This window comes from Nostoc sp. JL31, from assembly GCF_017114965.1.
In the GTDB taxonomy this organism is placed as follows: Bacteria; Cyanobacteriota; Cyanobacteriia; order Cyanobacteriales; family Nostocaceae; genus Nostoc; species Nostoc punctiforme_A.
In genome coordinates this window covers 1-57,671 of record NZ_JABXKO010000072.1, presented here as the reverse complement: position 1 = coordinate 57,671, position 57,671 = coordinate 1, and the positions used below count along the sequence as shown (strand labels likewise).

Annotated in this window: 22 protein-coding genes and 6 pseudogenes (1 of these 28 running past the window's edge); 12 read left to right on the top strand and 16 right to left on the bottom strand. The window is 41.1% G+C overall.

Features of this window, described 5'->3' with window-relative positions:
• From HWQ43_RS17150 to HWQ43_RS17110, 9 genes and pseudogenes are all read right to left on the bottom strand, one after another.
• Positions 1 to 122: the 5' portion of a microviridin/marinostatin family tricyclic proteinase inhibitor gene (locus HWQ43_RS17150; RefSeq protein WP_292736178.1), read on the bottom strand. It extends 13 nt beyond the left edge of the window; only the first 122 of its 135 coding nucleotides appear in the window; the start codon lies at positions 120 to 122; the stop codon falls past the left edge of the window.
• 485 nt (positions 123 to 607) lie between these two features.
• Positions 608 to 2,599 carry an ATP-binding cassette domain-containing protein gene (locus HWQ43_RS17145; protein ID WP_292736175.1) on the bottom strand — a complete coding sequence of 664 codons (1,992 nt, stop codon included), beginning with the start codon at positions 2,597 to 2,599 and terminating at the stop codon, positions 608 to 610.
• Positions 2,600 to 2,701: 102 nt separating this feature from the next.
• The gene (proC, locus tag HWQ43_RS17140; RefSeq protein WP_292736172.1) at positions 2,702 to 3,523 is read right to left on the bottom strand and encodes a pyrroline-5-carboxylate reductase; all 822 of its coding nucleotides are present in this window, start codon (positions 3,521 to 3,523) and stop codon (positions 2,702 to 2,704) included.
• 42 nt (positions 3,524 to 3,565) lie between these two features.
• Entirely contained in the window at positions 3,566 to 4,672 is a 1,107-nt protein-coding gene (locus HWQ43_RS17135; protein ID WP_292736169.1) for a zinc-binding dehydrogenase, read from the bottom strand.
• A 59-nt stretch (positions 4,673 to 4,731) separates the two neighbouring features.
• On the bottom strand, positions 4,732 to 5,529 hold the full coding sequence (locus tag HWQ43_RS17130; protein WP_292736165.1) for a hypothetical protein: 798 nt from the start codon (positions 5,527 to 5,529) through the stop codon (positions 4,732 to 4,734).
• A gap of 39 nt (positions 5,530 to 5,568) precedes the next feature.
• Positions 5,569 to 24,107 (bottom strand): annotated as a pseudogene (locus tag HWQ43_RS33810) (amino acid adenylation domain-containing protein); the annotation flags it as partial.
• 36 nt (positions 24,108 to 24,143) lie between these two features.
• A pseudogene (locus HWQ43_RS33805) lies at positions 24,144 to 24,293 on the bottom strand (hypothetical protein); the annotation flags it as partial.
• Between the two features lie 51 nt (positions 24,294 to 24,344).
• Positions 24,345 to 28,091 (bottom strand): type I polyketide synthase, encoded by a 3,747-nt coding sequence (locus HWQ43_RS17115; protein WP_292736157.1) that lies wholly within the window; start codon positions 28,089 to 28,091, stop codon positions 24,345 to 24,347.
• Positions 28,088 to 41,020 (bottom strand): non-ribosomal peptide synthase/polyketide synthase, encoded by a 12,933-nt coding sequence (locus HWQ43_RS17110; RefSeq protein WP_292736155.1) that lies wholly within the window; start codon positions 41,018 to 41,020, stop codon positions 28,088 to 28,090. The genes HWQ43_RS17115 and HWQ43_RS17110 overlap by 4 nt, the downstream gene beginning before the upstream one ends.
• 670 nt (positions 41,021 to 41,690) lie before the next feature.
• Here HWQ43_RS17110 and HWQ43_RS17105 point away from each other — a divergent pair.
• Entirely contained in the window at positions 41,691 to 41,855 is a 165-nt protein-coding gene (locus HWQ43_RS17105; protein ID WP_366932845.1) for a transposase family protein, read from the top strand.
• A gap of 190 nt (positions 41,856 to 42,045) precedes the next feature.
• Here the strand turns inward: HWQ43_RS17105 and HWQ43_RS17100 are convergent, their stop codons facing one another.
• Positions 42,046 to 42,207 (bottom strand): hypothetical protein, encoded by a 162-nt coding sequence (locus tag HWQ43_RS17100; protein ID WP_292736152.1) that lies wholly within the window; start codon positions 42,205 to 42,207, stop codon positions 42,046 to 42,048.
• Positions 42,208 to 43,167: 960 nt separating this feature from the next.
• Between HWQ43_RS17100 and HWQ43_RS17095 the strand changes: the two genes are divergently transcribed.
• From HWQ43_RS17095 to HWQ43_RS17075, 5 genes and pseudogenes are all read left to right on the top strand, one after another.
• Complete coding sequence (locus tag HWQ43_RS17095; RefSeq protein WP_292736149.1) at positions 43,168 to 44,328, top strand: AAA-like domain-containing protein; 1,161 nt, start codon at positions 43,168 to 43,170, stop codon at positions 44,326 to 44,328.
• Between the two features lie 575 nt (positions 44,329 to 44,903).
• The gene (locus tag HWQ43_RS17090) at positions 44,904 to 46,319 is read left to right on the top strand and encodes an AAA-like domain-containing protein (protein ID WP_292736146.1); all 1,416 of its coding nucleotides are present in this window, start codon (positions 44,904 to 44,906) and stop codon (positions 46,317 to 46,319) included.
• Positions 46,320 to 46,459: 140 nt separating this feature from the next.
• Complete coding sequence (locus tag HWQ43_RS17085; RefSeq protein WP_292736143.1) at positions 46,460 to 46,660, top strand: hypothetical protein; 201 nt, start codon at positions 46,460 to 46,462, stop codon at positions 46,658 to 46,660.
• A gap of 93 nt (positions 46,661 to 46,753) precedes the next feature.
• Positions 46,754 to 47,116 (top strand): annotated as a pseudogene (locus HWQ43_RS17080) (D-alanine--D-alanine ligase); the annotation flags it as partial.
• Positions 47,117 to 47,427: 311 nt separating this feature from the next.
• Complete coding sequence (locus HWQ43_RS17075; protein WP_292736140.1) at positions 47,428 to 48,339, top strand: beta-1,6-N-acetylglucosaminyltransferase; 912 nt, start codon at positions 47,428 to 47,430, stop codon at positions 48,337 to 48,339.
• A gap of 121 nt (positions 48,340 to 48,460) precedes the next feature.
• Here HWQ43_RS17075 and HWQ43_RS17070 read toward each other — a convergent pair whose 3' ends face one another.
• The 5 genes and pseudogenes from HWQ43_RS17070 to HWQ43_RS17050 all read right to left on the bottom strand — a co-directional run bounded on the left by HWQ43_RS17070 (position 48,461) and on the right by HWQ43_RS17050 (position 53,140).
• The gene (locus HWQ43_RS17070) at positions 48,461 to 49,264 is read right to left on the bottom strand and encodes a phytanoyl-CoA dioxygenase family protein (RefSeq protein ID WP_292736138.1); all 804 of its coding nucleotides are present in this window, start codon (positions 49,262 to 49,264) and stop codon (positions 48,461 to 48,463) included.
• Positions 49,265 to 49,555: 291 nt separating this feature from the next.
• On the bottom strand, positions 49,556 to 51,001 hold the full coding sequence (locus HWQ43_RS17065; RefSeq protein ID WP_292736135.1) for an MFS transporter: 1,446 nt from the start codon (positions 50,999 to 51,001) through the stop codon (positions 49,556 to 49,558).
• A gap of 251 nt (positions 51,002 to 51,252) precedes the next feature.
• A pseudogene (locus HWQ43_RS17060) lies at positions 51,253 to 52,583 on the bottom strand (IS701 family transposase).
• A gap of 89 nt (positions 52,584 to 52,672) precedes the next feature.
• Positions 52,673 to 52,894, bottom strand: a complete 222-nt coding sequence (locus tag HWQ43_RS17055) for a response regulator (protein WP_292736132.1) — start codon at positions 52,892 to 52,894, stop codon at positions 52,673 to 52,675.
• A gap of 81 nt (positions 52,895 to 52,975) precedes the next feature.
• Positions 52,976 to 53,140 (bottom strand): hypothetical protein, encoded by a 165-nt coding sequence (locus tag HWQ43_RS17050; RefSeq protein WP_292736129.1) that lies wholly within the window; start codon positions 53,138 to 53,140, stop codon positions 52,976 to 52,978.
• A gap of 60 nt (positions 53,141 to 53,200) precedes the next feature.
• On the opposite strand from HWQ43_RS17050, the pseudogene HWQ43_RS17045 reads away from it, so the two are divergent.
• The 4 genes and pseudogenes from HWQ43_RS17045 to HWQ43_RS17035 all read left to right on the top strand — a co-directional run.
• A pseudogene (locus HWQ43_RS17045) lies at positions 53,201 to 53,344 on the top strand (ISKra4 family transposase); the annotation flags it as partial.
• 27 nt (positions 53,345 to 53,371) lie between these two features.
• Positions 53,372 to 53,628 (top strand): annotated as a pseudogene (locus tag HWQ43_RS17040) (IS4 family transposase); the annotation flags it as partial.
• Between the two features lie 66 nt (positions 53,629 to 53,694).
• A complete protein-coding gene (locus tag HWQ43_RS33800; RefSeq protein WP_366932844.1) occupies positions 53,695 to 53,877 on the top strand; it encodes a hypothetical protein in 183 nt (60 codons plus the stop codon).
• A 110-nt stretch (positions 53,878 to 53,987) separates the two neighbouring features.
• A complete protein-coding gene (locus tag HWQ43_RS17035; protein WP_292736126.1) occupies positions 53,988 to 54,269 on the top strand; it encodes a hypothetical protein in 282 nt (93 codons plus the stop codon).
• A gap of 33 nt (positions 54,270 to 54,302) precedes the next feature.
• Here HWQ43_RS17035 and HWQ43_RS17030 read toward each other — a convergent pair whose 3' ends face one another.
• Positions 54,303 to 56,132, bottom strand: a complete 1,830-nt coding sequence (locus HWQ43_RS17030; RefSeq protein WP_292736123.1) for a DUF4157 domain-containing protein — start codon at positions 56,130 to 56,132, stop codon at positions 54,303 to 54,305.
• Positions 56,133 to 56,652: 520 nt separating this feature from the next.
• On the opposite strand from HWQ43_RS17030, the gene HWQ43_RS17025 reads away from it, so the two are divergent.
• On the top strand, positions 56,653 to 57,402 hold the full coding sequence (locus tag HWQ43_RS17025) for a hypothetical protein (RefSeq protein ID WP_366932843.1): 750 nt from the start codon (positions 56,653 to 56,655) through the stop codon (positions 57,400 to 57,402).
• Between the two features lie 60 nt (positions 57,403 to 57,462).
• The gene (locus HWQ43_RS33795; protein WP_366932842.1) at positions 57,463 to 57,597 is read left to right on the top strand and encodes a hypothetical protein; all 135 of its coding nucleotides are present in this window, start codon (positions 57,463 to 57,465) and stop codon (positions 57,595 to 57,597) included.
• Positions 57,598 to 57,671: the final 74 nt, after the last annotated feature.

Below are 57,671 nucleotides of genomic sequence, written 5' to 3'. Positions count from 1 at the left end.
AAATCTGAAGGATACTTGTAAGTCCAAGGAACCTCTGTTCCTTCAGTAGCTTGCTCTGACAAGAAACGCGCAAAAAATGGTATTGCTACGATATCCATTGTTTCTACTGTGTTTGTAGGCATAGAGTTTTCCTTAAAGTAAATTGATTTTTCAAGTAAAAATATATCATTAATTAAATATATTTTCAAGGTCAGTTAAGACAGTTAAGAAGCAATTATTCTAAGGTAGCTAGGAAAGTTAAGAAAGTTAAGAAAGTTAAGAAAAAACTATTTAATAATCATCAAATTAAGTAATCAAGATCATAGTAATTTTATTTGATTATTGAACAAGTAGGGGTGGCTTCTCCGAGATGATTATTAGTAATTAATAACATTTTTAAACCCGCCTCTACTTTTGCCTGTTTTCTTTGCTGTTAATTTCTTTCATACATAATTATGTTTAATAATAAACCAGATTCCTATACACACCAGTCATAAGTTATTAGTTAACAACAAAAACCCCAATTTTTTAAAAAAGTCGGGGTTCTGAGCAAGGACAATTTTTACAAATCAAAATAGAAGACTATTCTTTCACAGGTGATAATTGAACTGAACAGATTGTCTAACCGCTAAACTCTTAGCCATTTCAACACACTTGAGTTCTTGTCATAGCGGTACGTCAAGCCATCCCTAGTAATAACAGAATCTCCTTTGCTTGCCTTACTTCTAATAGTGCTAATGGAATAGTTAGTTAATTCACTTATTTCCTTATGAGTGAGCTTTTCACTTGTGATTGTTTCTGTCAATATTTGAGATTGATTTTGCAACTCATTATTAGGCGCGCTTTGAATATTTATTGCTTTTTGATTTCGATAATCCTGCACAGTCACAAGTTGCCAACTGGAATCTTGTGAAAGTTCCAAAACCCATTGATGATAATCAAACAGGCTTTCCCGATGCCCAACACTGATAAATGTTGTTTTCGTCGATTGTAACTTTTGATATAAACTTCCTTCATTTTGCAAATCTAAAGCACTCGTTGCTTCATCCAATATAGTAAAGCTAGGATGAGTAACTAACAGTCGTGCAAAAGCCAAGCGTTGTTGTTCTCCTATCGATAATATATTCTCCCAAGGAACTTCTGTATCAAAGCCATCGACTCGACTCAATAAGTTTTGTAGGTTGACCTGTTGCAAAACTTCTTTGAGTTCTGCATCAGTCATTTGACGACTGGTATTAGGATAGAGCAATTGTTCGCGCAAAGTTCCCAAAATTATGTAAGGACGTTGGGGTAAAAATAAAACTTCTTCTAATGGAGGTCGCACTAAACGGCCAGTTCCCGCATTCCACAAACCAGCGATCGCTCTCAATAAAGAACTTTTACCTCGACCACTTGGCCCAACAATCAATAAACCTTCTCCCGGTTGAACAGACAAGGACAAGTCTTCAACGATTACCTGTTCATAGTTAGGCGTTTGTAAGGTAACATTCTCAAAAGCAAGATGGTTTTCTTCTATTATTTTAATGGTGCTTACATTCTCCGGTTGTTTGGTCACTTCTTCTAACGCACTCGAAAACTCAGCTAAACGCTCAACGTAACTCGAAAAATTTCCAGAACTGCCAAATGCAGTTATTAGTTCTCCCAAAGCAGTAGCAAACATAAAGCTAGCTACACTAGCTTGTCCAACTTGTCCGAAATCAATTTCACCTTTAATATACAAAGGCGCAAGTATGAATAACATAAAAAGTTCTATGGCAACCTGATATGCTCTGTTAAAAATGTCTCTATTTCTCTCCCAATCAATCTTGCGTTTAATGTTTATTATCAATTTACTAAATCGGCGTTCAATTATATTTGATTCTTGTTTTTCTCCCCGAAAAAAAGCTATTGATTCAGCGTGAGTGCGAACATGAGTTAGGCAGTAATTATAGTCAGCTTTAGATTCAATTTCTGCTTGATTAATACTATTTAATTCCTGATTTAAGTAGACAGCAATCAAATTGCCCATAATCGTGTAAATAACCAGAGCAACAGCAATCTGTTGGGAAATTGACCAGATAATTGCTGTAAAAGTTATCATTTCCAGTACTTTTTCTAGAAAAGTAGCTGAAAAATAGAGGACATTACTGGTAATTGGTTCAATCTCTTGGGATAAACGTTGATCTGGGTTATCAATATCAGCTTTAAAATTAATTTTATAATAAGCACGATTGCTTAAATATTTATCTAAAATCTGATTATTAAGCCATTTGTACCAATCAAGAGCAATTTGTTTTCTAACAAATTTAGAAAATCCTAATAAAAGCGTTACCAAGACAAGTCCAGCAGCATAAAAGGATATAATATTAACAAATTTAGAATAATCTTTTTCCTGAAGTATGATATCAACTATGTAGCGATTAATAAAACTATTAAAAGCAGTTACACCTACAAATGCAATTATTAGCAATATTAGGAGAATAAGCATTCCCCATGCACGAATTACGTCTGAGAATGCTCTTTGTCCTGGCTTTGTTGGATACCAGTAAGGCCCAGCAATCACTTTGGCGTTTTCCCAGAATTGGATAAAATCTGAAAAAACATTCTTTGAGGGTTGAGCTTGAACAACTTGGGTTGGCATATTTGAGAAATAAATTAAAATCTTTTATCAGCTTTAATACTTTTTAGTGTTGAATGATCAGTAATAAGTACCGAATGAGTAACTCCAATCAGCGCTAATTTTTTAACTGATATTACCTAATTGTTGAGTGCGGCTCAAAGCGGCAAGCACTGCATTAGAAATAACAGTTCGCATACCACCTTTTTCTAACTCGTAAAGACCAGCAGCAGTCACTCCCCCAGGACTTGTTACCTTGTTTCGTAAAACTGCTGGATGTTCATGAGTCTGAAACATCAGTTCTACACTACCAGCAATCGTATGCAATGTTAGTTCTTGGGCTTGTGTGCGAGTTAAACCCATCTGAACGCCAGCATCAATCATCGCTTCGATGTAGAGAAACACGAATCCAGTCCCCGCGCTACTCAACGCCGTTGCCATATCAAGGTAATGTTCATTTTGGGTAGTAAATTCCTTACCTAATGCTTGTAAAATGACTTGGGTATGCGATCGCTGTATCTCTGTCACACTTGATGATGCACTCCACACTGTAGTCCCATGACCAACTTGTACTGCAATATTTGGCATTGTACGGACAACAGCAGGATGATTCAACCCTTGGCACAGAGATGAAATACTCGCTCCACTCACAATACTAATTACTAAAGCATTAGGTGGAATTTTATCCTTAAGCATACCCAGAACCTCTACCAAAACCTGCGGCTTCACCGCCAATATCACAATAGATGCGCCAAGAACCGCTTCTATATTGGAGGTTGTAGTACGTACTCCATATTCCCTTTCTAAATGAAGGCATCGCGCAGAAACTGGATCGCTGACTATAATTAGATCGGCTTTGGGAACAATTTTCGTTGATAACAATCTAGTAATTATCATTTCGCCCATCGTGCCACCGCCGATAAAGGCAATTTTTAAATCTGTGAGCATATTTTCTCCCGATTATCTAAGTCATTTAATATATTGTTGTCATTAAGATAAATTGGGCTGAATCACAGCTTTTAATACAGAGCCTTTCTCTACATCTGCCAGTGCTTGATTAATTTCTTGTAGTGTGTATGAACGGCTAATTATGCTTTCCCAAGCAATATTTTTACTGGGATCACTATGACGTTTTAGTAATTCAATCATTCTGTAAAAATGGCTGAAATCAATTCCCCAAGTTCCGCGAATATCAATATGCTTTAGATTAATTTCTAGGTGTGGATTGATGAGAATTTCACCCGTGTTTGTGTAATGCCCGACAATAACATAGCGACCTCCATTTCTGGTCATATTCAAGCCCTCTTTGACAGCAATGGGAATGCCTGTGGCTTCAATAGTGACATCAGCACCGTGTCCGTTTGTCAATTCCAAAACCCGCTCAATATGTTGTCGTGGCTCATCAGCCTTAATTGCAAGGGTTTCATCTACACCGAAGGATTTTGCAACTACTAATCGGCTCTCAAATTTATCAATTACAATTACTTTGCCCGCACCTGAGAGCAAAGCTAGAATTGCCGCACTCAAACCTACAGGTCCGCAACCCTGTACCACGACAACATCACCAATTTGAATCTGCGCTCGATCAATAGCGTGTAGTGCAGTTGGTAAGGCACATCCTCCAGCAATGAATTGTTTTGGTGAGACTTCTTCGGGTAGAGTTAGAACTTTAACTCCTGGTTTGAGGTAAATCAGTTCAGACCAACCACCCAGCAACCCATCTTTGGCTGAGTAGGTGACACCATAAACTTTGCGTTGGGGACAGCGAGTGGATGCTTTGGCTACTAGACAATACCAGCAGTTGTAACAGGTTTCGTGGACATCTAAAAAAGTAGCGATCGCTCCAGGCTGAATTAATTTACCATTGACATCACTAACTGCTCCACCTGTTTCCACCACACGACCAACTGAGAAGTGTCCAGGGATGATGGGATACGGTACTCCCTCTAAACGCCCATGTAGTAAATGTACATCAGTTCCACAAACCTCAGAATATAAGGTTTCAAGAATGATTCCACCCTTTTCTAGAATCGGCTCTGGTAATTGTTGCACTTCAACTGGTTGATTAGGTGCAGTCATCACAGCTGCTAAGGGCATGAATTATTTCCTCACTATGTTTACCAAATTGCTTCCTGCTTCTTAGTTATCTATCACATTCAAGACCACAAAATAATTTCACCGTTAGGTAGTAATCCGATCGCAGAAGTGAAAGTCACACGTTGTCCATCCATCGGTTCAACAGTGTGAAAGTTGCGTGTATTAAAAATGAACACATCTCCCACATAAGGTTGGAAGCTGATCATGTCTGCATCTGCAATTACTGTATCACCATAGCCGTAGGAATCGAGTTTATATTGCTCATCTCCTGGTTGGCACTGGCGATCGTAAATGCGTGTTTGACCATGATTGTTTGGAGAAAATTTCAAGTACAAATTCCAAGAAAGTTGATTAATAACTGTACCAATTTCCCATTTTGATTGTTCTAATGGAGCATAATCAATATGAAGTTGAGTACCCTGCTCTATTTTTCTGATCAGTCCTGCATAATAACTACCATAGAGTGGTTCCGAAGCAATTCGTACAGTCGCGCCTGTACACTCTCGAATTTTCACCATTAAGCGTTCTAATGGATTAAAAGAGGCTGCCATAATGCAGTCTCTTAATTTAGTTGTGCGTTCTACTGCTTGAAAATAAGCTGCTTTACTAATGCGATTATATTCAAAGACTGTGATACCAATTCGCTCAATCTTGGGATTCACATTCTGATAGCAATCGAAGTTGAATAATTCAGCTTGATTGACTAACATCTCACACTCTTGGGCTGTAGCAAATTCCTTTAGCCGAATTAAAGGAATTCGGTTTTCCAACAGCATTCTTAAAGACTCTCGAGTTAAGGGATACTCTTGCTTTTTGTCCCAAACCTTGGATTTAATCTGGTTAGAAGTAGCAGTCATAATACAATTCCTTACATTTAAATTTCAACTCAAATGAACTCACTTAATATCTACGGGATGTGGGTTAGATAAAAACTTGATAGGCCGAATCTGATTATCAAAATCAGGTTTATATTTATCGCCTCTAACTTCTTGTGCTTGCTCAATACAAGCTTTCAACTGTTCCGCTAAGACCTGAACATGGGGCAGATTCATCATCGTCACATGATTACCTGGGACAAAATGGACATTCACTGGTTCGGCAGAAAATTTGCTCCAGCCCCAGTGTAAATCCTGCAAAATATCAGAAAGTACTTCACTATTAGATTCATCAACCTTGACGATATTCTCCTTGGCGCGTAAGAGAGTAATTTTGGTTGGATAAATCTCTTGTGGTACATAATTGACTACAGCGTTAGCTTTGAGCAGTTGCACCATATTATTAAGCTGCGTAATTTCATCGTCAGGAGGTAATATATCAGCATTCTTTAACCTTTCTAGAACGTATTTAAGCTGATCTTCCCAAAGCATAGATTGAAGAGTATCAACAGAACAATCCATCTTTTTCCCGTAAACAACTTCGATTGTGTCTGCTAATTCAGCTAACCATTTAGTGTTATCCAAATCAAAAGCTGATGGATTTTTCTGATGAAATGGTGCTGTAGTATCAAGAATGGCAACTAAAGCAACCTTATGACCTTTACGAAGTAACTGCTGCGCCATTTCAAAGGCTAATTTACCGCCAAAAGAATGCCCTGCTAAAAAATACGGACCCTGCGGTTCAACAACTAAGAGTTCTTGAATATAACGGGCGGCTACATCCTCAACTTGGGTAATTAGTTCTCCTGCTTCACTAGGAGCAATTGCTTGGAAACTGTAAAATGGTTGGTCTGAACCCAGACAACGGGCTAAATCATACAAATAAAAGGGATAGCCCGCAGCCCCTGGAAGACAAAACAAAGGTGGCTTAGAACCGTGCGGCTGAAGTATTACCAAGGGAGATCCAGTCTTAGAATCTGAATCGAATGGTACAATAGTTGCCAATTGTTCAATAGTTGGATTTTGGTAAAGGCTGGCGATCGCAATATTTTTACCAAACTGCTGTTTAATTTGAGCCATTAAGTAAGGAGTTAAAAGAGAGTGACCACCGAGGTCAAAGAAATTATCTTTTACTCCCACCTTGTCAACTTTCAAAATTCTTGACCAGATTTGCGTTAGTTCCAGTTCTACTTGGTTGCGTGGAGCTACATATTTGTCTGAATTACTGCTGTGTAAATCCGGTGCAGGCAATGCACGGCGGTCTACTTTGCCGCTAGGAGTTAGTGGCATCTCTTCCAATATCACAAAAGCGCTTGGCACCATGTAGTCTGGTAGCTTTGCTTTCAGGAATTGCCGTAGTTCGCTGATTGTGGGTGTAGAGTTCTGATGTGCTACCACGTAGGCAATTAGCCTTTTATCACCTGGCGTGTCTTCGCGGGCAATGATACAACATCCCTCCACATCTCCATGCTGGCTCAGTACTGCTTCAACTTCTCCCAATTCAATCCGGAAGCCTCGCACCTTAACCTGATTGTCAATACGTCCCAGGTATTCAATGTTGCCATCTGGTAAATAGCGTGCTAAATCCCCTGTTTTGTAGAGGCGTGAATGCCTGTCAGTGCTAAAGGGGTTGGAGATGAATTTCTCAAGTGTTAACTCTGGTCGGTTGAGGTAGCCTTGCGCCAAAGAGACACCACCAATGTGCAATTCTCCTGCTACACCCACGGGTACAGGCTGTAGATACTTATCCAGGATGTAAATTTGCGTGTTAGCAATGGGACGACCAATAGGAGGCAGTAGCGGCCAAGCCTCTACTGGATCAGCCAAAGTAAAAGTGATGATTACATGGCTCTCCGATGGCCCATAATGATTGTGCAAAGTACAATCATTTAATTTGCTTAACCATTGAGAAATCGCGGGAGTAATCTGCAACTGTTCCCCAGCAGTAATGATTTCCCGCAGATGACTATTAACTAATTCACTACCAACAGCGACTTCAGCTAGTTGCTGTAAGGCAACAAAGGGAACAAACAGTCTCTCAACAGCTTTTTCTTGGAGAAAACCTAACAAAGCTGAGGTATCTCGGCGCAATTCCTCCGTAATTAAGAACAATGTGCCTCCCGAAAACCAGGTAGAAAACATTTCTTGAAAGGAGACATCAAAGCTAATAGGAGCAAATTGCAGTGTTTTTGCTCCAGTGGAAATTGTATTATTTTGCAGTTGCCACAGAATCAAATTGCAAAGAGCAAGCTGATTCATGGCTACACCTTTAGGTTGGCCTGTAGAACCAGAGGTATAAATTACATAAGCCAAATTAGTTGCTTGCACAGCAGAGATGAGATTATCCTGACTCGACTGAGAAATCACTTGCCAGTCAGTATCTAAAAAGACAAGGTGAGCTTGATGCTGAGGTAATCTGTCGAGGAGTGAATGTTGGGTTAGCAACACTGAAACTTGAGCATCTTCTAACATGAAAGCCAAACGCTCTTGAGGGTAGTTTGGATCGAGTGGCACATAAGCCCCACCAGCTTTGAGAATTCCTAACAGTCCCACAAGCATCTCTAGCGATCGCTCTACACAAATGCCTACCAGCACATCTGCGGACACTCCCAAAGACTTCAGGTAGTGCGCCAACTGATTTGCACGACAGTTCAATTGTTGGTAATTCAGTTGTTGATTTTCAAACTCCACCGCCACTGAATTGGGTGTACGCTCTACTTGTTCCTCAAACAACTGATGGATAGATTTATCACGGGGATAATCCGTCAGAGTATTGTTCCATTCAATTAATAACTGCTGTTGCTCTGTCTGTAACAGCAAAGGCAATTGCGAAATCCGCTCCTCTGGGTTAGCAACAATTCCAGAGAGCAATGTCATAAAATGACCAGTCATCCGTTCAATTGTGCTGGCATCAAATAAGTCAGTGTTATATTCCCATACACCCACCAGTCCATTACTTGTGTTCTGTATTGATAAAAACAAATCAAACTTGGCAGTTGCGCTTTCTACTGGCAAAGAACTGATAGTTAAGTCAGCAAGCTCTATCTCAGACATAGGCACATTCTGGAGGGCAAACATGACTTGGAAAAGTGGTGTATGACTGAGATCCCGTTCTGGCTGCAATACTTCTACTAGCATTTCAAAAGGTAAGTCCTGATGAGCATAAGCATCTATTGCCATCAATCGAACGCGACCAAGTAATTCGTTAAAGCTGCGATCGCCTGATAAGTCAGCACGTAACACTAAAGTATTGACAAAAAAGCCAATTAACCCCTCAATTTCATTACGATTACGGTTTGCAATTGGCGAACCCACCAAAATATCTTCCGTACCTATGTAGCGGTAAAGTAGCGTATCAAACGCTGCCAACAACGTCATGAACAAAGTAACCCCTTGCTCCTGGCTCAGTTTTGTCAGCTTATTGCTTAACTCAACTGAGAGTGCAAACTCAAGATGTCCACCAGCGAAAGTCTGCACAGATCCTCTGGGTCGATCTGTTGGTAGGGACAACAAGGCTGGTGCAGCTTTTAGTTGTTGTTGCCAGTAACTTAGTTGAGTTTGCAGTACCGAGCCTTGCAACCAATTTCTTTGCCAGATAGCAAAATCTGCATACTGAATCGATAGTGGTGTTAAAGGTGACGGCTCACCTTGAGAGTAAGCGTTGTACAGTGCTGCTAGTTCTTGAATAAACACACCCATTGACCAGGCATCAGAGACAATATGGTGCATACATACACTCAAAACGTGTTCTGTCTCGGACAGCACAATTAATGTTGCCCTAACTAATGCTTGGTTTGCTAAGTCAAACGGTTGATTAGCTTGTTGTTGCGCTAATTGCTGTGTAGCAATTTCTTGTTCGGTTATTTCTGCTGAGGCAGAGGCTTCGCCAACGTCTTCGCTCAGTAAAAGTGTTGATAAATGGTTCAAGTCAACTACTGTTACTGTCCAATTCGTTTGTGTTTGAATAAGTTGAGTTGGTTGTCCATTAACGGTTACAAAATTGGTGCGTAAGGCTTCGTGGCGATTAATGATTTCATACAAGCTTTGTTCTAAGGCAACTTGATTAAGTGTTCCGACTAGACGCAAAGCCATAGGAATGTTGTATATGGCACTGTTCGGCTCGAACTGGTCTAAAAACCAAAGACGCTGTTGAGCATAAGACAGTGGTAATTCTGCATTCTCTGCCCTTGGTAAGATGGGTGGAGAAACCAATTCTAAGTCTTGTTGCTGCAATTGCTCAATCGAACGCGCCAATTCGGCAACTGTTGTTTTGGCAAAGAACTCACGCAATGGTAGTTCTACTTTGAAAATGTTGCGGATACGTGAAACTAGTTGCGTTGCTAGCAGTGAGTGTCCCCCAAGTTCAAAGAAGTTATCATATATGCCTACTTGGTCTACTTTCAGGGCTTGTGTCCAAATTTGCGTCAGGATTTCTTCAATCGGAGTGCGCGGGGCGACAAAACTTATTTCCAGTCCCTCACGAGAGTCTGGCGCTCTCAATGCGCGACGGTCTACCTTGCCGTTGGGAGTCAGAGGTAAAGACTCTAGCATCACAAAAGCATGAGGTATCATGTATTCTGGCAGTTGACTAGAGAGGAAGGATCGCAACTGGCTGATTGTAGGTGGATGCTGTTTATGTCCTACCACGTAGGCAACTAAGCGTTTATCACCTGGATGAGCTTCACGGGCAATAACACAAGCTGTCTGCACATCGCTATGTTGGTTCAGTAATTCTTCAATTTCTCCCAACTCGATACGGAAGCCACGGATTTTTACCTGATTGTCGATGCGTCCCAGGTATTCAATGTTGCCATTTGGTAAATAGCGTGCTAAGTCTCCGGTTTTATATAATTTACTCTCTCCTGCTCCCTTAAACGGGTTGGGAATAAATTTTTCTTTTGTCAACTCTGGACGATTAAGGTAGCCTCGTGCCAACCCCAAACCACCAATGTGCAATTCACCTGGTACACCAATCGGTACTGGTTGCAGATATTCATCTAAAATATAAACCTGGACATTGGCGATCGCCTTACCAATAGATATTTTATTGTCATCTTCAGTGCATTTTGCGATTGTGGCACAGACACTAGCCTCTGTTGGCCCGTAGGCATTGAAGAAGTTTCTGCCAGCAGACCATTCTCTGATTAATTCAGCTGAACTTGCTTCTCCCGCTACAATTATTGTTTGCAGTGCCAACAGTTCCGACCCAGACATAACTGCTAACGCCGATGGTGGTAGGGTGATATGGGTAATGCTGCGATCGCTTAATTGCTCAATTAATGGCTTCCCAGGCAATAGAGAGTCTTTTGTTCCCAGATACAGCGTTGCACCTGAACCCAAAGCCATCAAGATTTCTGAGATGGAAGCATCAAAACTGAAGGAGGCAAACTGAAGAACGCGACTATCCGAAGTCAAGCCAAAAGTTTGAATCTGAGCTTGAGCTAGGTTGCATAATCCCTTATGCTCAACCATCACACCTTTAGGTTTACCTGTTGAACCAGAAGTGTAAATCAGATTAGCTAGATGAAAAGCTTTGACTTCACTTGTTGGGTTATCTTGATTGTTTTGGGCAATTTTTTCCCAAGCTTCATCTAAACAGATAAGTTTTGCTTGATGCTCAGGAAGTCTGTCAATAAGTCGCTGTTGAGTCAACAGTATGGAAACTTGAGCATCTTCTAACATGAAAGCCAAACGCTCAGTAGGATACTCTGGGTCAAGTGGTAGGTATGCTCCGCCTGCCTTGAGAATCCCCAACAGTCCCACTACCATTTCTATTGAGCGTTCCACACAAATACCCACCAGCGTATCTGGTTTTATACCCAAAGACTTGAGGTAGTGCGCCAACTGGTTAGCACAACTATTTAACTGGTGGTAAGTTAGTTGTTGATTTTCAAACACCACAGCTACAGCATTGGGTGTACGCTCAACCTCCTCCTCAAACAACTGATGAATACACTTATCAACAGGATAGTCTGCTTGAGTATTGTTCCATTCAACTAATAACTGCTGTTGCTCTGTCTGAGACAGCAAAGGCAATTGCGAAATCCGCTCCTCTGGATTAGCAACAATTCCAGAGAGCAATGTCACAAAATGCCCACTCATCCGCTCAATTGTGCTGGCGTCAAATAAGTCAGTGTTATATTCCCATATCCCCACTAGTCCAGTAGCTGAGTTGTGCATTGATAAAGTTAAATCAAACTTAGCAATTGTGCTTTGGGCGCTCAATGAACTGATAGTTAAGCCAGCAAGTTCTACTCCAGACATGGGCGTATTCTGGAGGACAAACATCACTTGGAATAGTGGTGGATGGCTGAGATCCCGTTCTGGTTGTAATGCCTCAACTAGCATTTCAAATGGCAACTCTTGATGAGAGTATGCTCCTAGAGCTATTTGCCGAACGCGAGAGAGTAATTCGCTAAAACTGGGATTGCCTGATAAGTCAGTACGCAACACTAAAGTATTGACAAAAAAGCCAATTAACCCTTCAATTTCACTGTGTTCGCGGTTTGCGATCGCAGACCCTACCAGAATGTCTAATTCTCCTGTGTAGCGGTAAAGTAGGGTATCAAAGGCTGCCAAAAGTGTCATGAACAAAGTCACCCCTTGTTTCTGGCTCAGTTGTGTCAGCTGATTACTTAACTCAACTGAGAGCGCAAACTCTTGAATTGCGCCAGCGAAAGTCTGCACAGCAGGTCTTGGTCGGTCTGTGGGTAGGGACAACAAGGCTGGTGCATCTTTTAGTTGTTGTTGCCAGTACGAGATTTGATTTTGCAGTACCTCCCCTTGCAACCACTCTCTTTGCCAAATGCCAAAATCTGCGTACTGAATCGGCAGTGGTGTTAAAGGTGACGGTTCACCTTGGGAATAAGCATTGTACAGTGCTGCTAGTTCTTGGACAAATACACCCAATGACCAGGCATCAGAGACAATATGGTGCATACACAGTAACAATATGTGTTCTGTCTTGGACAGCACAATTAATGTCGCTCTGATTAATGCTCCCTCTGCCAAGTCAAAATGCTGAATTGCTTGTTGTTGCGCTAATTGCTGTGTAGCGATTTCTTGTTCGCTTGGTGGCAGATGTTCGCACTCAACAACTGAAACTGTCCAATTAATTTGTGCTTGAATGACTTGAGAAGGTTTTCCATCAACCGTAATGAAATTAGTGCGTAATGCTTCATGACGATCAATAATTTCTTGAAAGCTTTGTTCTAAGGCAGCCCGATTGAGATTTCCCACTAGACGCAAAGCTAAAGGGATGTTGTATATGGCACTGTTCGGCTCTAACTGGTCTAAAAACCACAAACGCTGTTGAGCATAAGATAGGGGTAATTCTTCAGTCATCATCTTTTGCTCCTTGGTAGAATGCGTGGAACAGTTAGGTCTGAGTTTTGTTGCTGTAACTTCTCGATTGATGGTGCTAATTCAGCTATGGTCGGGGTATTGAACAATTCGTGTAAAGGGAGTTGGACTTTAAAGCGATCACGGATGCGTGAAAGTACTTGTGTTGCTAGTAGCGAGTGTCCCCCAAGTTCAAAGAAGTTATCGTGTATGCCTACTTGCTCTACTTTCAGCACTTGTGACCAAATTTGTGCCAGTATTTCTTCAATCGGAGTGCGCGGGGCTACATATTTGTCTTTGATTTCGCTGTGTAAATCTGGTGCGGGTAAAGCGCGACGGTCTACTTTGCCGTTGGGAGTGAGTGGCATTGATTCCAACATCACAAAAGCGTTTGGCACCATGTAGTCTGGTAGCTTTGCTTTCAGAAATTGCCGTAGTTCATTGATTGTGGGTGTATGCTGATGCGGCACGACGTAGGCAACTAAGCGTTTATCACCTGGGGTATCTTCGCGGGCAGTGACTACAGATGCCTGCACATCATCATGTTGGTTGAGTAATGCCTCAATTTCTCCCAACTCGATGCGGAAACCGCGAATTTTTGTTTGGTTGTCAATGCGTCCCAGGTATTCAAGATTACCATCAGGCAACCATCTGGCTAAATCGCCAGTTTTGTAGATTCGTTCTTTTTTACCAAATAAGTCGAGTTCGATGAATTTTTCAGCTGTGAGTTCGGGACGGTTGAGATAGCCACGGGCTAAACCAGCCCCGGCAATACAAAGTTCCCCAGGAATGCCGACAGGCAGGAGTTGGTTTTGGTTGTCTAAAATGTAAATACGTACATTGGCAATTGGCTGTCCGATTAATAAATCACCCGCCAGATCCCTTTTTCCAGTTGCTTCGTAGACACAACACCCGACAACCGCTTCTGTCGGCCCATATTCGTTAATCAGGCGGGTATTGGGGGCATGAGTCAACCACGGGATTATTTGGTTAGCGTGTAATGCCTCACCGCCTAAAACAAAGGCATTGACCCGATTCGGCATTGTATCAGGCTCAATTTGCTGATTGAGTATTTCTAGATGCGAAGGTGTGATTTTGACCAGGGATAGATGATTATTTTGTTTAACAATGTCTGCTAGAAGCTGCAATTCTTGTTTTTCTCTTACCAAGATGGTGGTACGCCCACAAATTAGCGGGAGGTACAGTGATGTAATGGTTGCATCAAAGCTAAGAGAAGACTGCACAGGTGTACCTTGTCCTTCTGCTACTGCGTAGTAGTCTTTTGCCCAGTGTAAATAGTTACTTAAACCCCGATGCAGTAGTTGTACCCCTTTGGGTTGCCCTGTAGAGCCTGATGTATAGATCACATAAGCTAAATCATCGGGTTGACTTTGCCGACTGGGGTTCTCTGTAGATTGGTTGGCAAAGTTATCGCGATCTAAACACAGTATCAAAGGAGATTGCGGAAAAGTTTCTGTATTCCCAGTCCCTGATCCCCAATCCCCAGCCCCCAATTTGAGTTGACTATGGGTGAGCAAAACCTTTGCCCCACAGTCTTCGAGCATGAAACGAATCCGCTCTTGTGGGTAGTTAGGGTCAATTGGCACATAAGCCCCACCCACCTTGAGAATGCCCAACAGTCCCACTACCATTTCTATTGAGCGTTCCACACAAATACCCACAAGTACATCTGCGGACACTCCCAAAGACTGCAAGTAATGTGCCAACTGGTTAGCACGGCAGTTCAACTGGTGGTAAGTGAGTTGTTGATCTTCAAACACAACTGCCACAGCATCAGGTGTGCTATCTACCTGCTCCTCAAACAACTGATGGATGCACTTTTCTTGCGGATAATCCGCCTGAGTATCGTTCCATTCAACTAATAATTGCTGTTGCTCTGTCTGTGACAGCATAGGCAATTGTAAAATCCTCTGCTGTGGGTTGGCAACAATTCCCTCAAGCAATATTTGGAAATGTCCTAACAAGCGAGTAATTGTTGCATCATCAAAGCGGCTAATATCATAGCTAATCTTCACCAACAATTGCTTCCCAACAGCAGCAACTAAAGTCAGAGGATAATTAGTTTGTTCAATGCCGTGAATCTTGTCTATAGAGAAACTGTAATTGTGCGATGCCTTCGGCGGCTGGCTACGCACTGCCTCATCAACTGGATAATTCTCAAAGACAACAATGCTCTCGAACAAAGGCGTTCCTCTGTTGATTTCACTCTTACCTTGAATCTCCACCAATGAGCTATATGAATATTGCTCAGATTCAACTTGTTGTGCCTGTAAATCCTTCAACAAAGCCAACACTTGGGTATCGTCTGAAACTTGAACTCGCACTGGCAAGGTGTTGATAAATAGTCCCACCATCGACTCGATACCAACAAGAGATGGCGGACGACCGGATACAGTCGCACCAAAAACTACATCAGTTTCTTGGCTGTAGCGGCACAGCAGTAATGCCCAAGTTGCTTGCACCAGATTATTGATCGTCAGTTGATGCTTCCGTGCAAAAGTTTGGACTGCGGCTGTCGCTTGCACTGTAAGTTGGATTTGTTGTTCGCTATAGCTAGAATCTAACTTTTTGCGGTTTGATGATTGTTTTTTATCAACACTCAAAGGAGTGGGTGCGGTAAAACCTTGGAGTTTTTCTCTCCAAAATTGTTCAGCTTGGGCTAAGTCTTGTTTCTGTAGCCAAGCAATGTAGTCGCGGTAGCTTTGAGTTGGTTTAACTGTCTTAGTTTCACCCTGAGAAATTGCTTGATAAAAGTACAATAAGTCTTTGAAAACCAAAGGCATCGACCAGCCATCAAGCAATAAGTGATGAGAACTCCAAATAAATTGATAACTATCAGCACTCAATTGAATGAGACTCAGATGTATCAGTGGTGGTTGAGATAGTTGGAAACCTTGTTTTCGCTGTGAGTGCAACAAAAGCTCTAATTGCTGTTGTTGATCTTGTGCAGATAGCTGTTGCCAATCATGGCTGTTGAGGTTAACATCCACCTGCCGATACACTACTTGAAGTGGCTCGGCTAATTGCTCCCAAACAAAAGCAGTCCGCAAGATTGAATGCTGTGCTACCACTTGCTGCCAAGCTTGCTCAAAAGCTGCCACGTTCAACTTTCCACTCAAAGTTAAACTTAACTGCTGAAAATATACTCCTGAGTCTGGAGCGTACAAACTCTCAAACAGCATACCCTGTTGGGTTGGCGAGAGCGGGTAAATATCTTCAATATTTCTGGAGTTAGTTTTGCCTGATTGATTTTTGAATACTAAACTTGCCAACAGTTGGTCTATTTCTGGCTGATTGAGCTTGACTAGCGAGAAATCTGAAGGTGTATAACCTCCACTCTCTGGTGATGAACAATGAGCAATTAGTCCAAGCAATGTCTTGATAAATTCTTGTGCCAGACTTTCGATTGTGGCGTGCTGGTGGATATTTGGGCTGTAAGTCCAATTTATTTGTAACCGTTCTTCAGTAATAACGCTGTTGATATCTAGTAGATGAGCGCGGTTGTTCTGCAAACCGTGGCTGTGTCCCGTAGACTCACTAGCTAGCTGCATCCAAGAAGATGTATTAAGCAGTTGGTCAAATTGACCCAAATAATTAAAACTGATTTCTGCTTGCGGTAATGCCTGTAGTTGGGCAGCAATTTCTGCATCCTGACTCAGATAACGCAATAAGCCATTACCAATTCCTTTATTAGGAATAGCCCGCAGTTGTTCTTTGACAGATTTTAAGGCATCGGCTGGATTTTCTGTTGCTCCCAGTTTCAAAAGTACAGGGAAGATGGTTGTAAACCAACCGATAGTGCGTGACAAATCTACATCATCAATAATATCTTCCCGCCCATGACCTTCTAAGTTGAACAGCACACTCTTAGAGTTAGTCCATCTGCTCAAAACCAGCGCCAAGGCAGTCAGTAGCACATCGTTAATCTGAGTGTTGTAAGCTTTTGGCACATCTTGCAGTAAGGCACGAGTTTGCGCTTCATTTAACGACACTGTTACTGTACTAGCTGCTTCAACAGTGTTTGCCCCTTTATAGTCCACTGGGATAGGAGGAACTGCGGCGCGAGATTCATTCAACCAATAAGCCACCTCGGATTTGAGAGTTTCTGACTGTGCATATTTGGTTAATTTGTTAGACCAATCTTTGAAAGAAGTTGTTTTAGCAGGCAGTGCGATCGCTTTACCGTGAGCAAGTTGCTGGTAAGCTGTTTGCAAATCTTCTAACAATATTCGCCAAGAAACACCGTCAACTACCAAGTGGTGGATAACGATGAGTAATCGCGCCCTCCTGTCAATACCCAGATAGAAAAAGGCGACTTGCACTAGATTCTCTGACAGATTCAAACTCGCCTGTAAGCAAGTTGCGCTAGCTTCAATCGCAGTTTTTTGCTCATTCTGTGGGAGTGCCGATAAGTCTACATAAGAGAAAGCAACGCTATCAGTCACAGCAGAGTGAATTTGCTGCCAAGTAGAGTCAGTTTGTGTAAAACGTAGGCGCAGAGCATCATGATTTACTAGTAATTGCTGCAATACTTGTTTTAATAACTCTGGTTTGAGGTCAGATGGTACTGAAAGCAGAAATGATTGATTAAAGTGATGCGGTTGTTGTAAATTTTGCTCAAAAAACCAGTGTTGAATTGGCGTTAGAGGTAATGTCCCTGTTACCAAACCTTGTTCTATTTGAATAACACTCGCTACATTTGCCACTATGGCCAATTCTGCAATTGTTTGATGTGCGAATAATTGCTTGAGAGTCAGTTGCAATTCTGCAAGCTTTGCTCTATTGATGATTTGAAGACTGAGAATAGAATCTCCACCGAGTTCAAAGAAGTTATCGTGAACTCCTACTTGCTCTACTTTGAGAACTTCTGCCCAAATCTGCGCTAATATTTCTTCGATTTGATTGCGTGGGGCTACAAAACTGACTTCTAGTTCTCCACGAGAGTCTGGTGCTTTTAATGCGCGGCGGTCTACCTTGCCGTTGGGAGTAAGAGGCAAGGACTCCAGCATTACAAAAGTATGTGGCACCATGTAAGTAGTCAGTTGGTTAGACAGAAAGGAGCGCAACTGGCTAACTGTAGGTGTCTGTCCTAGATGTGGTACTACGTAGGCGACTAGGCGTTTATCACCTGGGGTATCTTCGCGGGCGATAACACAAGATGCTTGCACATCCTCATGTTGGCTCAGGACTGCTTCTATTTCTCCCAACTCAATGCGGAAACCACGTATTTTTACTTGATTGTCAATTCGTCCCAGGTATTCAATTGTGCCATCGGTTAGATAACGTGCTAAGTCACCAGTTTTATAAAGGCGCGAATGAGAGTCTGTGCTAAAGGGGTTAGAGATAAATTTCTCTTGTGTCAATTGTGGGCGGTTAAGGTAGCCTTTTGCTAAACCTAAACCACCGATATGCAATTCTCCTGCTACACCTACAGGAACTGGTTGTAAGTGTGAATCTAAAATGTAAAATTGAGTGTTAGCTATGGGACGACCAATGGGTGCGATTGCGCAGAGCGCAGCGCCAGAGGCGATCGCACTTTTACCTTCTAGTTGCGTTGACTCATTCCTAAGTTGACAAATACTCGACCAAATTGTAGTTTCTGTCGGCCCATAGAGATTCCATACCTGGGCACCAGTTTCTAGTAATTGATGGGCTAATTGAGGTGGTAAGGCTTCTCCCCCACACAAGATTTTCATTCCCAACAGTTGAGTAGATAAGCCGGAAGCTACCAGCATTTGCCAAGTGGCTGGAGTCGCTTGCATCACTGTTGTGCTTGAGTGCTGTAACTTTAGTAACAGCCTAGCGCCATCCCTGGCGACTTCACGCCCAATTACTACTACCTTTGCTCCTACTATGAGTGGCAGATACAGTTCCAAAGCCGCAATATCAAAGGATATGGTAGTAACGGCACAGAAAGTATCAGAGTCAGTTAATCCTGGACAATGACTCATGGAAGCTAAAAAGTTGACTACACTGCTGTGGTTAACTTGAACTCCTTTTGGCTGGCCTGTGGAACCTGAAGTATAAATTACATAAGCCAAGTTTTCTGGTTTGCTGCCAGTGAGTGGATTTTCTCGACTGTGTTGCTCAATGAGTTGGCGATCGCTATCCAAACATACTACCTGTGCGGTATGCTCTGGCAAAGATTCCAATAATGATTGCTGAGTTAACAACACTGACAGCGCCGCATCATCTAATATGAAACTCAAACGTTGTTGGGGATAGTCTGGATCAAGTGGCACATAAGCCCCACTCGCCTTGAGGATGCCCAGTAATCCCACAACCATTTCTATGGAGCGCTCCACACAAATACCCACCAGCACATCTGCGGACACTCCCAAAGACTTAAGGTAGTGCGCCAACTGGTTAGCGCGACAGTTTAATTGGTAGTAAGTAAGTTGTTGGTTTTCAAATATAACCGCTACAGCATCGGGGGTGCGCTGAACTTGCTCCTCAAATAACTGATAGATGCACAAATCTTGTGGATAATCTACCTGAGTATCGTTCCACTCCACTAATAATTGATGTTGTTCAACTTCTGTGAGCAGGGGCAATTGTGAGATTTGCTGTTCTGGGTTAGCAATAATTCCCTCAAGCAATGTCACAAAATGACCCGTCATGCGCTCAATTGTGCCCGCATCAAACAAGTCTGTATTATATTCCCACACACCCACCAATGCATCAGCAGTGTTCTGCATTAGTAAGGTAATATCAAACTTGGCACTTGTGCTTTCTGGCATCAATGGAGTGACACTTAACCCAGCCAACTCTACTCCAGATAAAGGCACATTCTGAAGTGCAAACATCACTTGGAACAGTGGTGTATGACTGAGGTCTCTTTGTGGTTGTAATGCTTCCACCAGCATTTCAAAAGGCAAATTTTGATAAGTGTATGCCTCCATTGCCATTTCTCGAACACGAGTCAGTAATTCACTAAAGCTCGGATTACCTGCTAAATTGGTACGCATCACTAAGGTGTTGACAAAAAAGCCAATTAACCCTTCTATCTCACTGCGATCGCGGTTAGCAATGGGAGATCCCACCAAAATGTCTTCTGTACCTGTGTAGCGGTAAAGCAGGGTATCATAAGCTGCCAACAGCGTCATAAACAAGGTTACTCCTTGCTTTTGACTTAGTTGTATCAATCCTTGAGTGAGCTTCTGTGAGAGTGCAAACTCTTGATGTGCGCCAGCGAAAGTCTGCACAGCAGGTCTTGGTCGGTCTGTGGGTAGGGACAACAAGGCTGGTGCATCTTTGAGTTGCTGTTGCCAGTAGCTCAGTTGGCTTTGCAGTACGCCTCCTTGCAACCATTGTCTTTGCCACAGTGCAAAATCTGCATACTGAATCGGCAGTGGTGTTAAAGGTGACGGTTGAGCTTGAGAATAAGCCTTGTACAGTGCTGCTAGTTCTTGAAGAAACACACCCATTGACCAGCCATCAGAGACAATATGGTGCATACACACTAATAAGATGTGTTCTGTCTCGGACAGCACTAGTAATGTCGCCCTAACTAATGCTTGATTTGCCAGGTCAAAAGGCTCAATAGATTGTTGTCGCGCTAATTGCTGTGTAGCGATTTCTTGTTCAGTTACTTCTGCTGAGGCAGAGGCTTCGCCAACGACTTCGCTCAGTACAAGTGTTGATAAATGCTTCAAGCTAACAACTGAAACTGTCCAATTCGTTTGCTTTTGAATAATTTGAGTTGGTTGTTCATTAACGGTTACAAAATTGGTGCGTAATGCTTCGTGGCGATTAATGATTTCATGTAAACTTTGTTCTAGGGCAACTTGATTAAGAGTTCCGACTAGACGTAAAGCTAAGGGGATGTTGTATAAGGCACTGTTCGGCTCGAACTGGTCTAAAAACCAAAGACGCTGTTGAGCATAAGACAGTAGTAATTGAGCATTCTCTGCCCTTTGTGTGATGAATGGTGTAAAAAGTTCTAAGTTCTGTTGCTGCAATTGCCCAATCGATTGCGCCAATTCGACAACTGTTGCTGAGGCAAACAATTCACGCAATGGTAGTTCCACTTTAAAAATGTTGCGGATACGTGAAACCAGTTGTGTTGCTAGTAGTGAGTGTCCCCCAAGTTCAAAGAATTTATCATATATACCTACAAGCTCTAGGTTCAGCACTTGTGCCCAAAGGAGCGCCAGCATTTCCTCAATGGGTGTGCGCGGGGCGACATATTTTTCTAGCAGTGTGATGTCTAAATCTGGTTTTGGTAAGGCGCGGCGGTCAACTTTGCCGTTCGGAGTCAGGGGTAAGGATTCCAAGATTACAAAAGCACTTGGCACCATGTATTCTGGCAGCTTTGTTTTGAGGAATTGTCGTAGTTCGCTGATTGCGGGTTTACAGTCCTGATGTGCTACTACGTAGGCGACTAAACGTTTATCACCAGGGCTATCCTCACGGGCGATGACACAAGATAACTGCACATCACTATGTTGGCTCAATACTGCTTCAATTTCGCTCAACTCAATGCGAAAACCACGTATTTTTACTTGGTCGTCAATGCGTCCAACGTATTCTATATTGCCATCATTTAAATAGCGTGCTTTATCCCCAGTTTTGTAGAGGCGGTCAGAAGAGACGGAGGGGCAGAGGTGCGGAGGGGCAGAGGGGAAAGACGGTTGCAATTTATCTTTTGCTCCCCTGCTCCTCTGCTCCCCTGCTCCCCTGCTTCGACTAAAGGGGTTGGAAATGAATTTTTCTTGTGTTAACTCTGGACGGTTAAGGTAGCCTCTTGCTAATCCTGCACCACCAATGTGCAATTCTCCTGGTACACCTACAGGTACTGGCTGTAAATAAGAGTCCAATATATAGATTTCAACATTCGCTATAGGGCGACCGATGGGTGGTGAGATATTATTATCCCGCCCATTAGAAACTACTAGTCCTGAAGTTGTGACAACAGTATTTTCAGTTGGGCCATAATTATTCACTACCTGGAAAGGGAGTAAACCTGATGGATATCGATGAAGCTTATCCCCCCCAGTTAGCATAGTTCGCAAAGTTGTACTTTCTGGCCATTCCAGAGACAATAATTGCTCTGCCATTGGTGTTGGCAGAAAACTGATAGTGATCTTTTTCGATTCCAACCAATCTTGCAAATCTACTGGGGATAGAAGAATTTCAGGTTTGACTAAATATATACTTGCTCCTACGGTCAGGTAAGGCCACAACTCCCATACAGCAGCATCAAATGCTGTTCCTGCTAGCTGATTTGCTTTGTCTAAGGTCGTGATTTTAAAAGTGCGTTGATGCCAGAACACCAAATTTAATAATCCTTGATGGACAATCAGCACTCCCTTGGGTTGACCTGTAGAACCGGAGGTATAAATCACATAAGCCAAGTTAGCTGCTTGTGTCTCAGCGATTAGATTATCCTGACTTAACTGAGAAATAAGCTGCCAGTCAGCATCTAAATAAACACGCTGTGCAGTATGCTCAGGCAATCTGTCGAGGAGTTTCTGCTGAGTCAGCAATACTGAAACTTGAGCATCTTCTAACATCAAGCGCAAACGCTCGGTAGGATAGTCTGAAGCAAGTGGCAAATAAGCGCCACCCGCCTTCAGAATCCCTAGCAGTCCCACCACCATTTCTAAGGAACGCTCTACACAAATACCCACTAGCACATCGGCTTTTACACCCAAAGACTTGAGGTAGTGCGCCAACTGGTTAGCGCGACAGTTTAATCCGTGGTATGTAAGATGTTGATTTTCATACACCACTGCTACAGCATCGGGAGTAAGTTCAACCTGCTCCTCAAATAACTGATGAATACATTTATCTTGAGGATAATCTACCCCTGTATCATTCCACTTTAGTAATAACTGCTGTTGCTCAATTTCTGTTAGCAGAGGTAATTGTGAAATCTGTTTTTGAGGATTAGCAACAATTCCTTCGAGCAATGTTTGGAAATGCCCCCTCATCCGCTCGATTGTGCTGGCATCAAACAAGTCAACATTGTACTCCCACACACTCACCAATCCAGTTCCAGTGTTCTGCATTGATAAAGTTAAATCAAACTTGGCAGTTGCGCTTTGGGCTGGCAATGAACTGATAGTTAAGCCAGCAAGCTCTACTTCAGACACAGGCGCATTCTGGAGGACAAACATCACCTGAAACAGTGGTGTATAGCTGAGGTCGCGTTGTGGCTGTAATGCTTTTACCAACTCCTCAAAGGGCAAGTCTGGATGAGCGTAAGCTTGCAGTGTCAGTTGCCGCACTCGACTGAGCAATTGCTGAAAACTGGGGTTGCCCGACAAATCGGTACGTAATACTAAAGTGTTGACAAAAAAGCCAATTAACCCTTCAAGTTCCAAGCGATCGCGGTTAGCAATGGGCGTACCTACTACAATGTCATCGGAGTCTGTATAGCGATAAAGCAAGGTGACAAATGCCGCAAACAGCGTCATGAATAGGGTGGCTCCCTCTTGCCTAGTGAAATTAGCGATCGCTTCACTCAGTTCAACTGAAAATTCTCCATATTGAATTTCGCCCCGAAAAGTTTGAATCGCTGGTCTTGGTCTGTCTGTGGGTAATTCTAGTAAGGTAGGAGCGTTTTTGAGTAGTTGCTTCCAGTAATCAAGCTGTGTTTGGAGTACTTCTGATTGCAACCATTGCCGTTGCCAAATCGCAAAGTCGGCATACTGAATTGGTAGCTCAGGTAGCTCTGAGGACAAGTTATTGCAGATGGCTGAGTAAATGGTTGCTAACTCGCGCATCAATACGCCTATTGACCAACCATCCACTACAATGTGGTGTATTGTTAGTACCAAAGCGTGTTCTACCTCTGTGAGTTTAACCACAGAAGCTCGGATTAAAGGAGAACTAGTAAGGTCAAAAGGTCGATTAGCTTCAGTTGTGGCTAATTGTTGGCAAGCGATTTCTCTTTCACTTTCAGGTAATTCTGATAGGTCTACTATCGGCACATTTAAGTTTAAGCTGTCAGTAATGACCTGGACTGGCTGCTCGTTGATAGTGCGGAAGTTAGTACGTAAAGCTTCGTGGCGATCAATAATTTTGTTGAGGCTTTGCTCTAGCGCCACGACGTTTAATTTACCGTGAAGTTTTAGAGCTGCTTGTTCATTATAGGAGGGGTTATCTGGTTCCAACTGGTTTAATAACCAGAGTCGTTCTTGAGCAAAAGACAGAGGTAAGTTCTGAGGACGCTCGGCTTTGATCAGGGATAAATCTGTATCGGTGTCCGCATTTTTCTCGTGCAGCAAGAAGATAAGTTCTGCTTTATTTTTAGCTATTAAGTCACGAGTTTCTAGTGTCAATACCCCTTTTGGAGCATTAACACGCAACTGCTCACCTTCAACCCACAACTTTACACCCTGTTTACTAAGATCAACGACCAATTGTTCGATATTCACAGAAACATTACCTCTACATCAGCTAATTCGTAATTTAAAATTATTTGTTACTCAAATTGTTATTTCTTCTCTCTCACTTGCACCAAAGCTTGTATCTGAATCTATTTGTTTTTCTAGCTTTGGTGCTATCTCAGCTATTGTGGGTGACTCAAATAAATTTGCTACAGATAATCGGATAGAAAAAATATTTCGTATTCGGGATAAAACTTGAACAGCTATTAAAGAATCTCCTCCTAATTTGAAAAAATTGTCATTGATTCCCACTTGTTTAATTCCCAACAATTCTTCCCATATATCGGCGATTTTTTGCTCAATCTCATTACGGGGAGCTAGATAAGAATTAGGTAAATCAGGTCTTGAGTGGAGTGCAGATAATTTTTCTGGCTGAAAAATATCCGGCTTTCTTTGTAATGAAATCTCTGATTTCTGATTATTCTGTTCTAGCCTAGATTTTATGCTAAATGCAGATGGTGCAGAGGCTTGAGCCAATGGCAATAATTTGACCACCTGTTCCAAACTTGAGTGCAAAATAGAATTGTAGTAAGTATTTAAGGGAGATTCTGAATATGAACCGTTGTTTTCTTTTTGGTAAACCAGTTCATTAAAAATCTCTAAAGGTTCTTGTTCAACAAGAATAGCAGCTAAATTTTCACCACAGCGTTGCACTAAATCTAAATCTACTAAAGATGAAGTAGCAAACCTCACTCTAACTTCTTCTAAATGTTCATTAATATAATCTTGTGAACATGGCAGTAGCCCAGTAAATAACCCCTCCTGTTCCTGTAGTTGTCCTTGCTCAACTAATATTTGCAACCATCTAGAAAACAATTGCTGATAGCGAGGAGAAATATGGCATTGCGCCAACAAATTCTCCAAAGAATACTTTTCTTCAGCATTGTTAAAAGCCCCTAATTGCTTGAATGCAGAGTTGATGTAGGCTGTACATAAACGATCCAACCACTGTCTGTTTTCCTGATATGTTAACTCGTTGAGTTCTGCATTTCTAGTATTTGCTTGATTTTGACCTCCTTGTACAAGCGATGTCCATAATTGTGATGGTGTGGGTAATGCTTGCAACTGTCCCCAAGCTGTTTTTTGTGGGGGGTCAATCCAATAACGTTGGCGCTCAAAGGGATAAGTCGGTAAGGGAAGGCGGTAATGCTCCTGGTGACTATAGAATCCAAACCAATCTACCTTGACCCCAGCCAGCCAGAGTTGACCTAATGTAGTGAATAAAACATGATGATCAGATTGTTTTTCTTGAGGATGACGTACCGAAGTCAACACCGTTTGTGCAGCTGCTTTGTCTAGATGTCTTTTGACTAATGTAGCCAATGTGTGTCCTGGCCCCACTTCTAGTAAGACTTGCTCAGGTGTTGCCAATAATTTCTCGACACCTTGGGAAAACAGCACTGTGGAACGCAGATGTTGAGCGTAGTAGTCGGGATTTGTGGCTTGGGTAACTGTAATCCAATTACCAGTCAGGTTGGAGATATAAGGAAGTTTTGGGGGATTTAAAGTAACTTTTTTGACTCGTTCTGCAAATGCCTTTAAGATTGGTTCCATCATTTGAGAATGGAAGGCATGGGAAGTATGCAGTTGGCGACATTCAATCCCTTGAACAGCTAGCTGATTTTGTAGTGTATCTACTGCTGCTGTGGAACCGGAAACTACACACTGGGAGGGTTGATTAATCGCTGCAATAGAAAGTTCTTGCCCTAGTAGGGATTTTATCTTGTCTGCGGGTAGTGGAATTGAAAGCATTGCTCCAGTAGGCAGTTGCTGCATCATCTGTCCGCGTGCTGCTACCAGAGATAAGGCATCTTCTAGGGAAAAAACTTCTGCTAGAGTTGCTGCTACATACTCGCCAATACTGTGACCGATCGCAGCTTGTGGCTCCACTCCATAAGACTGCCATAATTTAGCTAGGGCGTATTCAATTACAAAAATAGCAGGTTGAGCAACGGCTGTTTGTTGAAGTTGCTTTGATGCCTCATCAATATTTTCTTCACTGGGATAAAGTATGTGACGTAAATCTAGCCCTAGTAAGGGTTTAAGAATTTCTGAGCAATAATCAACTTGTTCTTTAAATACTGTCTCAGTTTCATAAATTTCCCGCGCCATGTTGACGTACTGTGAACCCTGACCGGGAAACATAAAGACAACAGACCGTTCTGTAATCTCTGTATAATTGGTAGAAACTTGTTGGGCTGCTAAACTACCAAGAGTTTTGACAGCATCTTCTAAGTCTTGACAAATCAACATCCGTCGGTAATTAAAACCCCGCCGACCACTATTGAGGGTATAAGCTACATCGCCTAAGTTCAGTTCTGGATGCTCTTTTAAGTGTGTGATTAAATTAGCTGTTGCCTTCTCAAGCGCACTCGCAGTTTTAGCTGAAAGTACCAACAAGTGTAAAGGACGTTCAATAGCATCTTTAGAATTTTTAATTTTTAATTTTAAATTTTTAATTTCTAAAGGTGCTTCTTCTAAAATTACATGAGCATTAGTACCCCCGATACCAAAAGAACTAACTCCAGCACGGCGAGGAGTGTTATTTGTTTTCCATTCAGTCAGGGTTGTATTGACGTAAAAAGGACTGTTGGCAAAATCAATTTTGGGATTTGGTGTCTCGAAGTGCAAACTAGGAGGTAGCATTTTATGTTGCAGTGCTAATACAGTTTTAATCAAACCTGCCACACCTGCTGCTGTATCTAAATGTCCTAAGTTGGTTTTTAACGAACCAATAGCGCAAAAACCTTTTTTATCAGTACTTTGACTAAAAGCTTGAGTCAAAGCGGCAATTTCAATGGGATCTCCTAAAGGTGTAGCAGTGCCATGAGCTTCGATGTAGGAAATTGTTTCGGCATCTACACCAGCTATAGCTTGAGCCTCGCTAATGACTGCTGCTTGACCGCTAACACTAGGAGCAGTGAAGCCCACTTTCATTGCACCATCATTATTAATTGCCGAACCTTTAATGATTGCATGGATGTGGTCGCGGTCTGGGATCGCATCCTTTAATCTTTTCAATACCACAATACCAGCACCGCTACTGGCAATCGTTCCTTGTGCCTTAGCATCAAAAGCACGGCAGTGTCCATCAGGAGAAAGAATCATTCCCTCTTGATGCAAATAACCTATTTTTTTAGGAATGCTGAGAGTAACTCCACCAGCTAAAGCCATGTCACATTCACAATTTAATAGACTTTGGCAAGCTAAGTGAACAGCAACCAAAGAAGTAGAACAGGCTGTTTGCACATTTACTGCTGTCCCAGTCAAGTTGAGTTTATATGCAACTCGTGTTGGCAAGAAATCTTTATCATTGGAGATTGTTAATTGCAGTGGATCAACTGCCTCTAATAATTGATGATGAGGGTAGAGATTGTTGACAAGATACCTGTTCATTCCCACACCAGCATAAACCCCTATTAACCCATTATAGGTATGCGGATCATAACCAGCCTTTTCTGTTGCCTCCCATGCCAACTCTAAAAATAAGCGTTGTTGGGGATCTATTAACTCAGCTTCTTTCGCGCTATAAGCGAAAAAATTTGCATCAAACAATTCAATGTCTGATAAAACAGCATTAGCTTTTACATAATTAGGATTATTCAGTAAATCTAGAGAAGCGCCAGAATTTATTAATTCTTCATCCGTCAACCTGGAGATAGATTCTACACCATCACGCAAATTTTGCCAAAAAGAGTCAATATCTTTGGCTTCTGGGAACCTACCAGCAAGAGAAATTATTGCTATTTCATTATTAAAATCATTAATATTAATGGAATCTATCATAATTTTTTACCCTTTCTTTGAGAAAGATACTGCTGTCTAAGCTGTAATTGTTGGTTCCTGAAAGCTTTACTTTCACTTGGAGATTGAGGACGAAAATTATTTTGTTTTAATGTATCTTCTTTGTTAAGTTTAGTATTTAAGTATTGGCTTAATCTATGTATAGTTGGGTAATTAAACATATCAACTATTGAAACTTCCAAACCAAATTTTTCTTGCAATTGCTGATTAATTCGTATTAATAATAACGAATGACCTCCAAGTTCAAAGAAATTATTGTAAATTCCCACTTTTTCTACTTCCAGTGTTTTTTGCCAAATGCCAGCAATGATTTTTTCTACTTCAGTATTTGGCATTACATAATTTGATAGTTCCTGTTGTAAATCTGGAGCAGGCAAAGCGCGACGGTCTACTTTGCCGTTGGGTGTCAGGGGTAAGGACTCCAGCATCACAAAAACACTTGGCACCATATACCCAGGCAGTTTATCGTCAAGAAACTGACGCAGTTCGTCCGTTGTGGGTGTCACCTCTTTTTGTGGCACGACATAGGCGACTAAGCGCTTATTACCTGAAGTTTCTTCACGAGCAATGACACAACATATCTGCACATCATCATGTTGTCCCAGTAATGCTTCGATTTCTGCCAACTCGATGCGGAAGCCGCGAATTTTTACTTGATTGTCAATGCGTCCCAGGTATTCAATGTTGCCATCGGGTAGATAACGTGCCAAATCCCCAGTTTTGTATAGGCGCGAACGCAGCTCAGTGCTAAAGGGATTGAGGATGAATTTTTCAGTTGTCAATTCGGGGCGGTTAAGGTAGCCTTTTGCCAATCCAACACCAGCAATATGTAACTCTCCTGGGACACCAACGGGAACTGGTTGCAGATTACTATCTAGAATATAGATTTGAGTGTTAGCGATCCCTCTGCCAATACTCGGTGATATCTGATCTTGCTCCTTGGCAACTACCAGCCCAGAAGTTGTAACAACAGTATTCTCAGTTGGGCCATAATTATTCACTAGTTGGAAGGGGATTAAATCTGATGGATACTGATGAAGCTTATCTCCTCCAGTCAATATGGAACGCAAAGCCAAACTTTCAGTTGGCCATTCCAAAGACAATAATTCCTGTGCCAATGGTGTTGGCAGAAAACTGATAGTAATCTGCTTTGAAATCAACCAATCTTGTAGCTTTACTAACGAGCTAAGGAACTCAGATTTGACTAAGTAGATACTTGCTCCTGCCGTTAGGTAAGGCCATAATTCCCATACCGCAGCGTCAAATGCTGTTCCTGCTAGCTGAGTGGCTTTGTCTAAGGTCGTAATGTTAAAAGTGTTTTGATGCCAGAACACCAAATTTAGCAATCCTTGATGGGCAATCAGCACTCCCTTGGGTTGACCTGTAGAACCGGAGGTATAAATCACATAAGCCAAATTAGTTGCTTGTGTCTCAGTGATGAGATTATCCTGACTTAACTGAGAAATAAGCTGCCAGTCAGTATCCAAACAAATAAGCTTTGCTTGATGTTGGGCCAGTCTGTCAATGAGTTTCTGCTGAGTCAGCAACACTGAAACTTGAGCATCTTTTAGCATAAAGTGCAAGCGCTCAGTCGGATACTCCGGGTCAAGTGGCAAATAAGCGCCACCCGCCTTAAGAATACCTAGCAGTCCCACCACCATTTCTATTGAGCGTTCCACACAAATACCCACCAGCATATCTGCGGACACTCCCAAAGACTTGAGGTAGTGCGCCAACTGGTTAGCACAACTATTCAACTCGTGGTAGGTGAGTTGTTGATCTTCAAACACAACTGCCACTGCATCAGGTGTACGCCCAACCTGCTCCTCAAACAACTGATGGATACATTTATCTAGTGGATAATCCACCTGAGTATCATTCCACTCTATTAACAGTTGATGTTGCTCAACTTCTGTCAACAGTGGCAGTTGAGAAATTCGCTCCTCTGGGTTAGCAATAATACCTTCAAGTAATGTCAGAAAATGACCCGTCATTCGCTCAATGGTGGATGCATCAAACAAATCAGTGTTGTATTCCCACATCCCAACCAGTCCGGTGGCAGTGTTTTCCATTGCCAAGGTAAGATCAAATTTGGTAGTTGTACTTTTTACCACCAGTGGACTGACAGTTAACCCAGTCAATTCCAATTGTTGAGATATAGGAGCATTTTGGAGGACAAACATCACTTGGAACAGTGGTGTGTGACTGAGATCCCGTTCTGGCTGCAATGCTTCTACTAGCATTTCAAAAGGCAAATTCTGATGAGAGTATGCATCCATCGCCATTTCACGAACACGACCTAGTAATTCGCTAAAGCTAGGATTGCCTGCCAAATTGGTACGCATAACTAAAGTGTTGAGAAAAAAGCCAATTAACCCTTCTATCTCACTGCGATCGCGGTTAGCAATTGGCGAACCCACCAAAATGTCTTCTGTACCTGTGTAGCGGTAAAGTAAGGTATCAAACGTCGCCAACAGCGTCATGAACAAAGTAACTCCTTGTTGCTGGCTTAGTTGTGTGAGTTTATCAGTTAATTCCTTTGAGAGCGCAAACTGTTGATATGCTCCTGCAAAAGTCTGCATAGATGGTCTAGGTCGGTCAGTGGGTAGTGACAACAAAGCTGGTGCGTTTGCCAGTTGTTGTTGCCAGTAACTCAATTGACTTTGTAGTACATCTCCTTGTAACCAATTTCGCTGCCAAATTGCGAAATCTGCGTACTGTATAGGCAGCGGTGTTAAAGGTGACGGCTTACCTTGAGAATAAGCATTGTACAAGGCTGCTAGCTCTTGAACAAACACACCCATTGACCAGCCATCACTGACTATGTGATGCATACACACTAATAAGGCGTGTTCTGTCTCAGACAGCACTATTAATGTTGCTCTGACTAATGCTTCAGTTGCTAGGTTAAAGGGTTGTTGCGCTAATTGCTGTGAAGCTATTTCTTGCTCGGTTGTAGATAAATGCTTTAAGTCAACAACTGAGAGTGGGCAATTTATTTGTGTTTGAATGATTTGAGAAGGTTTTCCATCAACGATGACAAAGTTGGTGCGTAACGCTTCGTGGCGATGAACAATTTCTTGTAAGCTTTGTTCTAAGGCAGTTCGATTGAGAGTTCCGACTAAACGCAAAGCTATGGGGAAGTTGTAGAAGGCGCTGTTCGGGTTTAACTTGTCTAAAAACCATAGCCGTGTTTGAGCAAATGACAATGGTAATTCTGCATTTTCTGTCCTTGGTAAGATGGGTGATGATGTTAATTCTAAATCCTGTTGCTGTAACCGTTGAATGTTTTGAGACAATTCAGCAACGGTTGGTGCAGCAAATAAGCTACGCAATGGTAGTTCTACTTTCAAGCTGTTACGCACGCGGGAGATGAGTTGCGTTGCTAGTAATGAGTGTCCTCCAAGTTCAAAGAAGTTATCATGTATACCCACTTGCTCTACTTTCAGAACTTGCGCCCAAATTAGCGACAGGATTTCTTCGATTGGGTTCCGTGGGGCAACATATTTGTCCAATAATTGGCTGTGTAAATCAGGTGCGGGCAAAGCGCGGCGGTCTAGTTTACCGTTGGGGGTAAGGGGTAAAGCTTCTAAGATAACGATCGCACTTGGCACCATATATTCTGGTAACTTTGACTTCAGGAAGCTACGCACAAAGCTGACTGTGAGCGCCTGCTCTTTTTGAGGCACAATGTAAGCCACTAAGCGTTTGTTCCCAGGAATATCTTCGCGGGCGATCGCACAAGATGCTTGTACATCAAGTTGGCTCAGTACTGCTTCAATTTCTCCCAACTCGATGCGGAAACCTCGTATTTTTACCTGATTGTCAATACGCCCCAAGTATTCAATATTGCCATCACTTAAATAGCGTGCTAAGTCCCCTGTTTTGTAAAGGCGATCGGAATTAAAGGTTTCCCCTCTGCTCCCCTGCTCCCCTGCTCCTCTGCTTCTTTTAAAGGGATTAGGGATGAATTTCTCAAGTGTTAACTCTGGTCGGTTGAAGTAGCCTTGCGATAAAAGGACACCAGCAATGTACAATTCTCCTGGTACACCAATGGGTACAGGCTGTAGATACTTATCCAGAATGTAAATTTGCGTGTTGGCAATGGGACGACCAATGGGAGGAAGTAGCGGCAAAGTCTCTACTGAATTAGTCAGAGTAAAACTGGTGGCTAAATGGCTTTCTGATGGCCCATAGTGATTGTGCAATGTACAATCAGTTAGCTTGCTTAACCATTGGGAAATAGCGGGAGTAATCTGCAACTGTTCCCCAGCAGTAATGATTTCCCGCAAATGACTATTAGCTAATTCACTACCAATAGCAACTTCAGCTAGTTGTTGTAAGCCAACAAAGGGAACAAACAGTCTCTCAACAGCTTTTTGTTGGAGAAAACCTAACAAAGCTGAGGTATCTCGGCGTAATTCCTCCGTAATTAAGAACAATGTGCCTCCAGAACACCAGGTAGTGAAGATTTCTTGGAAGGAGACATCAAAGCTAATCGAAGCAAATTGTAGGGTTTTTGCTCCACGAGGAATTTTCAGATTTTCCCGATGCCACAAGATCAGATTGCTAAGGGCAAGCTGATTCATGGCTATACCTTTAGGTTGACCTGTAGAACCAGAAGTATAAATTACATAAGCCAAATTAGTTGCTTGCGCGCCAGAGATAAGATTGTCCTGATTGCACTGGGAAATAAGTTTAGCGTCAGTATCTAAATAGACTTGGTGAGCTTGATGCTGGGGCAATCTATCAAGAATTGACTGCTGGGTTAGCAACACCCTAACTTGAGCATCTTCTAAAATAAACCTCAAGCGCTCAGGCGGATATTCTGGGTCAAGTGGCACATAAGCAGCACCCGCTTTGAGAATCCCCAGTAATCCTATAACCATCTCTAAAGAACGCTCTACACACAGACCAACTAGGGCATCAGATCCTACACCCAAAGACCGCAAGTAGTGCGCCAACTGGTTAGCGCGGTAGTTTAATTCATAGTAAGTCAGTTGTTGATTTTCATATACAACTGCGATCGCATCGGGTGTACTATCCACCTGTTCCTCAAACAACTGATGGATGCATAAATCTTGTGGATAATCTACCTGAGTATCGTTCCACTCGACAAGTAACTTTTGTTGTTCCGGTTGTGTCAGCAGTGGTAATTGGGAAATTCGCTCCTCTGGGTTAGCAATAGTACTTTCAAGCAAGGTCACAAAATGACCAGTCATTCGCTCAATGGTACTAGCATCAAACAAGTCAGTGTTGTACTCCCACACCCCTACCAGACCAGTAGGAGAGTTTTGCATGATTAAGGTTAAATCAAACCTTGAAGTTGTACCTTTTATTGGCAATGAACTGACAGTTAACCCAGTCAGTTTTAATCCAGATGTCGGCGCATTCTGGAGGACAAACATTACTTGAAACAATGGTGTATGGCTAAGATCCCGTTCTGGCTGCAATGCTTCTACCAGCATTTCAAAAGGCAAATGCTGATGAGAGTACGCCTCCATTGCCATTTCTCGAACACGACCCAATAATTCGCTAAAACTGGGGTTGCTTGATAAATCAGTACGCATGACTAGAGTATTGACAAAAAAGCCAATTAACCCTTCTATCTCACTGCGATCGCGGTTAGCAATTGGCGAACCCACCAGAATGTCTTCTGTACCTGTGTAGCGGTAAAGCAGCGTATCAAACGCTGCCAACAGCGTCATGAACAGAGTCACCCCTTGCTCTTGGCTGAGTTTTGCCAGCTTACCAGTTAGTTCTTCAGAAAGTGCAAACTCTTGATGTGTCCCTTGGTAAGTTTGCACAGCCGGTCTGGGTCGGTCTGTGGGTAGCGACAATAAGGTTGGAGCCGAAGCCAATTTCTGTTGCCAATAACTCAATTGGCTTTGTAGCACTTCTCCTTGCAACCACTGTCTTTGCCACAGTGCAAAATCTGCATATTGAATCGGCAGTGGCGCTAAGGTCGAGCTTTTACCTTGAGAATAAGCATTGTAAAGTGCTGCTAGTTCTTGGAGAAACAAACCGATTGACCAGCCATCAGAGACTATGTGGTGTATACACATTAACAGTATGTGTTCTGTCTCGGATAGCACTACTAATGTCGCTCTCACTAATGCTTGTGTTGCCAACTCAAAGGGTTGAATAGCTTGTTGTTGCACTAATTGCTGTGAAGCTATTTCTTGCTTAGTTGTCGATAAATGCTTTAAATCAACAATTGATACTGTCCAATTCGTTTCTGTTTGAATGATTTGTGTTGCCTGTCCATCAACCGTAATGAAATTAGTACGTAACGCTTCGTGGCGATGAATAATTTCTTGGAAGCTTTGTTCTAATGCGGCAACTTCCACAGTTCCTGCTAAACGCAAGGCTATGGACATATTGTAGAAAGGACTGTTTGGCTCGAATTGGTCTAAAAACCACAGACGCTGTTGAGCATAAGACAGTGCTAATTGTACATTCTCCGCCCTTGGTAAGATAGGTGGTGCAGACAGTTGTAAGTCTTGTTGCTGTAATTGTTCAATTTCTCGTGCTAATTCGGCTAGTGTGGCGGCGGCAAACAACTCTCGCAATGGTAGTTCCACCTTGAAAATGTTGCGGATGCGTGAAACCAATTGTGTTGCTAATAGTGAGTGTCCGCCAAGTTCAAAGAAGTTATCATGTATGGCTACCTGTGGCAATTGCAGTACTTGTGACCAAGTTTGCGCCAGTATTTCTTCAATTGGAGTAAGTGGAGCTACATATTTATCTTTGATTTCGCTGTATAAATCCGGTGCGGGTAAAGCGCGACGATCTACTTTGCCGTTAGAAGTGAGTGGCATTAATTCCAATATTACAAAAGCACTTGGCACCATGTAGTCTGGTAGCTTTGCTTTCAGGAATTGCCGCAGTTCATTGGTTGTGGGTTTAGAGTGCTGATGCGGCACTATATAGGCGACTAAGCGTTTATCGCCCGTCGTACCTTCGCGGGCAATAACACAAGATGCCTGCACCTCTTCATATTGGTTCAGTAATACCTCAATTTCTCCCAATTCGATACGGAAACCACGGATTTTTACTTGGTTATCAATTCGTCCGATGTATTCAATTGTGCCATCCGGTAAATAACGCGCTAAATCTCCAGTTTTATATAATTTTGAATTGTCAAAGGGGTTGGAAATGAATTTTTCTTTTGTCAACTCTGGACGGTTGAGATAGCCTCTTGCTAATCCTGCACCACCAATATGCAATTCTCCGGCTACACCTACAGGAACTGGTTGCAGATGCTCGTCTAAAATGTAGATTTGTGTGTTGGCGATCGCACGACCAATCGGTACTGTCCTAAGATTGCCATTTGGAAAGCATTGCCAGTAGGTGACATCTATTGCCGCTTCTGTTGGGCCATAAAGATTGTGCAATTCACACTCTAACCGAGCAAAAAAGCGTTCCTGAAGTTCTACAGGTAAAGCTTCACCACTACATATAACTCGTTTCAAGCTACGGCAATTTTCGAGACTTGGTTCTTCTAAGAAAACCTGGAGCATAGAAGGAACAAAATGCACATGAGTAACCTGCTGCTCTAAAATTAGGTTGACCAAGTAAGCACTATCTTTATGTCCACCTGGTTTAGCCACAACTAAATGCGCTCCAGTGATTAATGGCCACAAAAACTCCCAAACTGAAACGTCGAAGCTAAAAGGAGTTTTCTGTAAAATGCAATCTAGTGCTGTTAATTGATAAGCTTGTTGCATCCACAGTAGGCGATTGCAAATTCCCAAGTGGGTGTTCATTGCTCCTTTGGGCTTGCCAGTAGAACCGGATGTGTAAATCACATAAGCCAAGTTACTATCTTGCACGGTAGTAATTGGATTATCCTGACTGAACTGAGAAATAAATTGCCAGTCAGTATCTAAATATACAACCTGCCCTTGGTACTGAGGTAACTTTTCCTTGAGTTGCTGTTGTGTCAGTAGCACTCTCACTTGAGCATCTTCTAGCATATAGCTCAAGCGATCACTAGGATAGTCTGCGTCAAGTGGTACATAAGCCCCACCCGCCTTAAGGATGCCCAGTAATCCCACAACCATTTCTATGGAGCGCTCCAGACAAATACCCACCAGCACATCTGCTCCCACTCCCAAAGACTGCAAGTAATGTGCTAACTCATTTGCGCGACAATTCAACTGCTGGTAAGTCAGTTGTTGATTTTCAAACACCACCGCTACAGCATCGGGTGTACGCGCTACTTGCTCCTCAAACAACTGATGCAGACATTTATCAAGGGGATAATCCGCTTGAGTATTGTTCCACTCAACTAATAACTGTTGTTGCTCAACTTCTGTCAACAGGGGCAATTGAGAAATGGACTGTTGTGGGTTAGCAATAATACTTTCAAGCAATGTCACAAAATGACCCGTCATTCGCTCAATAGTGCTGGCATCAAACAAGTCAGTGCTATATTCCCACACACCCACTACTCCAGTAGCAGTATTTTCCATTGACAAGGTAAGATCAAACTTGGCAGTTGTACCTTCTATCAACGTTGAACTGACACTTAACTGATTTAACTCCACGGTCGATAGGGGCGCATTCTGAAGTGTAAACATCACTTGGAATAGCGGTGTATGGCTAAGATCCCGTTCTGGCTGCAATGCTTCCACTAGCATTTCAAAAGGCAAATGCTGATGCGAGTATGCCTCCATTGCTATTTCGCGGACACGAGTCAGTAATTCGCTAAAACTGGGATTGCCTGATAAGTCAGTACGCATCACTAAAGTATTGACAAAAAAGCCAATTAACCCTTCTATCTCACTGCGATCGCGGTTAGCAATGGGAGACCCCACCAAAATGTCTTCTGTACCTGTGTAACGGTAAAGTAAGGTATCAAACGCTGCTAACAGTGTCATGAACAAGGTAACTCCTTGTTGCTGACTCAGTTGTATCAATCCACCAGTGAGTTCAGCAGAGAGGGCAAATTTTTGATATGCACCAGCAAAAGTCTGCACAGCAGGTCTGGGTCGATCTGTGGGCAGCGACAATAGAACTGGTGCGTTTACCAGTTGTTGTTGCCAGTAAGTTAGTTGGTTTTGTAGTACATTTCCTTGCAACCACTCTCTTTGCCAGATAGCAAAATCTGCATACTGAATCGGTAGCGGTGTTAAAGGTGACGGCTGACCTTGAGCATAAGCATCGTACAGCGCTGCTAGTTCTTGAACAAACACACCCATTGACCAGCCATCACTGACAACATGATGCATACAAACTAACAATATGTGTTCTGTCTCCGACAGCACTAGTAATGTTGTCCTGATTAATGCTCCGTTTGCCAGGTCAAAAGGCTCAATAGCTAGTTGTCGCGCTAATTTCTGGCTAGTAATTTCTTGATCGGTTGTAGATAAATACTTTAAATCAATAACTGAAACTGTCCAATTCGTTTGTGTTTGAATAATTTGAGAAGGTTTTCCATCAACTGTAATAAAGTTGGTGCGTAAGGCTTCGTGGCGATGAATAATCTCTAGTAAGCTTTGTTCTAGGGCTGGTTGATTCAAATTTCCCACTAGACGCAAAGCCATAGGAATGTTGTAAAAGGCGCTATTCGGCTCTAACTGATCTAAAAACCACAGACGCTGTTGAGCATAAGACAGTGGTAATTCTGCATCCCTCACCTTTGGTAAGATAGGTCGTTCAGAGAGTTCTAAGTCCTGTACTGAGCGACTCGTGCCGAGCGGAGCCGAGGTAAGCCGAAGTACCTGTTGCTGTAACTGCCTAATTGATTGTGCTAATTCGGCTACTGTCGCTCTTGCAAACAACTCACGCAATGGTAGTTCCACTTTAAAAACGTTGCGGATGCGTGAAACTAATTGTGTTGCTAGTAGCGAGTGTCCCCCAAGTTCAAAGAAGTTGTCATGAATGCCTAAAAGCTCTACTTTCAGCACTTGTGCCCAAAGGAGTGCCAGCATTTCTTCCATTGGATTACGAGGTGCAACAAATTTATCTTGTTGTTCGCTATGTAAATCCGGTATGGGTAAGGCACGGCGGTCTACTTTGCCGTTGGGAGTAAGCGGCAGTGACTCCAAGATAACTATTGCATTTGGCACCATGTAATCTGGGAGTTTTGCTTTGAGGAATTGCCGTAGTTCGCTGATTGTGGGTTTACAATCCTGATGTGCTACCACGTAGGCGACTAAACGTTTATCACCAGGGGTATCTTCCCGGACAATAACACAAGATACTTGCACATCACTATATTGGCTCAGGACTACTTCGATTTCACTCAATTCGATGCGAAAACCACGTATTTTTACTTGATTGTCAATACGTCCTAAGTATTCTATATTGCCATCTGCTAAATAATGTGCCAAATCCCCCGTTTTATATAATTTGGAATTATCAAACGGATTGGGGATGAATTTCTCTTTTGTCAACTCAGGACGATTGAAGTAGCCCTGTGCTAATCCTGCTCCACCAAGATATATTTCTCCTGGCACACCTACTGGTACAGGCTGTAAGTTTTGGTCAAGGATGTAGATTTGCGTATTGGCGATCGCGCGACCAATGGGAATATTTGCGGCTGTCGTTGCTAAGTCCTCTACCAAATACCAAGAAGAAAACGTCGTGTTCTCTGTTGGTCCATACACATGGAGCAAATGCTGAGGAGCGCCTTTATCTAGTACTTCAAGCACCCATTTAGGATCAACCGCTTCACCACCAAATAATAGATATCGTAAAGAACTAAATGCTTGCGGGACAACACTGGCTAACTGATTAAATAAAGCTGTGGTTAAAAATAAGACACTGACTTGATGCTCGTGGATATTGACCGCAAATTCTTTTGGGATCAGCAATACGGATTTAGTGATAATGACTAGCTTGGCTCCGTGCAGCAATGCTCCCCAAATCTCAAAGGTGGCTGCATCAAAAGCAATATTTGCCGCTTGAGCAACGCATTCATCAGCTGTTAACTGTATATAGTTGGTGTTTAACACCAGGCGATTGACGGCCTGATGATTGACAGCGACTCCCTTGGGTGTGCCTGTAGAACCGGAGGTGTAAATCACATAAGAGAGGTTTTCTGCACTGACTGTGCTATTGAGATTACCCTGATTTACTTGGCTAATGCTTTGCCAGTCTGTGTCTAAGCAAACGACACAAGCTTGATGTTGAGGAAGAGATTCTACTAATTTCTCTTGAGTCAACAGCACTTTTACTTGAGTGTCTTTGAGCATGAAGCTTAAGCGTTCAGCAGGATACTCAGGGTCAAGTGGTACATAAGCCCCACCCGCCTTGAGAATCCCCAATAGTCCCACCACCATTTCTAAGGAACGTTCTACACACAAACCCACCAGCACATTTTCACCCACGCCCAAAGATTGCAAGTAATGGGCTAATTGGTTAGCGCGACAATTCAACTGCTGGTAAGTCAGTTGTTGATTTTCAAACACAACTGCTATAGCATCGGGGGTGCTATCTACTTGCTCCTCAAATAACTGATGGATACATTTATCTTGGAGATAATCTACCCCTGTATCATTCCACTCAACTAATAACTGCTGTTGTTCAATTTCTGTCAACAGAGGTAATTGCCAAATCTGCTCTTGAGGATTAGCTACAATGCCTTCAAGCAATGTAACAAAATGCCCTGCCATACGCGTGATTGTACTAGCCTCAAACAAGTCAGTATTATATTGCCAGCAGAGTTGCAATACTCCCTGAGCTTCCATCACCATTAAATTCAAATCAAAGTCTGCACCGCGTTGATGTCCCAGCAAGTATGGCTCCATTTCAAGCACTTGTTTTCCACTGTGCAATAAATTCTCTGTTTGTTCGCACCAACGTTGTCTTTGCCAAGTGAAACTAACTTGACATAAAGGAGAACGACTGGGATCTCGTTCTGGCTGGAGTTGTTCTGCTAACAGAGAAAAAGGGTAATCTTGATGTTTTTGGGCTTCTTTAACTGTCTTGCTGATTTGAGCCAGAAATTCTGTAAATGTGGCGTTTTCCTGTACAGAAGTTCGTAAAACCATCAGGTTAACAAAGTAACCGACAATCTCTTTAAAATCTCCACCCCATCTACCTCTCATCGGGCTGCCTATGAGGATGTCTGTTTGATTCGTGTAGCGATAAAGTAGTACGTAAAATGCTGCTAGCAAAACCTGATAAAGGCTTGTTCCAGAAGCTAGAGCTAGATATTTAAGTTTTTGAATTAACTGTTCGTCTAGTTTTAAACTATATCCTGTTCCTTGATAAGTCTGTACTGGGGGACGGGGTTTGTCTGCAAACAGATTTAAAATTGGTAATTCGCCAGCTAATTGTTTTTGCCAATATTGCCACAGTTTTTCTCCTCTAGAACCAGATAGCATTTCTGACTGCCAGCGAACAAAGTCTAGATAAGATTTATTTTCAGTCAAAGAATCTGGAGCGGTTTGGTTCTGCTCTTGACTAACTTGCTCAATTTCCTTGACATACAAAGTTTGAAATTCACTCAGCAGTAAATCAAAAGACCACATATCACCTGCAATGTGGTGCATTGTTAGCAAAAGAATGTGTTCTTTTGTTGAGCGAGTAAATAAATTAATTCTCAAAACAGCATCTTTTTCTAACTTAAAAGGGCTGTCGGTTATAGCAAATATTTTCTCTTTTAAGTAATCTTCACTCCAATTGCTGGCATTTATTACCTCAACATTACATTTATATTGTTGATTAACTTGCTGAACGGGTTTGCCTTCAAAACTGGTATATGTAGTTCTGAAGATAGGATGGCGTTCAATAATTTTTTCCCATACACGATTGACAGAAACAATATTTAAATAAGAATTGATTTTTACAGTAGTGAATATATTATAAGCAACGCTCTCTGGAGCAATTTGGTAGATAAACCACATTGCTTCTTGACTAGAAGAGAGTGGGGAACTTGTTTTTATAATTCTATCCATTAAAACTCCTTAAAATCCTGACAACTTAGTTATAAAAATACAAATAATCCACAAATATAGTCTTTGCTACTAAAAAACCTTTGTTTAGATGAACTTACTCTTTTTGTCACTGTTACATTGGAAGTATTAGAACTGTTTTTCTTGGCTAATATCTAGTTTTTGTACCAAGATATATTTCCCTCTTAGGATAGTTAAAATAGCTAAATATAATTATCCTCAAAGTGAGTTAAGATTAACTAACAAATAGCCATTAAAATTATTTATTAAAAACTTAATTTTTTTTGAATTTTAAATACCTTGGTTATTATTAAAATTTTATGGACTAAATTCATTTTTTCAGTCTGATTTTTTGCTCCTCTGTAATCAGTAAATTTTTAATTTATTTGAGGATAACTTGAACAAGTTTGGTTTTGTTACGTTCTTTATGAATAGCTTTAATAAACTTGTCGCTTAATAAGGTAAAGTGAAGTATTATCGACTGGAATGAAATACGAAAGTGCTAGATAACAATCGGGTACTAAAAGTAGACCGCTTACTGAGGGCATTTACTGGGCTAAACCACAAGGCATTTGATGAACTTTTACAAACGTTTGAAATTGTACTCAATCAGGAGGTGTAGCTTGCCGCCGTAGGCATCGCCTCATCTAGAAAAAAGCTACGGAAACGTTCCTTGCGAGGAGCCAAAAAGGCGAGATTGCGACGAGTAGAAGACAAGCTATTTTTCATATTGTTCTATTTCAAGTGTTATCCTATCTTTGATGTCGCAGGGGTGTTGTTTGACCTACCCCGCAGTCAGACACATCGTTGGATGCTAAAACTACAATCTTGTTATTAATTTGTAAGCAACATCATAATTTATTTTTAATCATCCAGTAGATATATTCAGATACATAATCCCAGTTTTTTAAATAAGATGCAAGACCAGTTAAGACATTTAAGAAGATATTTAAGAAAACAGTTAAGAAAGTTAGGAAATTTAGGAAAGTTAAGAACATAGATATTTTAAAGTATACGCCTTATGTAAATTAAGCCACAGGATGTTGTTCAAAAGTAAGGACATCAATGCCTAAACGCTTCATTTTTCGACTGGTACACCACCCATAATCAACACAGCCTTTTTGCTGATACCAATCATCTACTAGCACAAAAATTGTGGTCAACAGGGTTGAGCCGTCTACCATATTCATTGGGAGACCTTAAGCTTTGGTGTGCTTAGTTTGCCTGGTAATAAGGATGAGCCTGTGGTCGATAGATTCCATTTTAAAAACACTTAATGGATTAAAAAGTGTAATAGTTGCTAAAGCAAAACGTCAAAAAGTAAATTTCAAGACCAGTTATAAATTTAAGTAAGTTCAAGCTTTTTATTATTAGGTAATAATCGCATTTTCTTGATTTATAATGGTTGGTCGTTATTTTAGGAATTTTTTAGTTCAAAACACAACTTACTTATTTTTTTATTAACTGGCTTAACTAATACTGCTCGCTTAAGCTCTTTGGGCATTATAGACAAGAATATATCAAGGGTTTGAGCCGAATGGCACTAAGAAAAGCTGAAATCTGATCAGGGCAGGGTGTAGGGGGTAGGGTGTAGGGTCTAGTTTTAAGACAATTAAATTTTAGTTGCGTCAAGGAGTTCACCATCTTCTTAATTCCCCACACCCCACACCCTTTCATCCAGCTATATCATGGCTTTGCGCTTAACTTAGTACCATTCGGTTTGAGCCTACTTTTTTTTTAACCGAGCAGTATTCCTGTCTTAACTATCTCAATAATTTACTTAAAGGTCTTAACTTTCCTTGATTTTTATTTTTAGCTAAGAGAAGATAAGTCTGCAAATAATATAGTGATTAAGTTTGGCACTATCTCTTGAGCGATCGCTCTTTAGTTATCTAAAGTTTATAATTTTCCTCCAAAAATTTGCTTTTTTCATAGAATAATTAAGATTGAAATATAGCATAAAACTTAAGAATAAACTATTCCCTGAGAGTAATGAAATAGGGAAACCGCTATCAGATAATGTGAGGAAAGTTAAGCCAGAGTAAAAGCAATGGTAATCATAGTTAAATTATATTAAAATATTGTTTCGTTTAAATATAGCATCGATTACAAAAGTACAAGTATTCCTATTGATGGGAATTGACTGGACTATGAGATATCAGGTTGGTGGTAGCCTGAAGTATGATGACTCTACATATATTGTCCGTCAAGCAGACGAACAACTTTATACTGGATTAAAAACAGGAGATTTTTGTTACGTTTTCGACTCCCACCAAACAGGTAAATCATCTCTACTACACCGGACTATTCATCGCTTAGAAAAAGAAAATCATATATGTGTTTATCTGAGTTTAGCTCTATTAGGTACTAATCAAATTATACCTATACAATGGTATAAAGGCATTATTTTTAGCCTGTTTCACAAGTTAAATCTGACAAAACGGGTCAACTTTGAGAGTTGGTGGGAGCAACAATCAGAGCTTGAGCCAGTACAACGACTGTATCAATTTATTGAACAGGTGTTCCTGAAAGAAATTAAAAATAATCGCATTTTCATCTTTATCGATAATATTAGTAGTTTACTAAGTTTGAATTTCCCGGTCGACGATTTTTTTATCTGGATTCGTTACTGTTATGAGCAGCAAGCACACAACCCAAGTTTTCAATGCTTGGGTTTTGCTTTGTTTGGTGTAGCCAGCCCATCTAACCTAATTGCTGATCGACATCGAACTCCCTTTAACATTGGTCAAGCGATTAAGTTATGTGACTTTCAATTACATGAAGCTATGCCCCTGCTCGAAGGCTTAGAAGAAGTATTCAGCCAGCCACAAGTAATATTGCAGCATATTATTCATTGGACAAGAGGACAACCGTTTCTCACCCAAAAGCTTTGTCAGTTAGTTGTGCAAGTTGTCTTAGAAAGTTATAAGGAAACAATTACCATACCGAAGGGTGCTGAAGGATATTGGGTAGAACAATTGGTGCGATCGCGGATTATTCAACATTGGGAATTCCAAGATGAACCTGAACATCTCCGTACCATAAGAAATCGCTTACTTTTTGATGAACACAAAGCAGGAAAGCTATTAAATATTTACCAACGCGTGTTACAAGTAGAGGAACTAAGGAATAGGAACGCGATAGATAACTTGATACCAGCCGATAATAGTGAAGAACAGACAGAGCTGTTGCTATCTGGTTTGGTGGAAAATTATAACGGCTATCTGAGAGTTAAAAATTCGATTTATCGGAATGTTTTCACTCCTCAATGGGTATCAAGGCAGTTGGAAAATCTTCCCTTTTCTTGGTAGAAGCTAGTACTCAGAATACATTTGTTAGGCAAGCTCTGCATTGCTTGTTTGATAAACAAGTATAAAATGCTATTAAATAATACACCATTTACTCGTATATCTTTGGAGTTTACTTGCTTGTGCATAATTTCTGTGAATTTTTCAACTAAGTCGTGATTGTAGGTAGTTCCACAACTACTAATATTTAGTATTTAAAGTTCTACTAAAGCGATAATATTTTTGCAACACCCCAACAAAAAGTCATAAATTATACAAGTTAAAAATATTACATTATTTAATCACATTTGTACAAATTCAAGTAAATACAAGGGCTTCATTTTTCTAGACAGTTTTTGCAAGATAACCATCAAAACAGCGAGTGGAAAAGTAGGAAAAGTAGGATAAATAGATCATTGATGTCAGTGTTTACTATCAAGCTAATATAATGTAACTTAGTTGATTAGAGTTCCAATGGATTGTAGAAAAAATTAAATAATAGTGTATCAAAAATTGCTACGCTGAATTCCAGTTTCAGTAGGCAAATAGAAAAAATTATCGCTTGTGACACTCATTTATCATAAATATCTGGAACAGCAATGTATAAAACTAAACGTAAACGGGGAGTTGTACTAACTTCCACAGGAATTAAACGGTTACAATCAGCAATTCTTTCTGTGGAGATAGTAGAAAATAAAGGCGAACACTTGAGTTTAGAAGAAATAAGCTCGCGCATTAATGTTTCTAGTAGAACTTTGAGTAAATTATGGTCTTTAAGTGAAAGTGTAGATCAAAAGACTATAAAAATCTGCTTTAGCGCTTTTAATCTAGAATTACATAGCGAAGACTACACCATAGTCAACAAAGCAAATGAGACTGAAACATCTGAGTTATTGTCTATTATAAATATAGAAGAAGATTTATCTCAACGTTCCGAATTAACCTCATTTGTCGAAGAACATCACACACAAACTGAACAGATAGAAAATCTTTGGTCATACCCGGATGGTCCCGTACCTTTAAATTCTCACTTTTATATTGAACGTCCTTCACTAGAGAGAAAAGTTTATCGAGAAATAACTACTAGTGGCTGCGTGATTCGGATTAGGTCTCCCAAACAAATGGGTAAAAGTTCCCTTGTATTGCGGCTTTGTGACTTTGCACAGAAACTTGGGTATCAGACTGTGAATTTGAATTGCTATCAATTCGATAATGAGTGTTTAACTGATTTAAATAAACTGTTGCATCGTCTTTGCTGGAAAATTGCAACAGGGTTAGGTATAGACCCAAACCTTAAGGAAAAGTGGAATGAAGAAATTGGCTACAACTTGAGGAGCGGCTTCTATTTAGAAAACTATTTGCTCGAACAATGTCAAACCCCAGTGGTTTTAGTGTTGAATGAAGTTGACCGTTTTTTTGAATATCCTCACATTTGTCACGAGTTTTTTGCTTTGTTGAGGTCATGGTGTGAGGAAGCACGACACAATCCCAACTGGCAAAAGCTGAGGTTAGTAATGGTTTACTCAACCGAAGACTATATCTCTATGGATATTAACCTCTCTCCTTTTAATATTGGTCTACCTATTCGTCTAAACGATTTTACTCAACCACAAGTAGAAGATTTAGCTAGGCGGTATAGTTTAGACTCGTTTAAAGCTAAAGATTTTGCCAAGCTGATGTCACTAGTAGGAGGACATCCCGCACTAATTCAGATTAGTTTGTACTATCTTTGCTCTCAAGAAATGACCCTGCAAGAAATAATAGAGGATGCGATGGCTAATGGCGGCATCTACCGCGATCATTTATGGCGACACTGGAGGAAACTGCAAGAAAATCCTAGATTAGCAAAGACCTATGCTGAAATTTTGGCAGCAAAGGAGGATATTTCTCTTAACCCTATTGAGGCTTATAAGCTTGAAAGTTTGGGATTAATTTGCTTTGAAGGCGATCGCGTTTTACCACGTTGCGAACTTTACCGTGCCTATTTTGCCAAGCAACTATGTACAATTGTTTGATAGAGCGACAGTAAGGCACTCAATATCAAGTACCGTTACATAAAACTATGCTGTAAAACTTGCAATACTTACTTTCAATAATTTGTCTACAAATTACTAGTCATTATGTTAATGTCTTTATTTGATAATCACACTTAGATATGAGATATCAAGTAGGGGGTAGTCTTCGCAGTGACGACCCCACATATGTTACCCGTCAGGCAGATGAACAACTCTATGTCAGCTTGAAAGCTGGCAATTTCTGTTATGTCTTCAACTCTCGTCAGATGGGCAAGTCATCGTTACTACAACGCACAAGTTATCGTCTTAAGGAAGAAGGGCATTTTAGTAAAGACTCTTAGATATAAAGCTGCTGTAGCCTCTACTAATCACAGAGGTAAATCATAACTCGCTTAACACTGTATAAATTTTAACGGTAGATAGAAAGATAAATCATGCCAGCACTTCGTATTCTTCAATTAGTTGGGTCTGCACAGGATGATTTTTACTGTGATTTATCACGCCTTTACGCCCAAGATTGTCTAGCAGCAATGGCAGAGCGATCGCAGTATGATTTTCAGATTGCATATATCACACCCGATCGCCAGTGGCGATTTCCTACCTCCCTCAGTCCAGAAGATATTGCTGACACCAAACCAATTCCTCTGTTTGAAGCTATAGAGTTTATAACGGCACAAAACATTGACCTTGTGTTACCACAAATGTTTTGCATTCCTGGAATGACTCACTACCGCGCCTTATTTGACCAGATGAAGATCCCTTACATTAGTAATACTCCAGATATTATGGCGATCGCTGATTAAGAGGTTAGTTAAGGTAGCGATCACTTTCAAAAGGTTTTTAATTCCTAATTTCTTACTCCATCTACTTTCTAAGATTCAAAGCGATTGCCTTCTCTTTTGCTTCTTTTATGGTTGCTCCTACGCCAACAAAGACGCTAATGCTTTCCCAGACAAATATTTTAAAGAGTTCATACAACTTAATTATAGGAATTCGCTCTGTATTTTTGAATTTACTTGCGTGGGAAGGCAAGAGGCAATAGGCAATAGTAAAGAAGGCTTTTGAGTTGTACAGAGTTTTTTTCAAAAATCAAATAGGAGTCCTATATATGTCTAATTATCCTAGTAATTCAATAGGTTTTATTTTACTAACTCATACAAAACCTCTACAAATTTACAGATTGATAAATACGTTAAACAGGATGTTCAACTATCCTTTAATTGTGTGTCATCATGATTTCTCAAAATGTGATTTATCTGTAAATTCTCTGACAAAAAACGTCTTATTAGTACGTCCTTACCTACAGACAGAATGGGCGAACTTTACTTTAGTAGAAGCTACAGTACAGGCACTACAACTGATGTGTGAGGTTCCAGATGCACCGGATTGGGTTGTATTACTAAGTGGAGCAGACTATCCCATTAAAACTGCAAAGCAAATATTGGACGATTTAGCCTCAAACCCTTATGATGCTTATATTCAGTATGAGCAAATCACATATAAAATTTATAAAGACGATTTAACACCAAATATGTTATGGCTGAAAAATTCCTATCAACGATATTGTACAAAGTCATTTTCTTTTAATTTATCAAAAAAATACTTTGCTCAACTAAATCTAGAAATACGCTTAGAACACCCACTATTAACAAAAGCTTTCCTTCCTTTTTCTAATAAACTAGCTTGCTTCAGTGGAAGTCAATGGTTTTGCACCAATCGCAAAGCTGCCGAATACATTATTAATTTCCACAGTCAGAAAAATGCTTTAACTTTGTACTACAGTAATCTTAAGTATACAGACGAGTCATATTTTCAAACTATACTTGCTAATGCACCTCACCTTCAACTAAAAAATGACCGTCGCCGATATATTGATTGGTCAAATGGAGGACCTCATCCAAAAGTGTTAGTAATGGAAGATTTGCCTAATCTAATTGCATCATCTGCTCATTTTGCTCGGAAATTTGACATTGATACAGATAGCAATATTCTCGATGAACTTGATAGGATTACATCCTAATATTCACTTAAAATTATGAGCAACTCAGCTAAATAAATTCCAACTAGGTTGCTACTAAGTTGAGGAAAATTTTCATAAGCGTATCCTAAACAGATAGCAGCAACCACCTGTAAATTTAGGACTAACGATGCACTTCAACTCTAGGAAACATATCGCAGTCTATTGGCTCACCAGGTTTTTTGGCTTTGAATGAATTAAATTCTGGGAGATCAATTTCTTCAAGAGGTCTGAAAGGCCATGCTTTCGGGCGGTGATAGTAAGTAACATCATCACCAGTCCAATTCGTTACAACTGCACGGCGTTGGGTGGAAGATATGTTAGTTACTGAATGATGAATTGTGAGAAAATCATGAACCAAGCAATCTCCAGGCTCCATATCCCAAGACAAAATTTCGTGAGGCTCTGGCTCTACAAACCAGGAAGGGTTTGCTCCTTCACGTAACTCTTTACCCCATTGATGAGAAGCTTTTATATACTCTAATCGACCATTTTCTTGGTTCGCGCTATCTAAAGCCAGCCAAATTTTACAACACTGCCAACCTTGTATAGGCCAGTAAGGTAGGTCATTGTGCCATCCTACACGGCTGTTTACTTTCGGCTTTTTAACAAAAAAACCGTCGCTCAAAAAGTTTAGTTTTTCTGATTTTAATACTTGAGCAGCAAGCTTTGCTAGCGGAGATTCAAAAGCCAAAGCACGGAAATCAGCATCAGTGAGCCATAAGCTACTAGTATGCTCCACACGTCCTGCTGGTCTGGGGATGCCTTTAGCTTCCAGAGGGCCAGGAATTAATACATTTCTGTCAACAGCTGTTCGTATCCGTTCTACCCAGATATCATCCAAAACATTTTTGACGCAGATAACGCCGTCTTGCTCAAAAGCTTCAATTTGCTGAAGACTGATTTTTGATGTGTCTACCTTAAGCATCCTAATTTTTTTAGATTTTGAAATTTAACTTATTTGAATTAGATAAGCTAATTGGCATTCAGATTGCATCTTGAAACAGGAATTATAACCAGACTGCAAATTAAATGCATATTAGCTTATGTAACAACATATTTAAAGAACATGATTCACTAACATGAACTTTTTAACTATGTTACAAAGCTTTTCTAGTATAGAGTAGAGATATAAGTTATAAATTCTTTCTGTAGTTAGATAAATATCGAGATTGAGTGTAACATTGTTTATTTACATCCGTAACCAATAAATTTTAGCCTAACTACCCAAATCTTTTTTTACAATGAGTGGAACAAGTGATGCTAGTCGTAATATACCAGATACAATGAACACTTCCGCTATGCCAAAAGACCCAGCAAATTGAGCGATTAAGCCACCTATAGTTGCTCCTAAAGCACCACTTGCTCCCGCAACAGCTGCTGCTGTTGCAAAATAGATAGACTGATTTTTTACCGTTGCAATCTCTATCTGAAGATTGTTGCTGCACAAGTCAATTGCTCCCCAATTACCCCCAATAAATATGTGTAATAGCGGCAACCACAGCCAGAGATCGAGAGGACTAGAACCAATCCTCAGCCACAACCAGGGTATAATTGCAATTAGAATTCCACTATAAATTAAAATCGGACGATTGCCTATTTTATCTGATAATCTACCCCACAGAATGAGCATCAGCATGTGTGCCCCTGCACGCAGGCTGTTATAGAAAGTTACCCAACTCACATCCAGGTTTAGCGTATCTAACAAGTAGAGATTAAAAAACGGGGCACTCAGGTTAACAGCAAGTGTCCATGAGCCGAAATAAAGCAGAAACACCAAAAAATTAGAGTTTTTCCAAATACTGGTATCTATCTTCTTTTGGGGAGTTGGTATTTGCGGCAGACAGATGGCTTCAGATATCTCACCAGGTTCATTTGGTGTCGAGTCTGACTTAATCTCACTTGTTTGAAATGAGTTAGCATAATAAGTATTTTGTAATTGGGGATTTATATCTACCTGGAAATACTGACACCCCAAACTCACAATTCCAAAGATAATGCCTAAGAGCAAAATCACCCCATAACCTTGGATAGTTCCCCCATACCAATGTGATACAACTAGACCAGCTATTGGCAAACTGACCAATTCGGTTAAATTAGCAATACTATTTCGTAACCCGAAATATCTTCCTCGCAATCGTCGTGGCACTAACATTGCTATCCAACTAAACCACGATGCAGTTCCTAGTCCTCCTAAAAGATGGCTGCATACGAGAATAAAAAGTGACAATATCACTAATTGGTTGGAATTAAGCCCTCCCCAACTAAAGCTAACAATGCCAATTACTAAAATCAACCACAGTAGCCGAGCAATCCCATGAGTGCGAAGGGAGTACTGAAAGCGGCTAGTGCTGCGTTCAGACAAATAAGCACCCATCGGCTGAAAGAGATTCACCAACATGGGGATAGAACTCACCATGCCAAATACCATCGGAGTGGCATCTAATTCCACCAAAAAATTACCTAGTAAAATTCCGCCGGTGCCAATAGAGAAAACTGCTGCGAAAATACCATCGACAGTGGAAGCTCTCAAACTGCTGCGAATAGCATCTTTAGAAATAGGAGGGTTGAGTGTTGAGGCTGGAGAGAGGGTTGTTAATGGTGAGGCAATCTGAGCAATTTCTATAGGAAGAGGCGCACCTGTTTCAACCTGATAAGAATCCATAAATCTAGTATTTAATAAAATGATAGCAAAGCATCTTAAATTAAATAGGACTTACGCATTAACTATGAAATGTAGGGGCGATACCCTACGGGAAGCCGCAACTCTTAGAGACGCTTTGCGTAGCTTGCTTCTCTGTAGGAGTATGCGTCTACATGAATTGCCCCTACCGTACAAGTCTATTTTCTATAAAAGAATGATTAATAACCCTCTTCTGTCACTCTCCGGGATGAGCAAGTAGTAACTAAGTGAAATTATCCAGAAGCATAATAGGGTTTAAATTGATTCATTCCACTAATTAATTGATTGAATTCCAGCAATAAATTAGAATTTTGGAAAATATGTATCCAGGGATAAATCAACCAAAATAATAATAGTGGTTGGGCAATGAGACGCAAATTATTTAAAGTATTTTTCCATCCGGATTCATGATTCCATTGTTGATGATTAGAAAAATCAGCATCACTATTTTCTTGTAACTCAGGTTCAATTTTACGAGATAAATTTAAGCCTAACAAGGCGGAAGAATTTAAACTAATCATTGTATAAACACAAAAAATAATTTCCCACCATCTATCAATATGTTGAAAATTTGTGAAACAATAATCTGTCCAGCCTAATTCCTGCTTACACTGTCGAAAACCATATTCTACCCAGGTTCTTAATCCATATAAATCACCTAAAGTTTTCTTGAGATTACCTTGAAGATTTGTCATCACAAAATAAGTAGAATTCTCTGGCATGGTTTCTGGATCAGTAGTTATTTCCCAGTAAGTTATGGCTTTTTTTTTACCATAAATTATTTCCCTAATGTATCTAATTTCTGATTTCTGATTGCTAAATGTTCTCTCTTTCTTTACACCACTTATTCGCCCTAACCCTCTGTCATGCTGGCAGCCAGACTCCATGATTATTTCTTATAGCTACGACATAATCTAATTTATATTCAGCTAGTTTTCTAATAAATTCGCTACTTTCACCATATAAACTATCCGCTAGTACTAATTTAATAGTAAAGCCTGATTCAATTAGCTCTGTAATAATTTCTGATGCTAACTCTCTTTTAGTTTTATATTTATCTCCTGATTTTAGCGCCCCTTTTGGTTTGAATATTTTTACACTTAAAGGAAAAGTTATATTAGAGTAAAGTCCATAAGCATTGACTGCAAACGTTACCATTATCAACTTTTCCGACACTCCCTAAATATTGTCTGGCTACATAATCAGTCTTTCTACCTTTTTTCCTGTCTCCTGTCTCATCTATTACTACTGTAATCGCATTGCCATCTAATGCTTTTTTGAGTTTATTTAATCTTCGTTGTTTTAATTCCTCTACTGACCAATCTGAATTAGCTAAAAAATGATGTAATGACTGTGCAGAATTTATACTTACGGCTTTCGCTATCTCTGGTAACGATTTTCTTTTAATTGGTGACATTATTCCCAAATGTAAATATTTGAAGCACTCATAATTTCTTACTTCCTTAAACAGGTCTTTATACTCTGCACAATATTCATCTATAATGGCAACTGTTGGGTGGGCATCTCTTGCCACATGTTTCAGGATTTGTAATTCTACATCCATTGCCCTGCTTACCTTCCAGAGTTTTTTCTTTTAATCCTTTTATTCAGAATACTCGGAAAGTGACAGAAGAGGGTTACTTGAATATCGGCTCAATATCGGTTTGATTTAAGCAGGCTCACAATCGCGCTGACGAATTGTTCTGGCTCCAGGGGTTTCGTTAGGTGCATCTGAAATCCAGCTTGAAGTGTTCTTTTCTGGTCGATTTCTGCGGCATAAGCCGTCAGCGCGATCGCGGGAGTCGCTCCTCCCTGAGTTGGTGGACGCGATCGAATCTGCTGCATCAGCATATAGCCATCGATTTGAGGCGTCATTAATGCCACCACTTTTTTAATACTAATTGCTCCAATTACTGTAATTTTTGCACCGACGCTCGAAGACTCGCTAACGCTGCGCTATCGGTAAAATGGTTTTTGGTCGTATGCTCTTGTTCCTTGTTGCGAACGTGCATGAGTTCTTGCCAAACCTAGTAAAACTCCTGTCTCATCTAGAAATACTAAGTTCTCTGGAGCTATGTCTTTTGAGTATGGAGTTTTCCGTTCTTCTGAATAAGGTAGCAAAGGTAAATAAATGAGTCAGCAGGAAAAAAGTGATAATCAAAGCACCTGTAACCAAGAAAATGCAGTAAATCCAATTCTGTTGAATCTGCCGTTAAACAGGTTGATCGTCGCACTAAGATTTCTGGAGCACAATGGAAGCGAGAAAATGTACCTCAAGTCCTGGCCCATCGCTGTGCCTACCTCAATGGATTATTGTCGGTTTGAGCCACTTCAAAAACTGAGATGCTCCCAACTGCGGTGACTAATGCTGCTAATTTGGCATTCTTCATGGTCAATTTATCTCACCATCTCTCGCTGATTTCCGTCAACTCAATCCCGGCTCCGGCATTATTGACCTTAAAGCCTATTATCGCGGCTTTCGATATGTCCATGAAATGTTAAAAATGCTTCCAGAAATCCCTGAGCCTATTTTATTAACCCAGATTTTTGCCAAGCTTACTGCTTTAGGACGCATTCATAACGTTTCTACAGGCGTTGAACCCTCGTAAATTGGCAGAGGTATTGATGTTGAGCGTACTGAATTTAATTCAGTCAACTACAGTCCCGATGGTAAGTTGGTTATCAGTGGCGATAATCAAGGCAATATTAAATTGTGGAAATTGAATACTCAGCAGCAATCTCCCATTTGGACAGCTCATCAAAATTCGATCATTAGAAAAGTTGCTTTTAGTCCCGATGGCAAAATGTTTGCAACCGCAGCAGACGATGGAATAGTTAAATTATGGCAACTTGAATGATTCAATGAACGGCTGAAGTAGGCTTGTGACCAAAAGCGATCACTCATCAAACACCAGAGCTTCTAGAACAGGGAAATTCAGCTTCTCTAAGAGACGCTACGCGAACCTTGTTGGCTGGAAACTCGGTTTCGGGTATAGAAGTCAAAGCAGATCATGAGGGTGAAATTTCCGCCGCACTTGTACCAAATCCTGAAAAATGGTCGCATGAGGCGATAGTTGCGTGGTCAAATCTGCGACCTGTAAGAAGGAAAAAACTGAATCGAGCGGCGAATTCGGGCGAGAATCCGGGTTTTGACTTTTTGCAGGAGTGTTGGCGTGATGATCCGGCTTTGCAAATTGTGATTAAAAAATTCGCTTTAGAGCCAATTGTCAAGCTAAATCAAACGCTTTAGTTATGCTTCTGCGACTGATCACAGATATAGGTGTTAGCTTGCACGGTCAATCAGCTTCACCTGGGGATTTAATTGTTTAATGAGGTCCTTGCTTTTATGGAGATTTACGCTGAATATAGACTGGTCTAATCCCATTATGTCGTTCTGCTCACTCTTTCCGGTCAGCTTATTGTCTCTTGGGGCTCCGCCTTCACCCCCTCGGCTAATCTGGGTATAGTTCATCAGGTTCTGTGCCTTATTGGAGAACTCGAATTCAACCAATACATCGTCTTTTGCGTCACGCTTGGACATTGCAAAATAGTGCATGGCTTGCCCCAGTGATCCACCATGGCCATAGAGAATATTGCCAAGGTCATTGCTTTGAGTATAGTTGTTCCAGTTGGCCGCGCTCATAGTGCGGTAAATACGCAGAGTCTTGGTCTTACCAGTCCTCCCCACAGTTGGCTCATCGTTAGCTTCTGAGAATTGCCCGTCCTGATGATCTACCCCGATGACATTTTCCATGCCCAGCAACCTTAACTTTACGTCCTGCACAACCTGCCTGGCTAAATCTTGGTTATTGTCGAACGCTTTGATTCCATTGTATTTCCGCAGCATTGCCCTCATATCATTCCTCAACCCGTTAACACTTTCTCCGTCCTGGTCAAGGTAATTGTTCTTTGCGATTCTGGTTGCACTCTTTGAATTTCGCTGAAAAATTTCGTCCATCTTGCCCCATTGATTGATATAGGGTCTCGCGAGGTTATAGATGTCGCCGAGCAGTTGCTCGTTATAAGGTTTGTATCTTGTATCGCCAATCAAAATCTCCCTCTGGATAACTGGGGCAAAATAGCTGGCAGCAGAGGGTGCGAGTTTAAGATTTTGCGCGGCAGTGGGCTTGCTTCGAGCCTCATGTAATAACTTCGGTTGTGCAACCTCTTTCTGCTGTATAGCCTCTTCGATGGGTCTATTCGCATCTTTGTCTAATAACGGTTGTATCCCGTTCCCTCCACCTTGCTGCACAACGTGTGTAAGCTCATGTGCCAACAACTCCTGCCCTCCACGGCTTCCCGGCTGATACGCCCCTTGCCGAAAGAACACATCCTGCGCCGTAGTAAATGCCTTCGCCTGTATCGACTGGTTCAACTGATCCGCCTGAGAATCCGTATGCACACGCACGCCGCTAAAGTCAGCCCCAAACGCCTGCTCCATCGGTTCTCTGATACTATAGGCTAATGACTGTCCATCACCTCTTGCACTTTGTATCCCGGCTTCCACGTCAGCTGATGCAGCCATGCCACCATCAGCCACACGCTGCACCATCGGCTTCATCTGTAATTCTTCATCTTCAGGCAATTCCTGATGCTGAATATTTTCTACTGGCTTAGTTTGCAATTCCTCTTCTTCAGTTACAGTTTCTCGCTGAACTTGCTGGTTTGATTGCTGATGAATCCGTTGGACTACTTGGCGTGCGGTTTCGTCTGCTTCTTGCTCATACTTGTCCCCTGGCTGGCCAATTGTCAGCTTTGCTTGTATTGGTGTATCTTGCTTTCTCAGTGGAATATTAGCAATATTATGACCAAATCGGGTTGCATGTTCAAGTCGAGAATTCAATAATCCCTTCATCTTGGCTTGTAATAAAGTTAGGCGCTCCTGTCCTTCGGACGTAATCGAGCCAGACTTCGCTTGTATGGAAAGTCCAGTTGCTTCCATCTGTTTTTCTGCAAAGCCTTCATTCTCTATATCAGTCGGTGTTTTAGCTGCAACTGATGCTTTTTGGATTTCGCTACCAAATGGTCTATGCGCTAATTGTGGAGATGAATTTAGCGCTAAGGAATTGGAATAGATAGATGAGTCAGTCTTTGAAGATTTTGTTTTGTGCATTGTTTTTACAAGTCCAATAATTTACGTCAACCTGACATCAATCAGAGATATCAGGAAAATCTTGAATATCGTGTTTTGAAAATCTAGGTACTTATGGTTACAAAATGCCAAAAACCAACTATTGGATCATAACAGTCACGAAATTCTGTTCTAACAGGATTTTATAACTGTTTTTACATTCTTTAAAAACAGACAATTTAGCTATTTGATTTTTGCCCAACAACCAGATTTCGAGATTTCCTCCAGCTTTTATGCAATATTTCTATTTTCGTAACAGTCCTTAACGACTTTGATCTGAATATGCATAAGACAAGAACTTTCAATAACTTTATAAAAAAGAAGATATGTATAGTATTTTAAAAGATATTCGCTTCATATTAAGAGATTTTTATCTATCTGGTGGTAGAGATTACTATTCAGTAACGTGAAATTATATTAATAATAGAGTTTTTAACTATATAAATTAACAATTTTATGTATTAAGGCAAATAGCTCGTTTCAACTTTTTACAAATCATGCTTTGTTTGCGATCGCATCCCAAGAAAAACCCGTAGCCACTGCCGCCGATTTTGCTAAAGCAGTTCAGAAGGTTGTTCCAAAAAATACGTCGCCTACTAGAACCAGTAACACAAAACAAGAAAAAGTCAAAACGCAATTGTGTAATTCTGTCACTGTTTCTTCCCTTTCGCATCCTCGTTATGGAGATTCGGGAGTAATTGAGGCAGATGCACCAAATAACTATCAGCAGATTGTTACTTTCAGCGATGGTGAGAGGCTGCTGGTAAACAATGCTGATTTGGCTGATTTAAATGACGCAATTGTGTCCGAATCGAGTGGGCGGACTTACCCAAAAGAATATTCTGAGGCGATGTCTACGACGGGCTACGCCTACGCAGCACTCGAAGAACGCCATAAACAGGAACTAGAGCGACTTTCCCAGGAATTGAGGATTGGTTTGCAAACAGAGGCCACAGCCAAAGCAGAAGAACAAGTACAAGAGCAAATCCAATCTCTGCAAAACTTGTATAAGCAACAAAGGGAGCAAAACGTTCAGTTACAGCAACGCCTGGATGAGATGGAATCGCTACAGCAGTTAGAAATTGAGAATCAGCAACTTCAGCAACGTATCCAAGAATTGGAAAACGCGGTTGAACAGCGCCCTTCTCAAAAGTGGGGAAATACCATGACTCAAGCGACCAAAGCGTTAAACAAGCAAGTTAAACAAGCTCTGGAGAAAACCATTGATTTGCGATGCCTGCGGCGGGCGTAGCCATCGCTAGCCCAAGAACCCCCCAAGGAAAATGCCCAGGAATGTCTGCGGCTCATGGGCATGGCTTTGAAAAACTTAGCTAGTGCCATGAACAATACCCAGGCATTGGAGGCAGTTATCTATGACAACAGCACAGGCGGACTGTATTTTGACCTTGATGGCAGTGCGTCTGGGTTTACTCAGGTGGAATTCTAAGAACCTATCCCACTAATACCGAAATATGGTAATCTACTTCTCGTATGAGAGGGGTGTATCTGTGTATGGCTGGG

Excerpts from the sequence above, each read along its gene's own strand:
- HWQ43_RS17110 (WP_292736155.1), bottom strand. The coding sequence starts at position 41,020 with ATGGATAGAATTATAAAAACAAGTTCCCCACTCTCTTCTAGTCAAGAA.
- HWQ43_RS17145 (WP_292736175.1), bottom strand. The coding sequence starts at position 2,599 with ATGCCAACCCAAGTTGTTCAAGCTCAACCCTCAAAGAATGTTTTTTCA.
- proC (WP_292736172.1), bottom strand. The coding sequence starts at position 3,523 with ATGCTCACAGATTTAAAAATTGCCTTTATCGGCGGTGGCACGATGGGC.
- HWQ43_RS17055 (WP_292736132.1), bottom strand. The coding sequence starts at position 52,894 with ATGACGCCTCAAATCGATGGCTATATGCTGATGCAGCAGATTCGATCG.
- HWQ43_RS17130 (WP_292736165.1), bottom strand. The coding sequence starts at position 5,529 with ATGACTGCTACTTCTAACCAGATTAAATCCAAGGTTTGGGACAAAAAG.
- HWQ43_RS17070 (WP_292736138.1), bottom strand. The coding sequence starts at position 49,264 with ATGCTTAAGGTAGACACATCAAAAATCAGTCTTCAGCAAATTGAAGCT.
- HWQ43_RS17030 (WP_292736123.1), bottom strand. The coding sequence starts at position 56,132 with ATGCACAAAACAAAATCTTCAAAGACTGACTCATCTATCTATTCCAAT.
- HWQ43_RS17090 (WP_292736146.1), top strand. The coding sequence starts at position 44,904 with ATGTATAAAACTAAACGTAAACGGGGAGTTGTACTAACTTCCACAGGA.
- HWQ43_RS17115 (WP_292736157.1), bottom strand. The coding sequence starts at position 28,091 with ATGATAGATTCCATTAATATTAATGATTTTAATAATGAAATAGCAATA.
- HWQ43_RS17065 (WP_292736135.1), bottom strand. The coding sequence starts at position 51,001 with ATGGATTCTTATCAGGTTGAAACAGGTGCGCCTCTTCCTATAGAAATT.
- HWQ43_RS17075 (WP_292736140.1), top strand. The coding sequence starts at position 47,428 with ATGTCTAATTATCCTAGTAATTCAATAGGTTTTATTTTACTAACTCAT.
- HWQ43_RS17135 (WP_292736169.1), bottom strand. The coding sequence starts at position 4,672 with ATGCCCTTAGCAGCTGTGATGACTGCACCTAATCAACCAGTTGAAGTG.
- HWQ43_RS17095 (WP_292736149.1), top strand. The coding sequence starts at position 43,168 with ATGAGATATCAGGTTGGTGGTAGCCTGAAGTATGATGACTCTACATAT.
- HWQ43_RS33795 (WP_366932842.1), top strand. The coding sequence starts at position 57,463 with ATGGCTTTGAAAAACTTAGCTAGTGCCATGAACAATACCCAGGCATTG.
- HWQ43_RS17100 (WP_292736152.1), bottom strand. The coding sequence starts at position 42,207 with ATGAATATGGTAGACGGCTCAACCCTGTTGACCACAATTTTTGTGCTA.
- HWQ43_RS17085 (WP_292736143.1), top strand. The coding sequence starts at position 46,460 with ATGAGATATCAAGTAGGGGGTAGTCTTCGCAGTGACGACCCCACATAT.